Annotated in this window: 60 protein-coding genes (1 of these 60 running past the window's edge); 32 read left to right on the top strand and 28 right to left on the bottom strand. The window is 69.3% G+C overall.

Features of this window, described 5'->3' with window-relative positions:
- The 5 genes from J2W21_RS17915 to J2W21_RS17895 all read right to left on the bottom strand — a co-directional run.
- Positions 1-125, bottom strand: the 5' portion of a protein-coding gene (locus J2W21_RS17915) for a hypothetical protein (protein WP_307115881.1). The gene continues 229 nt to the left of window position 1, outside the view; 125 of the gene's 354 nt are visible here — the first part of the coding sequence; it begins with the start codon at positions 123-125; its stop codon lies beyond the left edge, outside the window.
- 259 nt (positions 126-384) lie between these two features.
- Positions 385-702, bottom strand: coding sequence for a hypothetical protein (locus J2W21_RS17910; RefSeq protein ID WP_307115880.1), 318 nt, complete (start codon positions 700-702; stop codon positions 385-387).
- A 56-nt stretch (positions 703-758) separates the two neighbouring features.
- Positions 759-1466 carry an RES domain-containing protein gene (locus tag J2W21_RS17905; protein WP_307115879.1) on the bottom strand — a complete coding sequence of 236 codons (708 nt, stop codon included), beginning with the start codon at positions 1464-1466 and terminating at the stop codon, positions 759-761.
- A 3-nt stretch (positions 1467-1469) separates the two neighbouring features.
- Complete coding sequence (locus J2W21_RS17900; RefSeq protein ID WP_307115878.1) at positions 1470-1862, bottom strand: hypothetical protein; 393 nt, start codon at positions 1860-1862, stop codon at positions 1470-1472.
- Between the two features lie 257 nt (positions 1863-2119).
- A complete protein-coding gene (locus tag J2W21_RS17895) occupies positions 2120-3208 on the bottom strand; it encodes an Lrp/AsnC family transcriptional regulator (protein WP_307115877.1) in 1089 nt (362 codons plus the stop codon).
- Between the two features lie 208 nt (positions 3209-3416).
- Here J2W21_RS17895 and J2W21_RS17890 point away from each other — a divergent pair, with 208 nt between their 5' ends.
- The 5 genes from J2W21_RS17890 to J2W21_RS17870 are packed head-to-tail and all read left to right on the top strand — an operon-like array spanning position 3417 to position 8641.
- The gene (locus tag J2W21_RS17890; protein WP_307115876.1) at positions 3417-4337 is read left to right on the top strand and encodes a polysaccharide deacetylase family protein; all 921 of its coding nucleotides are present in this window, start codon (positions 3417-3419) and stop codon (positions 4335-4337) included.
- The gene (locus J2W21_RS17885; protein WP_307115875.1) at positions 4334-5662 is read left to right on the top strand and encodes an MFS transporter; all 1329 of its coding nucleotides are present in this window, start codon (positions 4334-4336) and stop codon (positions 5660-5662) included. Before J2W21_RS17890 ends, J2W21_RS17885 begins: the two co-directional genes overlap by 4 nt.
- Positions 5659-6450, top strand: coding sequence for an SDR family NAD(P)-dependent oxidoreductase (locus J2W21_RS17880; RefSeq protein WP_307115874.1), 792 nt, complete (start codon positions 5659-5661; stop codon positions 6448-6450). The genes J2W21_RS17885 and J2W21_RS17880 overlap by 4 nt, the downstream gene beginning before the upstream one ends.
- Entirely contained in the window at positions 6447-7475 is a 1029-nt protein-coding gene (locus J2W21_RS17875) for a ketopantoate reductase family protein (RefSeq protein ID WP_307115873.1), read from the top strand. The genes J2W21_RS17880 and J2W21_RS17875 overlap by 4 nt, the downstream gene beginning before the upstream one ends.
- The gene (locus J2W21_RS17870) at positions 7472-8641 is read left to right on the top strand and encodes a M20 family metallopeptidase (protein ID WP_307115872.1); all 1170 of its coding nucleotides are present in this window, start codon (positions 7472-7474) and stop codon (positions 8639-8641) included. The genes J2W21_RS17875 and J2W21_RS17870 overlap by 4 nt, the downstream gene beginning before the upstream one ends.
- A gap of 396 nt (positions 8642-9037) precedes the next feature.
- On the opposite strand, the gene J2W21_RS17865 is transcribed toward J2W21_RS17870, so the two are convergent.
- From J2W21_RS17865 to J2W21_RS17850, 4 genes are all read right to left on the bottom strand, one after another.
- Positions 9038-9571: an NUDIX domain-containing protein gene (locus J2W21_RS17865; RefSeq protein ID WP_307115871.1), complete on the bottom strand. Its 534-nt coding sequence runs from the start codon at positions 9569-9571 to the stop codon at positions 9038-9040.
- An 87-nt stretch (positions 9572-9658) separates the two neighbouring features.
- Positions 9659-10174, bottom strand: coding sequence for a cysteine hydrolase family protein (locus tag J2W21_RS17860; RefSeq protein WP_307115870.1), 516 nt, complete (start codon positions 10172-10174; stop codon positions 9659-9661).
- Positions 10175-10205: 31 nt separating this feature from the next.
- Entirely contained in the window at positions 10206-11642 is a 1437-nt protein-coding gene (locus tag J2W21_RS17855; protein WP_307115869.1) for a purine-cytosine permease family protein, read from the bottom strand.
- A gap of 106 nt (positions 11643-11748) precedes the next feature.
- Positions 11749-12693, bottom strand: coding sequence for a flavin reductase (locus J2W21_RS17850; protein WP_307115868.1), 945 nt, complete (start codon positions 12691-12693; stop codon positions 11749-11751).
- 140 nt (positions 12694-12833) lie between these two features.
- Here J2W21_RS17850 and J2W21_RS17845 point away from each other — a divergent pair, with 140 nt between their 5' ends.
- From J2W21_RS17845 to J2W21_RS17815, 7 genes are all read left to right on the top strand, one after another.
- On the top strand, positions 12834-13571 hold the full coding sequence (locus tag J2W21_RS17845; RefSeq protein WP_307115867.1) for a GntR family transcriptional regulator: 738 nt from the start codon (positions 12834-12836) through the stop codon (positions 13569-13571).
- A complete protein-coding gene (locus J2W21_RS17840; RefSeq protein ID WP_307115866.1) occupies positions 13571-14191 on the top strand; it encodes an amino acid synthesis family protein in 621 nt (206 codons plus the stop codon). Before J2W21_RS17845 ends, J2W21_RS17840 begins: the two co-directional genes overlap by 1 nt.
- Positions 14188-14739 (top strand): amino acid synthesis family protein, encoded by a 552-nt coding sequence (locus J2W21_RS17835; protein ID WP_307115865.1) that lies wholly within the window; start codon positions 14188-14190, stop codon positions 14737-14739. The genes J2W21_RS17840 and J2W21_RS17835 overlap by 4 nt, the downstream gene beginning before the upstream one ends.
- A gap of 1 nt (position 14740) precedes the next feature.
- The gene (locus tag J2W21_RS17830; RefSeq protein WP_307115864.1) at positions 14741-15502 is read left to right on the top strand and encodes an alpha/beta fold hydrolase; all 762 of its coding nucleotides are present in this window, start codon (positions 14741-14743) and stop codon (positions 15500-15502) included.
- Positions 15486-16967, top strand: coding sequence for an aldehyde dehydrogenase (locus J2W21_RS17825; RefSeq protein ID WP_307115863.1), 1482 nt, complete (start codon positions 15486-15488; stop codon positions 16965-16967). The genes J2W21_RS17830 and J2W21_RS17825 overlap by 17 nt, the downstream gene beginning before the upstream one ends.
- 115 nt (positions 16968-17082) lie before the next feature.
- Positions 17083-18177, top strand: coding sequence for an LLM class flavin-dependent oxidoreductase (locus J2W21_RS17820; protein ID WP_307115862.1), 1095 nt, complete (start codon positions 17083-17085; stop codon positions 18175-18177).
- 61 nt (positions 18178-18238) lie between these two features.
- Positions 18239-18442 carry a tautomerase family protein gene (locus tag J2W21_RS17815; RefSeq protein ID WP_307115861.1) on the top strand — a complete coding sequence of 68 codons (204 nt, stop codon included), beginning with the start codon at positions 18239-18241 and terminating at the stop codon, positions 18440-18442.
- Positions 18443-18607: 165 nt separating this feature from the next.
- Here J2W21_RS17815 and J2W21_RS17810 read toward each other — a convergent pair whose 3' ends face one another.
- From J2W21_RS17810 to J2W21_RS17755, 12 genes are all read right to left on the bottom strand, one after another.
- The gene (locus tag J2W21_RS17810) at positions 18608-19750 is read right to left on the bottom strand and encodes a hypothetical protein (RefSeq protein ID WP_307115860.1); all 1143 of its coding nucleotides are present in this window, start codon (positions 19748-19750) and stop codon (positions 18608-18610) included.
- Positions 19750-20466 carry a DUF4913 domain-containing protein gene (locus tag J2W21_RS17805; protein ID WP_307115859.1) on the bottom strand — a complete coding sequence of 239 codons (717 nt, stop codon included), beginning with the start codon at positions 20464-20466 and terminating at the stop codon, positions 19750-19752. Before J2W21_RS17805 ends, J2W21_RS17810 begins: the two co-directional genes overlap by 1 nt.
- Entirely contained in the window at positions 20459-22420 is a 1962-nt protein-coding gene (locus J2W21_RS17800) for a type IV secretory system conjugative DNA transfer family protein (RefSeq protein ID WP_307115858.1), read from the bottom strand. Before J2W21_RS17800 ends, J2W21_RS17805 begins: the two co-directional genes overlap by 8 nt.
- Positions 22407-23975, bottom strand: a complete 1569-nt coding sequence (locus tag J2W21_RS17795; RefSeq protein WP_307115857.1) for an ATP/GTP-binding protein — start codon at positions 23973-23975, stop codon at positions 22407-22409. Before J2W21_RS17795 ends, J2W21_RS17800 begins: the two co-directional genes overlap by 14 nt.
- A complete protein-coding gene (locus tag J2W21_RS17790; protein WP_307115856.1) occupies positions 23975-25498 on the bottom strand; it encodes an SCO6880 family protein in 1524 nt (507 codons plus the stop codon). The genes J2W21_RS17795 and J2W21_RS17790 overlap by 1 nt, the downstream gene beginning before the upstream one ends.
- 4 nt (positions 25499-25502) lie before the next feature.
- Positions 25503-26678, bottom strand: coding sequence for a hypothetical protein (locus tag J2W21_RS17785; RefSeq protein ID WP_307115855.1), 1176 nt, complete (start codon positions 26676-26678; stop codon positions 25503-25505).
- Between the two features lie 119 nt (positions 26679-26797).
- Positions 26798-27529, bottom strand: coding sequence for a hypothetical protein (locus J2W21_RS17780; protein ID WP_307115854.1), 732 nt, complete (start codon positions 27527-27529; stop codon positions 26798-26800).
- Positions 27526-27831, bottom strand: a complete 306-nt coding sequence (locus J2W21_RS17775) for a hypothetical protein (protein ID WP_307115853.1) — start codon at positions 27829-27831, stop codon at positions 27526-27528. The genes J2W21_RS17780 and J2W21_RS17775 overlap by 4 nt, the downstream gene beginning before the upstream one ends.
- A gap of 13 nt (positions 27832-27844) precedes the next feature.
- Complete coding sequence (locus J2W21_RS17770) at positions 27845-28471, bottom strand: DUF6668 family protein (protein WP_307115852.1); 627 nt, start codon at positions 28469-28471, stop codon at positions 27845-27847.
- The gene (locus tag J2W21_RS17765; RefSeq protein WP_307115851.1) at positions 28471-29886 is read right to left on the bottom strand and encodes a MinD/ParA family ATP-binding protein; all 1416 of its coding nucleotides are present in this window, start codon (positions 29884-29886) and stop codon (positions 28471-28473) included. Before J2W21_RS17765 ends, J2W21_RS17770 begins: the two co-directional genes overlap by 1 nt.
- A 19-nt stretch (positions 29887-29905) precedes the next feature.
- Entirely contained in the window at positions 29906-30427 is a 522-nt protein-coding gene (locus J2W21_RS17760) for a hypothetical protein (RefSeq protein WP_307115850.1), read from the bottom strand.
- Positions 30428-30432: 5 nt separating this feature from the next.
- Positions 30433-31482 carry a CHAP domain-containing protein gene (locus tag J2W21_RS17755; RefSeq protein ID WP_307115849.1) on the bottom strand — a complete coding sequence of 350 codons (1050 nt, stop codon included), beginning with the start codon at positions 31480-31482 and terminating at the stop codon, positions 30433-30435.
- A gap of 234 nt (positions 31483-31716) precedes the next feature.
- Between J2W21_RS17755 and J2W21_RS17750 the strand changes: the two genes are divergently transcribed.
- Positions 31717-31986 carry a transcriptional regulator gene (locus tag J2W21_RS17750; protein WP_307115848.1) on the top strand — a complete coding sequence of 90 codons (270 nt, stop codon included), beginning with the start codon at positions 31717-31719 and terminating at the stop codon, positions 31984-31986.
- Between the two features lie 151 nt (positions 31987-32137).
- On the opposite strand, the gene J2W21_RS17745 is transcribed toward J2W21_RS17750, so the two are convergent.
- The 4 genes from J2W21_RS17745 to J2W21_RS17730 are packed head-to-tail and all read right to left on the bottom strand — an operon-like array spanning position 32138 to position 34646.
- Entirely contained in the window at positions 32138-32560 is a 423-nt protein-coding gene (locus J2W21_RS17745) for a hypothetical protein (RefSeq protein ID WP_307115847.1), read from the bottom strand.
- Positions 32561-32603: 43 nt separating this feature from the next.
- Positions 32604-33188, bottom strand: coding sequence for a hypothetical protein (locus tag J2W21_RS17740; RefSeq protein WP_307115846.1), 585 nt, complete (start codon positions 33186-33188; stop codon positions 32604-32606).
- A complete protein-coding gene (locus J2W21_RS17735; protein WP_307115845.1) occupies positions 33172-34164 on the bottom strand; it encodes a hypothetical protein in 993 nt (330 codons plus the stop codon). Before J2W21_RS17735 ends, J2W21_RS17740 begins: the two co-directional genes overlap by 17 nt.
- Positions 34161-34646, bottom strand: a complete 486-nt coding sequence (locus J2W21_RS17730; RefSeq protein WP_307115844.1) for a hypothetical protein — start codon at positions 34644-34646, stop codon at positions 34161-34163. Before J2W21_RS17730 ends, J2W21_RS17735 begins: the two co-directional genes overlap by 4 nt.
- Before the next feature lie 860 nt (positions 34647-35506).
- On the opposite strand from J2W21_RS17730, the gene J2W21_RS17725 reads away from it, so the two are divergent.
- The 9 genes from J2W21_RS17725 (at position 35507) to J2W21_RS17690 (ending at position 43708) form a co-directional block, all read left to right on the top strand.
- Positions 35507-37189: a hypothetical protein gene (locus J2W21_RS17725; RefSeq protein WP_307115843.1), complete on the top strand. Its 1683-nt coding sequence runs from the start codon at positions 35507-35509 to the stop codon at positions 37187-37189.
- A gap of 851 nt (positions 37190-38040) precedes the next feature.
- The gene (locus tag J2W21_RS17720) at positions 38041-38958 is read left to right on the top strand and encodes a ParA family protein (RefSeq protein WP_307115842.1); all 918 of its coding nucleotides are present in this window, start codon (positions 38041-38043) and stop codon (positions 38956-38958) included.
- Positions 38955-39371, top strand: a complete 417-nt coding sequence (locus tag J2W21_RS19825; protein ID WP_373423127.1) for a ParB family protein — start codon at positions 38955-38957, stop codon at positions 39369-39371. Before J2W21_RS17720 ends, J2W21_RS19825 begins: the two co-directional genes overlap by 4 nt.
- Positions 39372-39506: 135 nt before the next feature.
- Positions 39507-39770, top strand: a complete 264-nt coding sequence (locus J2W21_RS17715) for a helix-turn-helix domain-containing protein (protein WP_307115841.1) — start codon at positions 39507-39509, stop codon at positions 39768-39770.
- Positions 39763-40152 carry a hypothetical protein gene (locus J2W21_RS17710; protein ID WP_307115840.1) on the top strand — a complete coding sequence of 130 codons (390 nt, stop codon included), beginning with the start codon at positions 39763-39765 and terminating at the stop codon, positions 40150-40152. Before J2W21_RS17715 ends, J2W21_RS17710 begins: the two co-directional genes overlap by 8 nt.
- 157 nt (positions 40153-40309) lie before the next feature.
- On the top strand, positions 40310-41413 hold the full coding sequence (locus J2W21_RS17705; RefSeq protein ID WP_307115839.1) for a GmrSD restriction endonuclease domain-containing protein: 1104 nt from the start codon (positions 40310-40312) through the stop codon (positions 41411-41413).
- 153 nt (positions 41414-41566) lie between these two features.
- Positions 41567-42055 (top strand): LexA family protein, encoded by a 489-nt coding sequence (locus J2W21_RS17700; RefSeq protein WP_307115838.1) that lies wholly within the window; start codon positions 41567-41569, stop codon positions 42053-42055.
- Positions 42045-43334, top strand: a complete 1290-nt coding sequence (locus tag J2W21_RS17695) for a Y-family DNA polymerase (protein WP_307115837.1) — start codon at positions 42045-42047, stop codon at positions 43332-43334. The genes J2W21_RS17700 and J2W21_RS17695 overlap by 11 nt, the downstream gene beginning before the upstream one ends.
- A 224-nt stretch (positions 43335-43558) precedes the next feature.
- A complete protein-coding gene (locus J2W21_RS17690; RefSeq protein WP_307115836.1) occupies positions 43559-43708 on the top strand; it encodes a hypothetical protein in 150 nt (49 codons plus the stop codon).
- Positions 43709-43818: 110 nt separating this feature from the next.
- On the opposite strand, the gene J2W21_RS17685 is transcribed toward J2W21_RS17690, so the two are convergent.
- Complete coding sequence (locus J2W21_RS17685; protein ID WP_307115835.1) at positions 43819-45021, bottom strand: IS110 family transposase; 1203 nt, start codon at positions 45019-45021, stop codon at positions 43819-43821.
- A 250-nt stretch (positions 45022-45271) separates the two neighbouring features.
- A complete protein-coding gene (locus tag J2W21_RS17680; RefSeq protein WP_307115834.1) occupies positions 45272-45754 on the bottom strand; it encodes a GNAT family N-acetyltransferase in 483 nt (160 codons plus the stop codon).
- 602 nt (positions 45755-46356) lie between these two features.
- Between J2W21_RS17680 and J2W21_RS17675 the strand changes: the two genes are divergently transcribed.
- The 5 genes from J2W21_RS17675 to J2W21_RS17655 all read left to right on the top strand — a co-directional run bounded on the left by J2W21_RS17675 (position 46357) and on the right by J2W21_RS17655 (position 50914).
- Entirely contained in the window at positions 46357-46710 is a 354-nt protein-coding gene (locus J2W21_RS17675; RefSeq protein WP_307115833.1) for a DUF3846 domain-containing protein, read from the top strand.
- An 86-nt stretch (positions 46711-46796) separates the two neighbouring features.
- Entirely contained in the window at positions 46797-48104 is a 1308-nt protein-coding gene (locus tag J2W21_RS17670) for a ParB/RepB/Spo0J family partition protein (protein ID WP_307115832.1), read from the top strand.
- A 104-nt stretch (positions 48105-48208) separates the two neighbouring features.
- On the top strand, positions 48209-49177 hold the full coding sequence (locus tag J2W21_RS17665; protein WP_307115831.1) for an IS481 family transposase: 969 nt from the start codon (positions 48209-48211) through the stop codon (positions 49175-49177).
- A gap of 435 nt (positions 49178-49612) precedes the next feature.
- Entirely contained in the window at positions 49613-50599 is a 987-nt protein-coding gene (locus J2W21_RS17660) for a DUF4192 family protein (RefSeq protein ID WP_307115830.1), read from the top strand.
- A 162-nt stretch (positions 50600-50761) separates the two neighbouring features.
- On the top strand, positions 50762-50914 hold the full coding sequence (locus J2W21_RS17655) for a hypothetical protein (protein WP_307115829.1): 153 nt from the start codon (positions 50762-50764) through the stop codon (positions 50912-50914).
- Positions 50915-51064: 150 nt separating this feature from the next.
- On the opposite strand, the gene J2W21_RS17650 is transcribed toward J2W21_RS17655, so the two are convergent.
- Positions 51065-51334: a hypothetical protein gene (locus J2W21_RS17650; protein WP_307115828.1), complete on the bottom strand. Its 270-nt coding sequence runs from the start codon at positions 51332-51334 to the stop codon at positions 51065-51067.
- A 387-nt stretch (positions 51335-51721) separates the two neighbouring features.
- Between J2W21_RS17650 and J2W21_RS17645 the strand changes: the two genes are divergently transcribed.
- The 5 genes from J2W21_RS17645 (at position 51722) to J2W21_RS17625 (ending at position 54273) form a co-directional block, all read left to right on the top strand.
- Positions 51722-51985 (top strand): glutaredoxin family protein, encoded by a 264-nt coding sequence (locus tag J2W21_RS17645; protein WP_307115827.1) that lies wholly within the window; start codon positions 51722-51724, stop codon positions 51983-51985.
- A 28-nt stretch (positions 51986-52013) separates the two neighbouring features.
- Entirely contained in the window at positions 52014-52700 is a 687-nt protein-coding gene (ssb, locus tag J2W21_RS17640) for a single-stranded DNA-binding protein (protein ID WP_307115826.1), read from the top strand.
- A complete protein-coding gene (locus tag J2W21_RS17635) occupies positions 52694-52990 on the top strand; it encodes a hypothetical protein (RefSeq protein WP_307115825.1) in 297 nt (98 codons plus the stop codon). Before ssb ends, J2W21_RS17635 begins: the two co-directional genes overlap by 7 nt.
- A 50-nt stretch (positions 52991-53040) precedes the next feature.
- The gene (locus tag J2W21_RS17630; protein ID WP_307115824.1) at positions 53041-53829 is read left to right on the top strand and encodes a hypothetical protein; all 789 of its coding nucleotides are present in this window, start codon (positions 53041-53043) and stop codon (positions 53827-53829) included.
- A gap of 84 nt (positions 53830-53913) precedes the next feature.
- Positions 53914-54273, top strand: a complete 360-nt coding sequence (locus J2W21_RS17625; RefSeq protein ID WP_307115823.1) for a hypothetical protein — start codon at positions 53914-53916, stop codon at positions 54271-54273.
- Positions 54274-54407 lie beyond the last annotated feature (134 nt).

Raw genomic sequence — 54407 nt, 5'->3', positions numbered from 1 at the left:
AGCCGTTCACCCTCCAGGAGGTGCCAGGGCTCCAAGTGGATCAGCCCCAGTTCGGTCACCCTGATGAATCCGCGCGGGTATTCGAATCCGCCCGGAAGGTCCACGAAATCCAGCAACTGAGCCATGTGCTGAAACACTAGTGGGGGCCGACCGCGAACGCGTCCATAACCCTCGCGACGCGCACCCGTGAGCGGGCCCGCCGACGTGCGCGGCGCCGTGTTCCGCTGTCCCCTCACAGCCGCGGTCCAACCCGGAGCACGTTTACCCAGCGCGATCAGATGCCCGATGAGCGCGCGACAAACGCAACGTCCCAGTCACTGGCACTGTGCCCCGAACTGGTCCTGAATCAAGCCGTCAGCCTAGTCCTCGTTCTGGTTGACATTCTCAGACAGCCTCGATCAGCAGCCGGGTCGCACCCCTTCTGGCCATCCCGGGAATCCTCGTCAACTGCATGGTCCCCACGACGGACGCTTGCTCGTCCTCTGCGACGACGACTTCGTTCGAGGGATCGGCGATGATCGAGGCCAGGGCCTGGCGGTATGCCGCCCGGTCCGCGGCGGCGATGTCGCCGCGGGAAGCGCTGATCGGATCGTCCGAGAGCAAGCCCATCAGCTCATCCAAGTCGTCCTCTGCCGCTCGCCGCAGCGTCACTGCACCGGACCGGGTCTCGAGGGCGGCTGGCATGTTCAGCGATGCGAGCATGGCGTCATGCTCTCATGAACCGCGCGGCCGCCGCCGTTACGGGGGCCAGATGAGGCCTATTCGCTCTTCCAGGTCAGGCCGAGTGTTTGGAAGGCCTCTTTGACTGCAGCGCTGTCAGGGTCGAGTTCCTCGGGTCGAATGCCCGCGAGCATGGGGCTTACTGGCGGGTCGCCGGGGCGTTCGAACAGGGCCCACAGGCGGAGGTCGTCTCCGTGGCGGGATGAGAACGTGACACCGTCGACGTCGGTGGTCTCGTACAGCCATGCGGCCACGGCCTGGGTGAGCTGCCGCGGGCGGGCGTCCTTCAGGGCTGCGGCGTCGAAGTCCGCAAGGCCGAGGGTGAGGGCGAGGCCGATGAAGTGCGGGTACAGCACGGCGACGGTCCGAGAGTCCGTGACGGCGCAGTAGGTCCCGGACAGTTCGGCCGAGGTGGCAGTACGGGCGTCGAGCCATTCCCGCGGAACCTCGCCTGGGGCCACGGTGGGGTGCAGAACGGCGTCTTCGTCGTCCTCGACGATCTCGTCCAGCTCGGCGGCGAGGCGAGCGTCGCGGCGGAATCCGGCGAGCACCTCGAGCAGGCAGGCGTGCAGGGTGGAGCCTGCGTAGAGGGTGCGGAAGTTCCCGTGGAGGTCATCCCACCGGCCCGGGAACCGGCCGTCGGTCGCCCATTCCCAGCCGCTCCACGCCCAGGGCTCGGGGCGGAAGCCGATGCGCCATACCCGGGCGTCCGCAGTGACCGTTGCCAGTTGTTGTCCGAGGCCCACCCGTCAGCCTGCCGCTGCGAAGGCCCGGGCGGCGGCGAGGACAGCCTGCGCCGCGTCCTCGAGCTGGCCTTCGCGCAGCAGCCGCGCCGGCGGGACGTCGTCCAGCTGCGGGTTCATGCCCTGGAACCAGGCCTGGACCACCGACCGGGAGTCCCGCTCGGCCAGCAGCGCTGCGACATGGTAGGCGTGGCGCAGCCGGGTCATGACCTCGGCCGAGGGCTTCCGCTCGCCGTCGGCCCACTGCCGCACGGCGCGGGTCTCCTTCACCGAGCCGATGTACGCCACGAGCTTCGCCCCGAGAATGTCCCTGAGGTCGCGGACCAGCTCGGCCTCGGGCAGCCGGATCGAATCCTGGTGCGCCTTCAGCCCGCCGCGGGCTCCTGCAACTGCTGTCATGTCCCCATGCTCCCATGGAAGACCCATCCAAACAACCATACGATCACATGTCGAATCACAGTCCAGATCGCAGGCCGATAACGGAGATTATGTCAAGTAAATGCTTCACATCTACCCCCGAGCCTCCACCTGAATGATCTGCGTCGACGCGACCAGGGTGAAGTTCCACGACCTCGTCAGAGAGTTCAAGGACAAACAACGTCGGCGCCGCGGTCGTCCGGACGATGGCCGTGAAGACGCGCGCTCATCCAAGGCTGCTAATGACACTCCTGCTGGATTTCTGAGGCCGTGACCCTATGTCTGAGGATGCCGGGGACCTGCTCCCCGATGCGGAAGCCGTCGCGGTCCATCCAGTAGCGGCGGAGGACGTTCATGCCGATGCAGATGTCCATGGAGTGGACCCCGCGGAGGGCGCCCAGGTCCTCGGTGATGAAGTCCGCCAGCTGGGCGGGGCCGGTGAACGCTCCGTTATGGGTGACCGAGGCGCTGCCCGCGACCATGGAAACCATCCTTGCGGAGGGGTGCCGGCTGAGGTCAGCCAGGACCTCGGGGATGGCGGAGGGGTCAACCTGCAGCGAGATGTTCGCGTTCAGCGGGAACCCGACGGCCGCGGGTTCGACCTCGACGCGGGGCGAGATGGCGCCCGAGCCCAAGACGACCTGGATGCTCCTGTAGGCGGTGGAGCTGCTCACGGCGAGCTTGCGGGCGAGGTCGGCAGCGGTGATGCGCGAGTTGTTGCCCAGTTCCTTCAGGGTCTGGAAGTCGATGTCACTGAGGTCTTCGATCCGGGAGAAGGCCGGGAGGACCACCGGGTCGGTGCAGGCTTCCAGTTCGTGCTGCTGATTTTCAGTGAGGCGGTTCAGGCGCCAGGACTGGCCGACACGGGGGCTCTTCAGCACGAGTTGGCTTCGGGCGGAGGCGATGCCTGGGATGGAGGGGACCCTGCGGCTGATGAGGTCGTTGGCGTCAGATCCCAGCAGTGGGTAGAGGTCGGCATAGATGTCGGCACTGCCCGAGGTGACCATCAGGAACTGGATCTCCGGGAACTGCTTCAGGCTCTCGGCGACCTCGTAGGAGCGCCCGGGCTGGCAGCAGATCCACATCTGCATCGGGTTCCCCGAGGTCACCAGCGGCCAGGCGAAGCGACCGATCACCTTGACGAGGCGCTCCTGCTGGAGCCGCTTGAGCTTCCGGGTCACGGTAGTCGTGGGCTGCTCGAGGATCTCGGCGAGCTTGGCGGCGGGCACCCGGGGCGCGATCTGCAGGGCGGCGACGATGTCCAGGCTGACCGGGTCCTCGATCACCGGCGAAGTGCCCTCGCGGACAGGAGTCGGGTCAGCGCTCATGAGGGAACACTAGCACCGCTAACCCACCCGTTGTCGCTGGTCGATCAAGCCATACATCATCAGTGCAGAGAACGAATTTACCAACCATGGTCTTGTCGATGAACGATATTTTCCCTACTCTGATGAGAGCGAGGTCACATCACCGCGCATTTCCGGGGCAGCCTTGCCGCCCTCCGGACCCGAGAGCTACTTCGAAGAGAGGCGAAACGTGAGCAGCGAACCCCCATGGAGCTGGAGCGAGAAGACGTGGCGGGGCCATGTGGAGCGCGTCCGTGCAGGCCGGCCGCTCATGGACGCCGACCCGGCCCAACGATGGCAGAGCGGGGCGAAGGCTGCTGTGCTGCTTTCCTTCGATTCCGACCACGAGACCCCCTCCCTCCGGGACGGTGAGACCAGCCCGGGGAAGATGGCCGCCGGCGAGTACGGCATCAGGGTGGCGGTGCCCCGCATCCTGGAGCTGCTGGAGCGGTACGAGGCGAAGGCCTCGTTCTTCATCCCGGCCGTGTGTGCCCTGCTGCGCCCGCACGAGGTGCCCGGCTATGCTGACGCGGGCCACGAGGTCGCGGTGCACGGCTGGATCCACGAACGGAACACCCAGCTGAGCCACGAGCAGGAACTGGACCTGCTCGGCCGCTCGGTCGAGGTTCTCCACAAGCAGTCCGGAGTGCGTCCGGTCGGCATCCGCACCCCCTCATGGGACTTCTCCGACTCGACGCTGGACGTCGTCCGCGAGCTCGGGTTCCTGTACGACTCCTCCCTGATGGCCGACGACGAGCCCTACGAGCTGATGGCCGAGGGAGAGCCGACCGGCGTCGTAGAGATCCCTGTCGAGTGGATCCGCGACGACGCCCCCTATCTGATGATGGACCGCTTCGCGTCGCTGCGGCCCTACACCCCTCCGCGGCAGCTGCTGCAGATCTGGAAGGACGAGTTCGACGGCGCCTACGCCGCCGGCGGCGTCTTCCAGCTGACGATGCACCCGCACATCATCGGCCACCGCTCGCGCCTAGTCGTGCTCGAGGAGCTCCTGGCCTACATCCGCGGGTTCGACGACGTCTGGGTCACCACCCACGCAGAACTGGCAGACCGCGTCTCCGCCCACCTCACCCCAAGGGGAACCGAATTATGAGCGAACTGAGCGTGAACGAGACCGTCGTTCACCAGACCAAACTCTCGGCCCGCGGCCGCAAGGCCATCATCGCCGGTTCCATCGGCAACACCGTCGAATGGGTTGACTGGTCCGTCTACACCACCTTCTCCTCCGTCTTCGCCCACCACTTCTTCCCTGCGGGGAACGAGATCGCGTCGTTGCTGGGCGCGCTGGCGATCTTCGCCGTCGGCTTCGTGATGCGCCCGGTCGGGGCCGCAGTGCTCGGGGCCTATGCGGACAGGCACGGCCGGAAGAAGGGGCTGGTGCTGACCATCGGGATGATGGCCGGCGCGTCTCTGGTCATCGGCCTGATTCCCGACTTCGGCACCATCGGCGTCCTTGCTCCCGCGATCCTGTTCCTGGCCCGGCTTGCGCAGGGCTTCTCCGCCGGCGGTGAGTTCGGCTCCTCGTCGGCGTTCCTCATCGAGTCCGCCGCCCCACGGCGGAGGGCGTTCGCAGGTTCCTGGCAGCAGGTCTCGGTCGGCGCGGGCATCCTCATCGCCTCCGGACTCGGCGCCCTCATCACCTCCACCCTGCCGAAGGACGCCGTCGACGCATGGGGATGGCGGGCCGCCTTCATCGTCTGCGCCCTGCTCGGCGTCGTCGGGCTCTGGCTCCGATCCTCGGTCGAGGAGACGGACTCCTTCGCGAAGGCGAAGGCCGCAGCAGAGGAGACGGTCGCCCAGAGCGCCCGGCCGGCCCGCGGCGCCGTGTTCACCATGTTCGTCAAGCACCCCGGCGCCACCCTGCGCGTCTTCGGCGTCACCATCGCGGGCACGCTCCTGTACTACATGTGGGCCTCCTACATGCCCACCTACGCCGCCGTCTCGACCCACATCCCCCTCAGCCAGGCCCTCACCGCGAACTTCATCGGGGTCCTCATCTTCCTGGTCCTCCTGCCCTTCGCCGGCCTGCTCTCGGACAAGATCGGCCGCAAGCCCACCATGACCGCGTTCGCCGGCGGGTTCCTGGTCTTCGCCTGGCCCGCGTTCCACTTCCTCAACGGTTCCTTCCCGACCCTGCTGGTCATCCAGGTCATCGGCATGGTCTTCCTGCTGGGCTACTCCGCCAACTGCGCGGTCATCATGGCAGAGCAGTTCCCGGCCGCGATCCGCGCCACCGGGATCGGCCTGCCCTACGCCCTGGCCGTGGCCCTCTTCGGCGGCACGGCCCCCTACATCACCACCTGGCTCACCTCCAGCGGCCTCGGCGGCTGGGTCTGGCTCTACTGCGCCATCGCCGCGGCCATCGGCGTCGTGGTCTACCTGACGATGCCCGAGACCAAGGGAAAGGAACTGGATTGAACCGCCACGTCCTGATCACCGGCGCCGGCAGCGGCATCGGCCGCCAGACCGCCATCGCCTTCGCCCAGCAGGGGGCTGTGCTCTCCCTCGTCGACCTCCGGGCCGACGCCGCGACCGCAGTGGCACGGGAGGCCCAGGCCCTCGGAGCCGAGGCCGTCCACGTCTACGGGACCGACCTGCGGGACCCGGAGGCGCCGGCCGCAACAGTACGCGCCGCCTGGGAGACCGCGCCGGTCGATGTCCTCGTCAACGCTGCCGGGGTCTACCCCGCGACACCGTTCCTCGACTTGGACGCTTCGACCTGGGACGCGGTGCAGAACCTGAACGTCCGTGCTCCCCTGCTCAGCACCGTCGTCCTGGCCCAGCTTGCCTCGGCGGCAGGCCGCAGGCCGGTCGTGGTGAACATCTCCTCGGGGGCGGCGCTGCGCGCCCGGCCCGGAGCCGCCCCCTATGCCACTTCCAAGGCCGCGCTCGAGATGGCGACCCGGGCCTCGGCCCTCGAACTCGGCCCGCTGGGCATCCGGGTGAACGCCGTGGCCCCCGGATTCGTCACCGTCGACAGCGAGGCCAACCCCGTCACCGAGGAGTACGCCGCCGCCGTCTCTCCCAACCCCCTCGGACGCCGCGGACGCCCGGACGACATCGCCAACGCAGTGCTCTGGCTCTGCAGCGACGCCGCCGAATGGATCACCGGCGAAGTGCTCCGCGTCGACGGCGGAGCCTCCACCGGAGCCATGAACCTGCCCCTCCACTGGGAGCCCGCCACCAAGAAGGAAGCCCACGCATGACTGCCACAGACCTCCCCTACACCGTCGTCGGCGCCGGCGCCATCGGCGGCACCCTCGCCGTCCACCTCCATGCCCAAGGAGCCCCAGTCCAGTTGGTCGACGCCGACCCCGCCCACGTGCAGGCCATCCGGGACGGTGGGCTGCGGCTGCAGACCCCACAGGGAACACTCACGGCCCACCTGCCCGTCTTCGGACTCGACGACGCCCCCTCCCAGCTCGGACGCGTGCTGCTCGCAGTGAAGGCCCAGGCCACCGACAAGGCTGCCGCGTGGATCGCCCCCCGCCTCGCGCCCGACGGGTACGTCGTCTCCATGCAGAACGGGCTCAATGAGGCCGCCATCGCCGCCCAGATGGGTCCCCAGCGCACCATCAGCGCCTTCGTCGACCTCTTCGCCGACGTCATGGAACCCGGCCTCGTCAAGGACGGCGGGGCCGGCGGCATGGCACTGGGCGAATACACCGGCGGTGTCAGCGACCGCGTGCACCAGCTCGCCACGGACCTTGAGCACTGGGGGTCCCCGGTCGTGACCCCGAACGTCGACGGCTTCCTGTGGTCCAAGCTCGGCTTCGGAGCCATGCTCTCCGCCACCGCCCTCGCCGATGCGGACATGGCCGACCTGATCGACCGCCACCGCCCCGCCATGGAAGGCCTCGCCGCAGAGGTCTTCGAGGTCGCCGACGCCGAAGGAATCGAGCTCGAGGGATTCGACGCCTTCGAACCCGACGCCTACCGACAGTCCGCCGACCCGGCGGCCCGGCGTGCAGCCACCGACGGACTGGCGGCGTGGCTCGGCACGCAGTCCAAGACCCGGTCCGGGATCTGGCGCGACATCGCCGTCCGCAAGCGCCCCACCGAAGTCCCCTGCCACTACGGGCCGGTCATCGCCAAAGCCCAGGAACACGGCATCACCGTGCCCCTCCTGACACAGATGGTCGACCTCATCAAGGCGTTGGAGACCGGCCAGGCCGAAATGGGCGAGCATCACCTGGACGCACTGGACGCCATCGTCGGGGTCCGCTCATGAAGGACGGTGCAAAGCCCATCCTCGCTCTTCAGCAATGGATCAACGACCACAGGGACGAGATGGTCCAGGACCTCTCGGACTACATCAGCCAGGAAACCCCGTCCGACGACAAGAACCTGCTGATCAAGGGACTCGACTGGACCGAACGATGGCTCGGCCTGAGACTGGGCACTCCCGCCGCCCGAAGGCTCGTCGACGGCGGGGAGCACGGAGACACCGTTGTCCTCGACTACCCCTCCCCCACCCTGGGCGCCGCCCCTTGGGCCACGGCCCTGTGCCACTACGACACCGTGTGGGAGGCAGGGACTCTGGCCGAGTGGCCCGTCTCGGTCGATGGCGACTCACTCACCGGGCCCGGAGCCTTCGACATGAAAGCCGGTCTCGTCCAGCTGGTCTGGGCCCTGAAGGCCTGCGACGCCCTCGGCGCGCCCCGCCCCCATGTGCGCCTCGTGCTCAACGGCGACGAGGAGCTCGGCAGCCCGTCCTCACGCCCCGTCATCGAGGAAGAAGCTCGCCGCGGCGCTGCGGTGCTGGTCTTCGAAGCAAGTGCCGACGGCGCCCTCAAGACCGCACGCAAGGGCGTGGGCATCTTCCGGGTCGAGGCCCAGGGCGAAGCCGTCCACGCCGGCCTCGACCCAGAATCAGGGGCCAGCGCGATCGACGAGATCTCACGCGTCGTCCTGAAACTGCACGGCGCATCCGACCTCGCAGCGGGAACCAGCATCAACGTCGGGATCCTCCACGGGGGCACCCGAACCAACGTCAAAGCCGACAAAGCAGTAGCCCACGTCGACGTTCGCGTCAGCTCGGACGAAGAGGCCCGGCGGGTCGACCGCGTCTTCGCCACCCTCCGCGCTGAGAACCCCCTCGCAGCCATCGCCTTCAGCGGCGGCTGGAACCGACCCGTTATGCAGCGCACCGAGAAGACAGCGGCGATGTTCGCCCGGGCCGCCGAGGTCGCCTCCGCGCTCAACCTCGACCTGAAGGAGGCCTCCGTCGGAGGAGCCAGCGACGGGAACTTCGCCGCCGCACTCGGCCTGCCCGTCCTCGACGGCCTGGGCGCGGTCGGAGCAGGAGCCCACGCCAGGAACGAGTGGATCAGCATCACCGGCATGCTCCAACGAGCCGCCCTCGCCGCAGGCCTCCTCACCCGCCTCACTGAGTAGGCTCTCGCGCCTACGGTGCCCAGCACAACGCCAGCACGATGCCTCTTCTCGGGTGTTCCGGACCAAGGTGCGAGACCAGCGCTTCCCGGCTATCAAGCAGCTTGCTGGATAGCCGGGAAGCGCCCTTTGCACTGACGCGCCGCCCACTGGCCTTCCCCACCGGCCTGCAGACGCCGATGTCGACGGCGAGGCCAGCCCAACAGCAGAAGGCCCCTCTCCATAGCCGACGCGGCTGTCGGCGCCGTAGGCCGCGATCCAGAACCCCGCTGCCGTCGGGCATGACCGCTTCGATCATGCCTATGCGGAGCGGCTCTCCTTCCTTTCGGAACTCGACAAGGTCCCCGGGGGAAGGCCGAGGGGCCTGACAGGCGGGAGGATGGGTGCCAGGTCCGGTCATCATGCCGCCCGACTCCCGCCGTCTTCGGAGTTGGCCGAGGGGCGGCCGCCGAGTTCGCCGGGCCATTCCTCCTGGTCGCCGCGCAGGGTTGCATCTAGCACTGCACTGAGCCATTCCACTCGGTTGCTGAAGCGGCGGACCTTGGCGGGCTTTGCCCATCGGTACGCGTCGTGCTCCCCATTGATGCGGAGGTGGCGCCGGCTGGTGGAGGCCCTGAAGGTGTGCACAAGCCAGGGCGCGCCGCTCCTGTCGGGCAGGAGGAGCGGACGGCAGCGTTCAAGCACGATGTCCTCCTGGGTGAGGCCCGTCTCCTCGTAGAGCTCCACGAAGGCCTGCTGCCGTGGAGTGGTCCAGGGGTCGAGGTAGCCGGTGACGCAGTGCCAGAGCCCCTGATCGTGGTGAACTGCGCGGCTGCGCCTGAGGAGGGCGATGCGGCCGTGGTGTTCGAGGATGATGGCCACGACTTCGCGGACTGCTGTCCCAGCTCCGGGGGCTTCAGCTGAGGAGACTGTCGTCTCGTCGGTGATCGTCATCGGTCCTCCGGGGAATTCGGTCTGATGGTGCTTGGGGCAGGCGGGGTCGGGGACGCTCCGTTGCGGGAGCGCCCCCGGCCCTCCACCTCACGCGAGCAGGTCGGCCAGCGTTGTGGTCTCGCACATCGGTGAGAGCATCTGCATCAGGGCCAGGGCCTGCTCGTGGGCTTCGTCGGTGGCGCCGGCACAGGCGTCCGAGACGACGGTGACGTGGCGGCCGGCGTCGACCGCCGCGAGGGCTGTTGAGAGCACGCAGCAGTCGGTGGCCACTCCTGTGAGGACCATCCTCTCCCCTTCGGGGATGATCGCGGCGAGCTCCGGGCCCCACTTGCTGAATGTCGGGGCATCGATGACGGTTGCCCCTTCCGGAAGGGGCACGGCCAGGTCCCACTCCTCGGCTCCGGGTGCCAGCCGCATCTCGTTCCAGCGCTGGTAGTAGGCGGACCAGGAGCCGGTCTCCGCTTCGTCCCTGACGAATCGCGTGTAGACGGGCGGGAGCGCAGTGGTCTCTTGGAGCTTTGCGATGGCAGCGGCGGCCTCGTCGAAGCGTGGCACATGCCATTCGGTCTTCTCCTGGAAGGCGCGCTGCATGTCGATGACCACGAGTCGGCCGTTCGGGCCCGGGCTCCCCATCTCAGAACTGCCGTGCCGCTGCGCTGCGGTCGAGCATGTCGTGGCCGGAGAGCCGCTTGAGCCGGTAGGTGGCGAAGTAGACGATGGCTGCGACGAGCGCACCGACGTAGTAGGAGAGGTCGCCGATCTGCGGGAAGGCCTTGGCGATCGGGCCGGTGTAGATCGAGGACATCCAGAAGGGCGAGGAGGCGATGACGCCGACGGCCCAGGCCACGAAGCCCCATTCGAACGTGCGCTTCTTGTCGAAGAGCTCGCGGAGCCCTCGTTCGCTGCGGCGGCCGCCGAAGAGGTAGTCGCAGACCAAGACGGCGACGTAGGGGGCGATGCAGTAGGCGGTGAGGTTCAGGAAGGCGGTGAAGCCCTCGTTGAATCCGCCCTGCCCCCAGAGCGCGACGACGTAGGAGATCACGCAGATGAAGATCACGCCGACGTGGCGCTTGACGGGGATGCCCATCGTCTGGATGGAGATGGCCCCGCCGTAGACGTTGAGGAAGTTCTGCGTGAAGGAGGACAGCGCGACGATGCACAGCCCGATGGGGGCCCACGGGCCCATGATCTCCTTCAGCGCGCCGATGCTGTCGCTGGCCGTGGCGGTGGAGCCGAGGATCGTGCCGAGCACGCCCATCCAGATCATCGTGACCGCGTTGCCGAGCATGGTGGCCCATCCGGCCCCGCGGCGGTTGCCTGGCGTGTTGGGCAGGTAGCGGGAGTAGTCGGAGGCGAAGGGCATCCAGGCGACGATGAAGGAGAAGAACCAGCCGAAGAAGACGATCCAGCCGCCGACCCCGTCGAAGCCCTTCGCGGCGGTGTTGACCTCGTTGACGATGTGGCCGTTGGCGGCGCTGACTGCGGTGATGAAGACGAATCCGACGACGAGGACGTAGGAGAGGATGCGCTGGAGGAAGTGGATGAGGTTGTAGCCGATGACCGCGACGCCGAGCTGGATTCCCATGAGGACCAGGGAGGAGATCCAGAACGGGATGCCGGTGAGGAGGGCGATGGCCTTGCCGCCGAGGATGACCGTCACGGCGGCCCAGCCGATCCCGGCGAAGACGTTGACGTAGGCGACCGGGAACAGGTTGCCGATGAAGCCGAGCGGGCCTCGGCCCTGCATCTGCTGCGGCACACCCAATCGGACGCCCATGGCTGACAGGTACCCCATGCCGGCCGACGAGGTCACGCCAGCGAGCACGATGGCCAGCACCGCGGCCCAGAAGGGCAGGCCGAAGTAGGCGGCGCTGAAGCCGAGGACGACGATGGGGAAGTTCATCCCGGCCGCGAACCAGAGGAAGAACTGGGACCGAGGGCGCCCGTGCCGTTCGACGTCGGGAATGTGCTCAATGCCGTACGGCTCGATCTTGGTGAGGCTGTCGCGGTATCCGCGGTCCTCGGCGATGCTGTCCTCGCTTGCTGCTGCGCGGACGGTGTCTGGGCTCATGGTTAGTCCTAAAGTGGAGGTGCACACCTGTGTGCACTGCTTGTCTGAGCAGATGGGCTCGGCGCGGCTGCTGTCCTGTGCGAGGTCTCAGCCGCGCCGCTGCCTTTCAGAGTTCGACGAGCTGGCCGCCGTCGAAGAAGTGCCCGGCCTTGTAGACCATGGGCGCGGCGCCGTCGACCTCGGCGTGCCGGACGCGGCAGATGAAGACCGTATGGGTCTTCGCCTGGAAGCGCTCCTGGATCTCGGCCTCGATCGAGGCCGCCGAACAGTCGATGAGCGGGCTGCCGTGCGGCCCCTCGTGCCAGTCCACCTCGGCGAACTTGTCGGGCGACTTCGAGGCGAAGACCCCGACCGTCGGCTTCTGGTCCGCCCCCAGGATGTTGATGCCGAGGTGGCTGGAGGAGAAGAGCGCCGGGTAGGTGCTGGAGGTCTTCTGCACGCAAACCAGCACGAGCGGCGGCTCCAGGGAGACCGAACAGTACGCGTTGGCCGCCAGGCCCTTGGGCCGGTCGCCCTCCTTGGTGGTCACCACGGTGACACCGGTGATGAACTGGCGGTTGAACGCCTTCATGGTGTCCAGGCTCGGCTGGGCGTCCTCGTCCTCGGGCTCCGGAGCCGGTGGGGCGGCGATGCCGCGCAACGGACGGATGCCGAGTCCCGCGAGGAGCTCGCTGCCGTCCCAGGTCACGGTCTCCTGCAGGACCCTTCCCCGTGGGTCGAGCACGAGGATGTTCGATCCGCGCGTGTGGACAGTCAGTCCCGTGGCGGGGACGCCAAGGTACTCGTGGGCGTGGGTCCCGGTCGAGGTCCAGAACACGGCGACGGTCCCCTCACCGACGACGATGTCGTCGAGGGTGGTGCGCAGATCCGGGAAGGCCTCCCTGACCGAGGCGATCTCTGCCTTGAGGCCCGCGAGGTCGACCGTCGCCCCCGTGGCCTTGCTGGTGCGGGTGTACCCCTCCGCCATGAGCGCATCGAGCGCGTCGAGGTCGCCCTTGTCCCAAGCTGCGAGCCATGCTGCCGTGATGACCGGTTCAAGCGTCTGTTGCATACCAATGAAGGTAAGGCAGCTCACAAGGATCGGTCAATCCCCTATTGAGATTCCGCGGGAACTGGGCCATTCGATGGGAAAGTAACCCTCGGAGATTCAGCCCTTGACGCTCCTCATGCATGCAACCTAACCTGTGATGCATGCAAGATGCTCTGGAACTCAGCGCCGCCAACGGCGACCAGGGCGGACTCCTCGACCGGATCCGCCAGCTCGTCCTCGGGGGCGAGTTCCCACCGGGGGCGCTCCTGCCCGAGGCGTACCTCGCCCAGGAGTTCGAGGTCAGCCGCACCCCGGTCCGCGAGGCGCTCAAGCAGCTCCAGCACGAGGGCCTGGTGGAGATCCGCCCGAAGGTGGGCACCTTCGTCCGGGAGCCCACGCGCAGGGAGATCGTGGAGCTGTTCCAGCTCAAGGAGTCCCTCGAGGGCCTCGCGGCCTCCCTCATGGCGCGCCGGGGCGATGTCCCCGAGCTCGGCATCCTGCGCCGCAACCTCGCCGATTCGGAAGAGGCGGTCCTGTCCGGCGACTCCGCCCGCTATGCGCGCCTCGTCGAGGAGTTCCACTGGGCGATCGTGCACGGTTCCGACAACCGCAAACTGGCCGAGCACTACGCCCGCCTGATGAACCAGTTGGCGTACCGGCGCCTCGTGCTCCGCACGGTCGAGCACCCGGGCCGCATCGCGGCCTCGACCCAGGAGCACCGGGGCGTGCTCGAGATGATCGAGCACAAGGATCCCTTCGGTGCGGAATCCGCCATGCGCAACCACGTCTACGCATCGTCCCGCGAAGCACTGATGCCGGACTCCTCGTTGAGCCCAGCGGCGCGGAACAGAATCCCCACAGCCTCGAGCTGTTCTCACCAGAAAGACATGGCCCCATAGTGCTCAACATCCCAGATCAACCGGAAGAGCTGATCCGCAAGGTCGTCTTCTCCAGGGAAGAGGTCCTCCTCGAGAACGGGACGGCGCCGCGGATCCCCGCAGCCCGTGCTGCCGCGGCCGCCGTCGTCGCCAACCCTTGGGCCGGGCTCGGCCCGGACGCCGACCTCTCGGAGGCGGCCGCCTGGCTCGCACCGACCATCGCTGCCACGCTCATCGACCGGCTCCTCTCCGGGCTCGGCGGAGCGGACGCCGTCGAGGCGTTCGGCAAGGGCGCGATCGTCGGAACCGCGGGCGAGATCGAGCACGGCGGAGCCCTCATCCACACTCCCTACTTCGGGAACCTGCTGCGCGAGTCCCTCGAAGGCACCTCGATCATCTGCTTCGCCGACTCCCGGGGCGACGCAGGAGAGCGCCTCGTGGTGCCCATGTGGCACAAGAGCGCGGCAGCCACCCGAAGCCACTACCAGACCGTCGACATCCGCGTCCCGGACGCGCCCCGGCCCGACGAGATCGTCATCGTCGCGGCCGCATCGACGGGCCCACGTCCCCATGCCCGAATCGGAGACCGGACCACCGACGCCCAGGTCTCATGGAGCACACTCGCAGGAGCAACCAGATGAACGTCAGGAAGATCGTCACCCTCATCGATGAGACGACCCGCGAAGGCGGCCGCGCCGTGGAGCCCGCGGCCCGCGTCGCCGTGGTCGCCGCCGTTATCGAGAACCCCTGGGACGGCCAGCCCTTCGTTGAAGACCTCAGCGACGGCATCCGCCAGAACGCCTCCGACCTCGGCGCGCTCCTGGCGCCCCGGGTGATCGAGGCGCTCGGCGCCCCGGTCGAGGCCTACGGCAAGGCGGCCATCGTCGGTCTCGACGGCGAGATCGAGCACGGCTCCGCGCTCATCCACACCCTCCAGTTCGGCGACCACTTCCGCAAGGCGGCGGAGGCCACCACCCTCCTGCCAGCGGTGGAGAAGCGCGGCCGCGCAGGCGTCACTTTCGACATCCCGCTCAAGCACAAGACCGACGCCACGATCCGCTCGCACCACCAGACCATCGAGGTCCAGATCGCCGACGCGCCCCACCCCGGCGAGATCGTCGTCGCCCTCGCTGCAGCCGCCCAAGGGCGCCCGCAGCAGCGCCTCGCCCCTCTCACGAGCGAGCAGTAGCGTGAACGAGCCCGTCGTCCTCCTCCACGGGGTGGGACTCGACAGCTCGATGTGGGACACCCTGGTCATCGACGGAGCGCTATGGCTGGCCGGGCGGGAGGTCATGGCCCTCGACCTTCCCGGGCACGGCTGGCAGCCTCCGCTGCGGAAGCCCACCAGCCTGTCCGAGATGGCGGACGACGTCGCCCGCAGGCTCCCGCCGAAGGCCCACCTCGTGGGCTTCTCGCTCGGGGCGCTCGTGGCACAGGAGATCGCCGCGAGGGAGCCCGGACGGGTCCTCTCCCTCACGTGCGTCAGCTCCGTCTGCCAGCGCACCGAGGCAGAGGCCGCCGCCGTCGCCCGCCGCCTCGAGGCAGCGCGGGAGGACTTCGCCGCAAGCGCCGAGGCCGCCCTCGAACGCTGGTTCCCCGACGCCGGCCGCGTCCCCGCCGACCTCGTCGAGAACGTGCGCAGCGTCCTGCTCGCCAACGACCGCGAGTCCTACCTCCACGCCTACGAGGTCTTCGCCACCGGTGACCGCGACGCCTCGGACGCGCTGCCGCTCATCACCGCGCCGACCCTGGCCATCACCGGCAGCGAAGACCCCGGCTCCACCCCCGAGATGACCCTGCGCCTGAGCCGCTCCGTCGCAGGCGCCCGCGCGCTCGTCGTCGACGGCGCACGCCACATGCTCCCCCTCGAGCAGCCCGAGCAGCTCGCCCGCCTCATCGCCGAGTTCGCGGACGAGGCCGAAAGGAAGATGCACCATGCCAGCACGGATTGACCACTTCATCGGCGGCCGCTGGACGCCGCCGGCCGAAGGACGGTACTTCGAGAGCACCAACCCCGCGACCCTCGAGGTGCTCTACGAGGCCGCCCGAGGCACTCAGGCCGACGTCGAGGCAGCGATCGATGCGGCCTCGAAGGCCTTCGACGGCCCAGACTGGTCCAACCTCACCCCCACCCGGCGCGGACACCTCCTCCGCCGCCTCGCCGACCTCGTCGGAGAGCACGGCGACGAGCTTGCCCGGCTCGAGACCGAGGACAACGGCAAGCTCCTGCGGGAGATGAGGGTGCAGCTGCGCACGCTGCCGGAGTACCTCTACTACTACGCCGGGCTCGCCGACAAGGTCCAGGGAAGCCAGATCCCCGGCATGGACCCGGCCATCCTGAACTACACGGTGCGCGAGCCCCTCGGGGTCGTCGGCGCCATCACCCCGTGGAACTCGCCGCTGACGCTGACCGTCTCCAAGCTCGCCCCCGCCCTGGCCGCTGGGAACACCCTGGTCATCAAGCCGTCCGAGTACACCTCCCGCACGGTCCTGCGCCTGGCCCAGCTCGCCTCGGAGGCGGGCTTCCCCGACGGCGTCGTCAACGTCGTCACGGGCCTCGGCCGCGAAGCCGGGGCAGCGCTCGTGGAGGACCGACGGATCGCCAAGATCAGCTTCACCGGCTCCACTGCGACGGGGCGGGCGATCGCCTCCTCGGCGGCGTCCCGCTTCATCGGCTGCACCCTCGAGCTCGGCGGCAAGAGCCCGAACATCGTCTTCGAGGATGCCGACGTCGCCAGCGCCTCCCTCGGCGTCGTCGCCGGGATCTTCGCCGCGGCCGGCCAGACCTGCATCGCCGGCAGCCGCGTGTTCGCCCACCGGTCCGTCTACGACGAGCTCGTCGAGCGCGTCGCCGAGCGGGCGAAGCGGATTGTCATCGGCAACCCGCTCGAGGACGCCACCGAACTCGGGCCTCTCGCCTTCGGCGACCAGCTGAGCAAGGTCGAGTCCTACGTGAACCTCGGTGTCGAGGAGGGCGCCACCGTCTCCTATGGCGGCCAGCGCCCCGACACCGGGCTCCCGGGCTACTTCTACTCCCCCACGGTCCTCACCGACGTGGACAACCGCATGCGGGTGGTCCGCGAAGAGATCTTCGGACCCGTCGCGGCGATCATGCCCTTCGACACCGAGGAGGAAGTCCTCCGACTCGCGAACGACACCGAGTATGGGCTCGCCGCGGGCGTCTGGACCAAGAGCCTCGCCCGCGCCCACAGGATGGCCAGGCACCTCGAGGCGGGCACGGTCTGGGTCAACACCTACCGCGCCATGTCCCCCATGTCCCCCCGCGAGGGCTTCAAGTCCAGCGGCGTCGGCATCGAGCACGGCCTCGAGTCGATGCACGAGTACACGCGGCTCAAGAGCGTGTGGATCAACACCAGCGAGGAGCCTGTCGCCGACCCCTTCATCATGCGGAGCTGACCTCCGGCCTGCTGCATACGCAGAGCAGGCACTCCTCCGCCCCCGCCATGGGCCGGCATCGGCCCTCCCGCACCAATCTCCGCCGCGAGCGGACCGAGCGCAGTCAGGAGCACTCATGCGATTTTCCCTATTCGTCCACATGGAGCGCTGGGATGAGTCAGTCACCCACCGCGAGCTGTTCGAGAACCTCACCGAACTCACGCTGATGGCGGAGGCCGGCGGATTCAGCACGGTCTGGATCGGCGAGCACCACGCCATGGAATACACCATCTCGCCCAGCCCGATCCCGCTGCTGGCCTATCTTGCCGGCCAGACCTCGACGATCCGACTCGGGGCCGGCACGATCATCGCGCCGTTCTGGAACCCGATCCGTGTGGCCGGTGAGTGCGCCCTCTTGGACGTGATCAGCAACGGGCGCATGGAGGTCGGCCTCGCGCGCGGGGCGTACCAGATCGAGTTCGACCGGATCGCCGGGGGCCTTCCCGCGACCGACGGCGGGAAGCACCTGCGCGAGCTCGTGCCGGCCGTGCGCGAGCTGTGGCGCGGCGACTACGCGCACAACGGTGAGATCTGGCAGTTCCCCACCTCGACCAGCGTTCCCAAGCCGGTCCAGCAGCCGAACCCGCCGATGTGGGTCGCGGCCCGTGACCCTGACTCGCACAACTTCGCGGTGTCCCAGGGCTGCAATGTCATGGTGACCCCGTTGATGAAGGGTGACGAGGAGGTCGTTGACCTCAAGCGGAAGTTCGACGATGCCTGCGCCAACAACCCCGAGGTTCCCCGCCCCGATCTCATGGTGCTGCGCCACACCCACGTCCACTCCCCCGAGGACCCGGACGGCTGGCGTCCCGCCGCGGAGGCGATCAACCGCTTCTACCGAACCTTCGATGCGTGGTTCGGCAACAAGTCCACCCCGGTGAACGGCTTCCTCGAGCCCAGCCCTGAGTCGAAGTTCGAGGGACGTCCGGAGTTCCAGCCGGAGTCCCTGCACCGGACGGCCATGATCGGCACTCCGGAGGAGGTCATCGCGCGCCTGCGCGACTACGAGGCGCTCGGCGTCGACGAGTACAGCTTCTGGATCGACAACAGCATGAGCCACGAGGCCAAGCGTGAATCGCTGCAGCTCTTCATCGAGCACGTCGTCCCTGCATTCCAGCAGCAGGCCGCTCAGGCTGAGGCCCAGGAGTCTCTCGGGGCCTCGGCGCGCTGACCACCACCTCCGTATCGGCCGGGCCTCCCCCGACCATGACCATGACCATGAGGAGCACGCCATGCCCCTGATCGACGTCTCCATCGCCCGAGGCCGCACCCCCGAGCAGCTCCGCTCGCTCATCTCCGCCCTCCACAAAGCAGCCGAGGAGAGCGTAGGCGCACTGCCCGAGAACACCACAGTGATCATCCGGGAGGTGAGCACCGAGCACTGGTCCAAGGCCGACCAGACGATCGCCGAACGCAACGCGGCCGCCCGAGGCTAGGAGGACGCAGGGAACGGGGAAACGCCAGGGACGGCCGACACGCGGCAGAAGGCCAAACGCCGGCCGTCCCTCTTTCCCATGGCCGCGTCCGGTAAGGCATCCGCTGCGAGCGTGCATGGCGGTCAGTGTTTTAGGAGTTCCCGCGGAACATGCTGATCAGCTGCATCACCGGCTCCCCTTCGTCAGCTGGGCCTTGCGGGCAGCGCTGCTGTTCGGCCGCGCAGCGGGGGCGTTGCGTGGTGCCGTGGCGACGGCCTGGCGGGGGTGGGTGCCCTGGCTGACGTCGGCCAGCACGCGGGCGTCCACGGCAGTCTGGTCGGCCAGGCCTTGGAGGGACGCGGCGAACTCTCCGCGCCGCTGCGCGGCGTCCCACTGGTCGTGCGCCACGGATTCCTCCTGCTGCTGCTCCTGCCGAGCGGCCCACGGCAAGTCCTCCTCGGAGGGACCGTCCAGGTCCATTGCCATCCCGTCCCACTCTTGGGACCGGCCCGTGGCCCGGTCAGCGTCGACACGGTGGCCGTCCGCGGAGCCGGCCTCCCTCACTGCCTGCCCGGTGAGCCTGTCCGCCTTCACGGACGCAGCCTGTGCGTCGGCGGGCTGGCCCGTCTCGGCCTTCCAGCGGCGGATCAGCTCGGTCTCGTCGGACCGCGCGGCCGCCACCGTGTCGGCGGCGGCGTGGCTGCGGGCCCACTGCGCGAACCGCTCCGGGTCGGCAGAGGCGGCCCAGGCCTTCGCGGCCTCCAGCTCGTCGGCCGCGGAGTCGGTCTGCTGTGCTTCCGGACGGGCCAGCCAGGCGCTGACCAGGGCGATGTTGAGGCGGTCCCGCTCCTCGGGGCTGCGGGCCTGGCTCATCTCCCGGGTCCATGCCCCGTCCATGAACGGATCGTGCTCGGCGACCCACTGCCGTGAGCGCAGCAGGTCGGTGACCCGTTCGGGCATCGAGGCCGTGACGTGCACGCCGCGCTCGGCGAGCTGCTCGTCCATGTGCCGCAGCGTCTGGGCGATCTCCGCGTCCTGGCCGGCCCAGGACACGGCCGTCTTGTACGCGGCCCCGATCCGCTCCGGGTCGGCCTCGGCCCACCAGGAGTCGGACCGGGCCCCCGCGAGGGAGGCGCGCGCCGCCCCGCGCTCGGCCTCGAAACGGGCCGCGAGCTCGCGGCCTGCCCGTTCGGAGGCCGCACGGGCCTGGGCGAGGCGCTCCTGCCGGGCCCGGGCGGCGATCTCGCCGAGCCGGGCGGCGACCATGACCGCCTGGCGCAGCATGTCGTCCACTGCCTCGCCCACGCCGTCTGAGTGGTGGGTGCTCATCACTGGGTACCTCCTTCATCCTTGGATTCGCGCACGTCGGGGAACAGCGCCGGTGGCGGGGCCACCAGTTGGAACGGGCCCAGGGGGCTCTCCGCGTGCCTGTCCGGCTTGCAGCCGTTGAACGGGCCGCTGGTGGCGTCGGTGAGGACCGGCAGATGGTGGTCCAGATGGTCCTTGAGCCACACGCTCATGCCGGTGCGCCCGTCCAGGCGCAGGTGCTCCCACGCCCGCCACAGGGCCTCGAGGCGGATGATCGCCTCCGCGTGCTTCCACCACTCCGGGCACCAGGTCGTCCTGTCCCCGGTGGCGGTCAGCTGGCGCCGGTAGACCGGCACCAGGAACTTGGCCACCCACTCCGCCGTGGACCCGTACACCAGCTCGGGCTCCGGGACCGCCTCGGACGTCGCCTTCGGTGCCGGACTGAGGGTCCCGTCCTCCAGGGCCTGGGCGATCCACGCCTCCACCGCGTCGTAGTCCCACTGCGGCGGCTCCCAGTCCAGTGGGGCCGGTGCCTTGCCGTGCATGACGAGGGACCGCCAGCGGCCGGCCCTGATCGGCTCGGCCTCCTCGGCGATCTGGGCGAGGACGTCCGTGACACTGAGCAGGAAGCCGCGCCCGTCCTCCCCGCCGTCCACGGCGGCGGGCGCCGCGGCCTCCGGGCCCGGGGACTCGTCCCAGGCGTCGACCGGCTCAGGCCTATGGGAGCTGTCAGTCATGGCGTGCCGCCTGAAGCCACTTCGAGGCAGCCGTGGCCTTCGCAGGCATCGGCTGGGGAACTGTGTTGATGGGCTGCTGCATTTGCAGGCTGCTGTTCTTCTGCATGTTCAGTGCGTCCCGGTAGGCGTTCACGAGGGCGTCCGGCTTCTCGCCGGCACGGCGCAGCACCAGGCGCTCGAACGGCGTCCGCGCGGTGCGCCGGGCCTGGGCCTCTGCCGCCTTCTTCGCGCTCTCGGGCGTGGGGTCGTTGATGTCGAGGGAGAACCACACGGCATCGGCGTGCGGGGTGTCCATCCACCGCACCGTCCTGATGAGCGCTCCGGGCGCTCCGGCGCGCTTGACGATGGCCCGCCCGATCGGCATGGCCGCGAGGTCGCCCACGGTCCAGATGTGCTCCTTGCCGCCGTCCGGGCTCATGGACACGCTCCGGCGGTCCCCGGCAGTGACGTTGACCGTGTCGTAGCGGTATTCCCCGAGCGTGGAGGACACCTGGCGCAGGAAGCCCTCTTCGTCCAGGCCGGAGCCGATGACCTTCACGGTGGCGGAGGAGTAGATCTTCCGCATCCCCTTCTCGCCCCAGAGTTCCTCCCCCTGGCTGTAGGACTGGAGCCAGGCGATGGGCAGCAGGCCCTTGGAGCCGAAGTGGCTGTACTTGTCGGGCAGGTCCTTCCAGACGCACACGTTGGCGATCTCATCGAGGGCGAACACCAGCGGTACCGGCAGGCGGCGGAAGGGCTGGGTCATGGCGTACGCCTCGCCGGCGTCGGCCACGGCGACGGTCAGCGCGGTCGTCAGCGCAGCCGCGGACCCGCCGCCCTCCTTGGAGAGCAGGTACAGGGTGTCCGTGCCCCGGACGAACTGGGCGGGGCTGAACTGGGGGCGGGCGTCTGCCGGGCCGGTCGGGTTCACCCAGTCCCGCACACCCGTGAACTTGAGCACCGCGCACATGGCCTTGGCGGTGCCCACGATGCCGTCGCGCTGGCCCGGGTCGAGCTGGAGCTGCGCCTCCAGCGCCAGGCCGTAGGCGGCGTACTTGCCGTCCTCGGCGGCGGCGAGGATGGCCTGGGGCTCCTTCATCCCGACGTTGCCGCCGGTGATCCAGTCGTAGACGGTCGCGATCGGCTTCTTCCCCAGGGCTGCGGCCAGCAGCAGGGCCGCGAGCATGTCGCGGCCCTCGTTGTCGAAGTAGGGGTCCTCGCCCTTCGTGTTCGGCCCGCGGCCGGCCACCTTGAAGATGTCTGCGAGCTTCTGGGCGTGCTCGTCGTCCACGACGTAGCTGAGCGGGTTCCACCACCAGCTGGCCCGGTCGGGGCTGATCTTCTGCGGGTTGAACGCCCATACGGTGCCCTTGAGGGAGCGGGGCAGGCGCGTGGCGTCGATGACGTCGGGCTTGTTCGAGGTCGAGACGACCGCGCCCGGGGCGTCCAGCACGGCGGGGATGACCTGGGAGGTGGACTTGCCCTGGCGGGGGCCGAAGATCGACAGCGCCACGGATTCGACGTCGGCCACGAGCCGGGACAGCCCGGCGACCGAGATCCCGAGGAAGATCCCGGGCCAGGTGAGCCCGAAGCGCCTGGCCGCGCGGCGTGCGCCCCGCTCGGTGAGCATGGCGATGTCCTTGCCCCGCCCCATCTGCGAGGCCTTGTAGTCGACGCGGGAGCGGCCCTTGGCGGCGCGGACGCGGAACCAGACCACCAGGGCCACGAGCAGGGCCATGAGGACCAGGACGGCGACGAGGCAGCCTGTGGACGCCGTCGACCAGTGGAGCCGGCCCGCGATCAGCCCGAAGGGGGCCTCCATCGGGTTCAGCGGGAGCTTCTGCCCGTCCCGGCTGGCCCAGGACCCCCCGTATACCCCGGCGTCGACCACCAGGACGACGGCGACCACCAGGCCGATGCCCATGAACAGGGCCCACGTGCCCGGGGCGACGTGCGAGGTCCTACGCTGCTGCACTGTCTGCTCCTCCTATGTTGTCCTGCCCCTCTTCTCCGAAGATCTCCCGTTCGATTTCCTCGGTGGAGGCGCCCTGTTTGCGCAGGCTCTCCCACCGGGTGTTGGTGTCGGAGATCTCGTCCTCCACGCCGGTGAGCTTCATCTGGACGGGGATGCCGGGGGCCTGGCCGAGCTTGACCAGGAACTTCCCGCGCCCGTACGGGGCCGTCCTGCCGTGCTGGTTGGTGGTGATCTTCTTCACGTCGGCCCAGGACTCCACCCGGCGCTTCTCCTGCCGGGTGAGGCGGCGGAAGTGCTCGACCTCGGACAGCTCCTTGGCGCCGAGGCCGCCGAGGACGACCATGGCGCAGCGTTCGACGAAGCCCTTGGCCTTCGCGCGGTCCGTCTCGTCGGCCACGGCCTCGAAGTCCTTGAGGGTGTGGGAGATCATCATCTGCCCCACCCCCTCGTTGCGGTTGAGCCGGGTGAGGGAGTCGGCCTTGTCCACGATCCCGCGGCCGACCCGCAGGGCGCGCCAGAACTCGTCCAGGACGATGTTGTAGTTCCGCCGGGGCTCCAGGCCCGCGTCGGCGAGGATCTGGGCGGTGTTCACGGCCTCGAACCCGACCGACCAGCAGGCCAGCAGCCCGGCGGCCTGCTTCTGCGGCTGCGTGTCGGGCAGCGCCGAGAGGTCGAAGCAGACGGAACGGGTCATGTCCAGCTGCTCGGTGGTGTGCCGGGAGAACATGTCCCCCAGCGGACCGGAGCCGGTGGCGATACCGATCAGGGAGGTCCGCAGGGCGTCGGTGGCGTCGAGGTAGCGGTCCATGTCTCCGCGGTCGAGGACCACCGTGCGCAGGTCCTCCGGCGCCTCGGCGATCAGCTTCTCCAGGTCCCGCACCAGCGGCACGCCGTCGTGCCGGTCGTAGAGGATCTCCAGCGCCCGGCCCAGGATCAGGTCCTCCTGCTCGGAGGGCTTGGACTCCCTCGAGACGGTGATGAGGGCCATCATCAGGGCCTTGCGCTGCTCGTGCGCGCCCCGGGCCACTTCCTCCCGGAGCGTGCCGGTCAGCCGCTCGACCGCCCCGGCCGAGCCGCCCGGGTCGAGCGGGTTCAGGTAGCCGCGCCCGCTGCCGAGGCGGTTGACCTTCCCGTCCGCCTTCCGGGTGCGCAGGACGTGCTCGCCCTTGACGTCGCCGAGGTACATGCTCGGAACGCCCCGGTAGGCCAGCCACAGGCACATCTTCCCCACGGCGGTGGACTTCCCCAGGGCCGGGTTGGACATGAAGTACACGGACGGGTTGGGGATCAGGCCTTCTTCGAAGGCTCCGAAGTGGTCGAGCCCGACCACCTGGCCGGTGATCATCTGCTGGCCCAGCGGCGCCCCCGCCAGCGGGGCCCCGGAGCCGGAGGAGAACGGCCACAGCCCGCACACCTGCCGGGACGAGCCGCGGTACTCCGGGGGCAGGTCCAGCAGGTTCGCATACCCGCCGCCGGCAATCCGGTACCCGCGCTTGAGCGGGTCGAAGTGCCGGCTGCGCGGGGCAGGCCTGGGGAGCAGGTTCAGCGGGTTCATCAGACTGCCTCTCGGATCTTGGAGGGGACCATGACGTAGTCGGGCAGGACCAGGCCCAGCGGCAGCGACGCGGCGAAGGCGGTGTCCTGGGCCCCGTAGGCGGGCCGGACGGTCAGCTGGGACTCCGCGGCCAGGTCCTCCACCCCGTAGCTGACGGCCAGGGCGTCCTCCGCGTTGCGGATCGTGGCGGTGATGACCACGCCGAAGTTGAGCATTCCGGCGTCCTTGGCGACCTCCCTGGCGGTCTGGACCGTCTTGGCGTAGTCGTCGATGGCCCGGAAGTTCGGGGTGCCGGTCGAGGCCGCCCGGTTCTTGGCCGCGTTGACGTCCTTCTCCGCCACGTCCATGGCCCTCGCCGCGGACACCGGGCGGAAGAGGAACGTCACCCGCTTCCGGTCCACGTCCCCGGTCGGGGACAGGATCGCCTCGAGCACGTTCGAGAACACCTCCCCGCGCGGGGCCACCGACATGACCCAGGACTTCGAGAACCCCGAATCGTGCCGGTACCACTCCCACCCGGCGTTGTGGGCGATGGGGCCGACGTCGTTCCAGGACAGCGACGGAGTGACCTCCTCGGCGTGCGCGGCGGCGATGTGCCGGGCCACGGCGGGATCGTAGGCGGCCCGGACGACTTCGCAGAGGGTCTGGGCGGTGACCGGGTGCGCGTCGCCGGCCCCGCACTGCTCCAGGTGCTCGGTGAGCTTGCCCAGCCGGGCGCCCAGATCGATCCCCAGGTCCTCGACCTTGCGGGGACGCGGAGCGCCGGGACGCCACGCGGTGACGGTCACGGCGAGGAAGGCCCGGGTCACCGGAGCCGACTGCGGGAAGGTCGCCTTGACCTCCTCCATCATCTGCACCGTCGCCTCGGGGGCATCCGGATGACGCCGGGTGTCCACGGCCTGGCGAAGCCGGACCCCGAAGTCCGGGGCCGTCTCCACCGTCACGGACGCCGCCACGACGTCGGACTGCTTGCCCAGGTCGGACAGCCAGCCGCCCCAGTTCGCCACATAGGCGTCAATCGTCTGCGGGTCCTCCAGGGCCAGCCCCGTGGACTCGCACTCGATCACCACCGTGGCGTGATTGGTGTCGGGCATGAAGACCAGGGCGAAGGCCCGGTCGAACGAGTCCGTGAACTGGTGCAGCTGCGACTTGGCCAGCAGGCCCGGCAGCTGCGCCGTGCCGCCGGGAATGAGCCCGACAGGGCCGGAGCGGTAGAGATTCGTACGGCGGCCCACGGCCTTCCTGTGTGCGCGCTTGGCGACCATGCGGCTGATCCGGGACTGCCCGTGCCGGTCCCGCACCGTGAAGACCCCCAGACCGATGCCCATCACGAGGAAGGTGATGAACCCCCAGACCGGGCCGGCCAGGCGGAAGACGAACAGCAGCACCAGCAGGGCCGTGATCATGGCCCAGGTCTCCAGGGCACCCAGCTTGCCGATGCCCGCGGTGCGCGGCCGGCGCCAGTTCCCGTAGGTCGGCTCCGTATATGTGGGCTGCCTGTCATCGATGGTGTGGTCGCTCATGTCACTACTTCCCCCCGCTTCCGGACGGGCCCTCGCCCGCTGCTGACTCTGCGGCGCCCTGCACGGCGGCTGCGCCCTTCTTCACGGCCTGCACGCCGACGGCCGCTGCGACCCCGGCCGGGCCGGCGGCGGCACCTGCCCCACCGGCTCCCGCTCCCGCTGCCCCGGCACCCGTGCTGCCCGCTGCTCCCGCGCTCGCCCCGGCGGGGGCAGCGGAGGCGGCCTTGGGCTGGGACGGGCTCGTCGTGGCCCCGGAGGCCTGCTGGTCGGTCTTGCTGCTGCTGCTACTGGTCGTGCTGCTGCTGCTGGTGTGGGCTGCGCTGCTGCGCCCCCCGCGGCTGAGTGCGCGGTCGATTGCGCCGGTGGCGAGCGTCCCGGCCGCGGCGCCGATCGCGGCCGCGCCCCCTCCCCCGCCGGCCGCTGCGGCGACCATCGGGGTGACCAGGCGCATCAGCGCAGGCAGCGCCACCAGTGCCAGGACCATCAGGGACAGCCCCACGATGGCCTTCACCCCGCCATCGGCGGAGGCGAAGATGTCCGAGGCGGTGAGCTTGAAGGCCACCGCGTAGCAGAGCGCGGCCGCCGGCTTGTAGAGGGTGAAGGCGATCAGCCAGGACAGGAACCGCTGGAACCACTGCTTGCCCGTCTCGGTATTCGTGAACGCCGCGGCGGTGGGCAGGCCGCCGGCCAGCAGGATCAGGATCCCGGAGCGGAACACCATCATCACCAGCTGCACCAGGGACACGAGGATCGCCAGCACGCCGAAGATGATGGCCAGCAGGACCCCGAGGCCACCGGTCAGAGAGATCATCCCTGCGACGCTCTGCGCGAACCCGGTCCCCTTCGTGGCATTGTCCAGCAGGGCCTTGGCCATCTCGTCGAAGCCGGTGATGAGCAGCTGGAGCACCGCCACCCCGGAGCCGGTCACCAGCGTGAAGGTGATCAGCTGCTTCACGATGTCCATCAAATGCTTGCTGCGCTGCTCCCACACCAGCCGGCCGGCCCCGACGAGGATGCCGAAGACCACCAGGACGAGGGTGTACCACCACAGCTGGTTCTGCGCCCACCACACCACATCAGACTGCTGGTCCACCGTGCCCGGAGTGATCACGGGCGTGGTGTCCACGTTCACCCAGAAGGTGCCCAGCCACGCGATCGACTTCCCCCACGCCTCGATCACAGCATCCCGAAGCTGATCCAGAGCGCCGCCGGCAACCGCCTTCGCTGCATCCCCGACCCAGCAGCTGGAGCCGAGAAAGCCGCAGTCCTTCTGAGGTGTGTCTACAAGGGGAATCATTTTCAGGCTCCCGACCACGGAACGAATGTGCTCAGGTCATTGACGGTGGTGATCGACCCGCTGGAGTCGTAGTCGAGCTTCCAATCTCCGTTGACCCACTTGAGGGGCAGGGTCAACGATCCATGGCCGCCCTGCGAGTTCTTGAGACCGATCACCACAGAAGCGGCCTGATCGGCGTAGGACTGGATCTGGAAGCCGCCGATCTGCGCTCCCTGTGACTGATCCGGCGATGCCGCCGACGGATGGGGAGAAGCCAGGAACTGGTCCCGGCGCGGACCGGGTGCGGACAGGTCCTTCACACCGATCGATTCGCCGTCAGGCAGGAACGCTGCCGCCGCGATATTGGCCGCGGCGTAGAGGGCTCCGGTGGGGCTGTGCTGGTAGCAGGTACGCACGTTCCCGTCGGTCTTGCCCGGCCCGATGCCCTTGGGATCGGTCGGGACGGCGATCCGGCCCAGCAGCTCCCACTTGGTGGGCAGGCCGACGGACGGGTAGCGCTGGTCTCCTGCGGGAAGCCCGCATACGCTCTGGCCAGTCTGCGCCGTGGCCGTGGCGGTGGCCATCGCCGAAGGGGCGGGTGCCGGGGCCTGCCCGCCGCTCGGGGATGGCAGCGCCAGATAGACGATGCCCAGGGCGGCGAGGACGACGACGACGGCTGCGCTGGCGATGAACCGGGGCCGGGTCCACGGGCTCTGGTCCCGAGGGGGGCTCTGGCCTTCGGTGGGCTGGCTCATGCCATGCCCCCGGCGGCCGCCACGACACCGCCGACGATGCCCGAGGCCACTGAGGCGACGATGCAGCCGACGAGGACCATGCCGAGGGACTGGGCGTGCTGGCCGCCTCCGTGGCCGCTCTTCTGGTCGATCATCATCTTGCCGGCGGCGAACAGGATGCCCAGGACGCCGAGGCCGAAGACGATCCACGCGCCCCAGCCGAGGATCTTCAGGAACCCGGCACCGCCCGGGGGCTCCTCCGGGGAGGGGTTGGGGATTGCGGCGAGGACGTCCGCGGCGAGGTTGAGCGCTTCAAGGTGCATTGTTCTGTCTCCTTCACTGGTTGCCGGCGGCGGTGTGCAGCCGGATCTTGTCGAGGACGCTGCGCACCGATGGGGGCAGCGAGGCAGGGTCCGGCGTCCCGGTCAGGCGCCAGCCCTCCACCCAGGGCACCTGCCACAGGTGGGGCACGGCACCGGCGACGAGCCGGAGCCGGTCGGCCAGGGCCTTCGGCAGCCGCCCGGGGGCATCGGCCATGACCACGAGCCCGGCCAGCGACCCCGGCAGGGCCCCGGAGCCGTACTCGATGGCGGCGAGCTGGGCGGCGCGCAGCCCGGCAGCGTTCGAGCGGCAGACCAGCAGCACCACGTCCTGGCCGCCGCGCCCCTGGCCGTCATCGTTCTGGCGGACGGGCCACGCGTGGTCTGTGGCGACCGCGCCCTCTATCAGCGCCGCCGTCGTGCTCTCCCCCGCCCCGCCGTGGGCCCCCATGACCCACACGGACGGGGACGGTCCCGCGACGGTGGCGCGGGGAACGCCGGCTTCCGACACCTGCCGCACGCCCCGCTGCGGCCGAGTGGGACCGGCTGGGGCCTCCCGGAGCGCCGGGGCCGCTGCGAGCTCCGGCGCGGCCTCGAGGGCCTGGAGCCACTTCGAGGCGGAAGGGCGGGCGGCGGCAGCCATCAGAGGCCCTTCGCGACCGATGCGGCCGCGGCCAGCCAGGCCCGCTGCGTCGCGGGACGGAGGGCACCGAAGTGGATCACGCCGTCCTTGAGGGCCGGGTCGAACGGGATCACATGGACCTCGCGCACGTAGGGGCGGAACTTCTCGGCGTGCAGCTGGGCCAGCTTCTCGTGCCCGGGCTGCTCCTGGGACACGATCACCACGGCGTCCGCGGCAAGCTGCGCGGTGCGCCCGTCGCGGCCGGCCAGGCCCTGCAGGGTCAGGCGGGCCCCCTCGACCCTGTCCTCCACCGTGGTCGCAGTGACGACGAGCTGGTCCGTGTGGCCGATCATCTGCCGCCAGTTCGCGGCCCGGTGGTTGTTGCCCGAGTCCATCAGGATCACGTTGAAGTACTTCGACGCGACCGCGTGCAGCACGTCGACCTCGGAGGCCGTGATCTCGTGCTCGCCGTCGATGTCCTGGTCGGAGAACAGCGCGTCGTACTTGTCGGCGGCCTGGCGGTGGACGAAGGCGTTGACGTCCGCGGCGCGGGCGGTGTCGGAGAGCAGATGGGACGAGCGCTCCAGCACGTGCAGGGCCGAGCGGGCGTGGTCGCCGCGCTCCACCCGCCACGGCAGGGAACCGGTGGTCTCGTTGTTGTCCCAGGCCAGCACCGAGCCGCCGGCACGGCCGAAGACGGCCGCGAGGCAGATCGCCGTCGGCGTCTTCGAGGCCCCGCCCTTCTGGTTCACCACGGCGATGGTGCGCGGGCCCGAGTAGATGCGGGAGACCAGGTGCTCGTCCGCGCGCTCGGCGAGCTCCGCAGCACCCGGGCCGAGGGAGAGCCCGAGATTGTTCACCCTGCCCTGCCAGCCCTTCCTGGCCGGCTCGATGTTGTCCTGCACTGCGAGGAAGGACTGCGAATCCCGCAGGGACCTGCGCACCGCCGCGGGGGCAGGCTCGACGTGAGCCTCAGGATCGGCGGGAGCTGCAGGCTCAGCAGGCGCTGGGTCGCCCTCTTCGAGGCCTTTGACGATGCTGTCGAAGCTGTCCGCAGCCCTGCCCGGGGCTGCCGACTCGGCAGCCGGCCCCTCTCCACGCCGGGCCTGGGGCTTGGGCCGGGGCGTCTCCACGCCGGCCGGGACCGGCTCCACCGTCTCGTCCAGAGACTCGGAGTACTCCTCCTCGATCTGCCCTTCCGGGGAGACCAGCAGCACGCCGATGCTCTCCTGGTCGCGGGTGGTGACCCTGACCGGGGAGCCGCCCGTGCGGGCGTGCGCGACCACCAGTCCCAGCAGCTCGCGTCGGACCTCGACCTCGCTGCCGCCGGCCACGGTCTGGCGGGATGCTCCGATGAGCAGCTCCCCGCTGTCCTCACCGCTGATGGTGATGCTGACCGGGGGGAATTCGCGGATCCTGCTCTTGTCGATCGCCATCTGGGTTCTCTCCTTGTTCTCAGGCGTCCTTGGAGGCGATGTCCTGGACGAGCCAGGGCTGCGCCGCTGCTGTGCGGTGGAGGAGGACGGCCCACTCCCCCGCATCGGTCGTGAAGACCGCCTTGACGGTCATGGGGTCCCCCGGAGAGGCCTGGAGGGCCGGGCCGGAGAGGACCCTGCCCACAGGCACCCGGGCCGGGTTGATGTACTCGGCCTCGACCCGGTACGCCGGGGACAGCATCGGCGCCAGGTCCGTGATCCACTGCCGCTGGTCCACCCGGGGCCGGGCGAACAGGGCCATGGCCTTCGAGGCCGTGTCCTTCGCGCTCTGCTCGCCGGCGGCGTCCCACGAGGGGACGGGCAGCGGCGGGGCGCTCTGGGCCTGGGCGTGCTCGCCCCCGCTCAGCGAGGACGTCCACGAGGGCGTCGGCGTCGCGCTGGGGGCATGGGCCGTCTGCGCCGTCGGGGCGGCCGGGGCGCACGCGGCGCAGGCGAGGGCCAGCGCGGCCCCGGCCGCGGCGGCCATGGTCTTCTGCAGCATGCGGATCATCCCTTCTGCGGCACGTACAGGAAGGCCGTGGGCGTCCCGTCCCGCACCGTGCGGGTGTAGTAGGTGTGGTCGTCCGGGGGGAGGTTGCCGTTGTAGCCCTCCTCGAGGAAGGTCCCGTCCGGGTTGACGGCCTTCACCACGGCCACGTGCCCCTGGTCGCCGGCGCCGCCCACGCCCGGGGCGTAGTAGACGACCGCCCCCGCACGGGGGGTCGTCCCGACCGGCCAGCCCTTCGCCTCCCAGCCGTCCAGCCAGGTCGCGGCGTTGCCGAGCACCTGTCCGTCGCCGCGGAAGCCGGCGTTGGTGAACCTGAAGGGCGCCGAGGTCGAGCCGTAGGCCTGGTTGACCCGCCACAGGGCGAAGTCCACGCACTCGCGCGTGTACATGCCCAGATCATTTGAGACGTCGACGGGCCCGTGGCCCCACGGCAGGTCATCGCCTGCGCCCGATGCGGCGCCGCCGCCGCATTCCCCGGCGGACACCTTGGCCCCGGAGAGCGACTGCACGACCTGGAGCGCGGCGTCGCGGTACTTCGCATAGTGCTGGGGGTCGGCGTTGCGCTGGACCCGGTGGATCGCGATGGTCGGCTCCAGCGACTCCCAGCCGGGGACGTCCTTGAGCCGGGACAGGAACCCCGTGCCCGCCTTCGCCACATCCAGCCGGTCCGCGCGGGGGCCGTAGGAGTCGTCCTGCTGGAGGATGCCGATCGTGACGGCGACGCCGTTGACGGTGCCCGCGGCGTCCGTGTAGTCGATGCTGCGGAGCGTCGACTCGCCGATCGCGGCCTGCACCGCCAGGACCTGCGCGGCCACGGGCAGGCCGAGTTTCTTCGCGTCCTCCATCAGCACTGCGGCGTTCCGCAGCTGGCTCCCCTCGAAGCCGGCGACGTTGGCAGGCGTCGCCGTCCCGTCGACGGTCACCGCCGGCGCTGTGCACGTTCCCGCCTGGGCGCTGTTCCCGCCCAGGATCACCACCGCGCCGACCAGCATCAGCGGTGCAGCCAGCACGGCGGCGGCAGCTCCGGCCGCGACCTTACTCCCGTTCATCACCCTCCCCCCCCCGGAGATGTCGTCGAAGCGGAACACCGCGTTCGATGGATGCCTTCCTGTCGACGACGTCCTCTTGGCCGAGGATGATCTAATATCATCTTTAACATGATGTTAGCATCCGTTTTTTGATGATGCTTGTGGGAATCGCCGCGAGGGATGGTGGGAGAGAATGAACCTGTGCCGCGCCGCTATACGCCTTCCATCGCCCCGTCTGAAGACGCCAGGGCGGCCATGAGCGTGTTCCAGGTCAACAGCTTGCGCGCGGAGGTCATCAGGGACTTGGCCCTCCATCCGGAGGGGTCGACAACGGTTGAATCGGCAGCGCGCCTGGATGTGGACTACCGGCAGGTGTACCAGCATGTCCAAGTCCTCAGGCGGGAGGGCCTCCTCCGCCTCGCCGAGGCAGATGGCAGCCGCCGTGGGCCCGTCTACATCCTCGACGAGCAGGTTCTGCAGGGCCGGAACAGGGCCTTCATGCAGCACCTGCTCGGCCGCGACTGACTCGGTCCCCCCGCCGGCGACGGAATCGGCCACCCTCTTCGTTGTGGTCGTCGGCATCTGATCCCAAACCTCGGATAGGCTCTACTGAAACAGTGTTCCAGTAGAGCCTATCCGAGGTTTACAGCCCTGTCACAACGCTGCTGCGGGACAGTCAGGTGCCGGGTCTCCGGTGCTTGTCCAAGAGGCGGGCGAGTTCAGTGAGGGCCTCAGGGGACACCTCTCCGACGATCCGTGCAGCCACCCCCTGGACTTCCGCAGCTCTCATGGCCACCAGCAGCTCCACCTTGGCTTGCAGGTCCGGTGGAAGCTGTGCCTCCCGCTCGAGCAGGTACCTCGCAGGAACGCCGAAGAAATCGGCCAGGGACTCGAGGAGGTGAGGGTCCCACTTGTTGTCCGGGGAGCCTGTCCGGAGCCGGTACCACCGGACGCGCGTGAGACGCACGCCCCGTTCGGCCATCGCCTTCTCTATCCGGGGGAACAGCAGGGCGCCCCCACTCCGCTGCTCCTCGAGGTCGAGGAGAAGCTTCAACTTGGAGGCCAGGACCTCCCGATCAGTGAGCGGCTGGCTGTTCAAAGGCCCTCTCCTGCCATCTTTGGCTTCTGGGTCTTCCCCGTGGTCATAGCGTCATCAACTCCAGAACCGACCCGATCACCAAAGGGCCCGCGATCGTCCCGGCGAACACCTGATTGACGCTGTGGTCCCCGAGATGCACCCGAGACCACCCGATGAGGGGCGGGAGGGCGAGCAGCCAGAAGAAGCCTGGGCCGAAGATGAGGATGAGCACTGCGACCGCCCCGCTCAACGCAGTAGCGTGCCCCGAGACCTTCCAGAATGGGCTTACCGCCATCATGAAGACCATCCCTGCGACGAAGGACACCAGGACGGCGAAGACCAGGGCCGGGGCCCCCATTGCCACGAGGATCACGGAGCCCAAGACTGTCGAGCCGAGCGTGGCCAGCAGAACCGGAAGGCGCTGCCGCTTGTCTCCCACATGGTGATCACTGAGTCGGCCTCTCCTTGCCAGCAGGACCACGGCCAGCCACGGCATCAAGCACATGAAGAGTGCAGCGATCACACCGCACCAGATCCCAAGAGATCCCGTCGAGCTGCGGATGCCGGCGACGATGAGCAGGAAGCTCACCACGGCAGGGGGCTGGAACACCTCGGTGCAGAACCGGGCCACACTACGGGCGTGCTTCATCAGGCCTTACTTCGTTCGGGATGGCGATCGCCATCTGGTCATACGGGAAGCGTTGCTCCAAGTCCGCGAGCAGCGCGAGCTGTGGCGCGGTCAGTGAGACTTCGGGAATCATGGTGCCGTCCCTGAGCTGGATCATGGTGTCGTATACCTCTCCACGGGGATCGGCAGCCAAGAAGCCGCTCACGAGCGCCCGTGCAGTGGAATGGCGGCAACCCGTCAGTGGAGCACAGGCGACACTCGCCCGGGCGTTCACCAGCCGAAGCGGAAGTTCAGTCCGCCTCGCCAAGGTGATCACCGGGGGGATGCACAGCCCAAGGACGATGGCCGCGATCCCCGAATAGAGAAGCGGGGTGAACCACGGGTAGAGGCTCTGCGCAAGACTGGAGTCGCGCCCGAGCCTGGGCACGACGGACATGTAGACGAGTTCGACCACGGAGGCCGCTGAGATCAGCACACCGCCGGCCGAGAACCACCAGAACCACCGCGCTGGCCGGCTGGCTCTCCGAACGAGTCGGATGATGTCCACCGCAAGCCACAGGACTGCAGCCATGTAGACGTTGGCGTATGCCCAGATGCCGGGTTCATGAACGTATTCCGGGATGAACCAGCGGGTCGTCGCGCCCCGAGGCGAGGCTGCGAAGAACACTGCCATCGCGAGCATCTGAAGCAGAAGCGGGACGGGGTCGCTCCTCCCGCTCGGACGATCCAGGACGAGGCAGATTGCCCGACGAAGGAACCACATCGAGCTCAGAAAGAGCAGATTGCGGACCAGGTGCAGCAGGTTCGTCCCGCCCAGCCACGAGTCCACCACGCTCTCAGGGACGGCAAACCCCACCGTGAACAGAGCCGCAAAGCCAAGCAGGGCCGAGACCAGGGCTGGACTCGGCATCCGGCGTTCCTGGACCAGAGCGCCGATGCGGAGGAGCAGAACGAGGCCCAGAAGAATCGGAAAGACTGTCCATGCCAGCTGGATCATCCGAACACCGCGCTGAAACGGGCCGTCTCGGAATCAGGCCTGTGAAGGATCCGCCCCAAGAGGAAGGCGATGTCCTCAGCCGCTTTCTCTACCTCGTTCGTCCTGGCCGCGTCCCCCAGAACCTCAAGGGTGCGGGCATATACCGGGTCGTCTCCCCACAGATTCATCCCCATGTGCTGGCCGGCGCTGCACCAATAGTGGCCGAGGAGGATGTGACCGAACTCGTGGAAGATGCAGTGGGCCCGATACACCTGCGGGTCCCTCTGTCGGTAGAAGATGAGTCCCTGGTCGGCCTGATCCACCCAAAGCGCCGTGAGGCTCCCCCAGCCCTCCTCCTTGAGGCCTTCGAAGATCAGCCGCTTGCCGTAGATTCCAGCCACGCGCGAAGCAATGTCCTGCAACGTCGAGCTCGGTTCCAGACCGAGGGCAGCGACAATCTCTGCCGGTGACTCCGGCCGGAGCTCTTGGACCGGAGCAGTCATTAGCGAACCTCCCACGTACCGGTGGATCACTGTATCAGCGAGGGCTCTCTGTGCCGTGCCGCAAGTCGCAGCCCGGACTTCCCTCAACAGGCCTCCGATCATCGGGTAGGCTACTGAAACAGTGATTCAGTGACTGGAACCGAAGGTGCCGCCCGGCGTCAGTCGGGGCCTGTCTGATGAACAGGGGAGCAACGTGCGCTCTTGTCCATGAGCGCACGACACGGCCACATGTTAGAAGAGGCCGCGCGACACGCCGAATCAGGTTCAGCTAGTTCGGAACCTGATTCATGTTTGATGAGGGACAAGGACTGAAGGAGGAGAAGCTCATGCCGCAGCCACATCGAGGCGACCGCAAGGCGACTACTGTCCGTTTCCCTGTCGATGACATGAGGGCCCTTGACCATCTGGTTGCCATCCGTGGCGGCGACCGGGGCCAAGTCATCGTCGACATCGTTCACGACTACCTAAAGTCCGCTGATCTCGATTCGATCAGCTCGGCGCAGGAGGCACTGCCTATCGCCCGGGCGTCTTAAACGACTGAGGGCCCGCTGAACAGCGGGCCCTCAAAAGTCTCCCATCACCGCTTTGCTTGCCGGCGACCCGGTGATGGATCCGAAACCCTCCCTTGCGGGTGGGTCCCTTTGCATACCCCGGAAGGAGTCTGCCCTCTTATGGTAGCCCACGCTGCCGTTCTGTCACCTCCCCTGCCTGCAGCCCGTGATGGGCGTGTCGTCCCCGCCGTCCCCTCGGGCCCCGTTCCACCGAGGGATGCCTGGGCCCTGGCGCCGCTGATCGCTGGCCAGCCTGCGTTCCGGGCAGGCCGCTGGATCCGGGGAAAGTTCCAGTACCCCGGCTCCCCCGTGCCGATCTCGGCAGCGCTGCCGAGGACCCCTGCAGCGGTCCTGGTGCACGGCGCGGATGGTTCCGTGGCGACCCTGTGCCTGGACCTGGATACCTCCAAGGCAGCCCAGTCGGTCGTCGACGGCGACGCCGAGCGCCTGGGCGCCCTGCTGACCGGGTGCGGGCTGCGGTACGTCCACGACGTCTCCCCCAGCGGCGGCCGGCACCTGTACGTGCCGCTCGAGGAGCGGCTGCCCGGCCCGCAGGCGCGGGAGCTCGTCGACGCCCTGGCCCGGCTGGCCCCCAGCTTGGACCCGAGCCCGCACCAGAACCCGAGCACCGGCTGCATCCGCGTCCCCGGGACCCTGCACAAGCGCGGGGGCCACCAGGAGCTGGTGACCCCGCTGAGCGCTGCCTACGACATCCTGCGCCGCCGCAACGGGACTGCGCAGCTCGCGGCCCTCCGCCGGGCCCTGGCCCCGGAGCTGCGCCGCGGCCGCGAGCAGGCCGGCCGCCGCGCTGCCCTCGGCAATCAGGGCCCGCGGAAGGACGCGGCCTGCGGCGACCAAGCGGAGGCCGCGGCGGCACCGCGGGGCGGGTGGCAGTCCCCCCTGCGCGCGACCGCCGTCACCGGCCTCTATGACACCGCCCGCTACCCCAGCGCCTCCGAGGCCCGCATGGCCGTCCTGACGCACCTGGCCGCCTGCGGGTGGACCCTGGAGCAGGTCCGCAGCGAGCTCACCGGCCAGTTCCCCGGCCTCGCGGCCCTGTACCAGTCCCCCCGCCAGCTCGAGAAGCTCCTGGACCGGGAATGGACCAAGGCCCTGCAGAGAACCACCGATGGCGTCGGAAGAACGAGTACCCGTAAATCCGACACAAGCCCCACTCAACCCACCGGGGGGGGAGCATCGGCTGCTTCAGTTCACCAGCTGGTGAACGATCTCGAGAACGTCCTCTACTCAGTGCTCGATGATCGGTTCGCTGCTCTGGGGCGTGAAGGCCTCAGCCTGCGGTTCCTGCTGCGAGCACTCCTCGGATACATGAGGGCCATGGAGACGGACGTGCTGGATGTCGGCTGCCGGACCTTTGCCACCGCACTGGGCAAGCACCACGGGACGATTGCCCGCCTCCTCCCCCGCCTCGCCGCACTGTCCGACGGGATCGTGACCAGGATCGCCCAGGCCCGGCACAAGCACGCCGACGTCTACCTCATCGCCCTCCCAGAACAGCACCAGGAGCTCGCCCGACAGCTCACCTGGCGCAAGGGGAAGATCTTCGGCATCAGGCCGGTCTTCCGCAAGCTCGGCGATGCCGCAGCCCTGGCCTATGAGGCGATAGAACGCGCCAAGGACTCCCCCACCACGGCCGATATCGTCCGGCACGCCCGCATCTCCCGCACGACCGCCGAGAACGTCCTCGCCGAGATGGCCGGCTACGGCATGATCCACCGCGACACAGGCCAGCGCTGGCACATCACCCACACGACAAGCCTCCCCCGCCTCGCCCGCCGGCTCGGCGTCGACCAGGACGTCGCCGCCCAGATCACCCTCCACCGCCTCCAACGCGCCGCCTGGCACGCCTACCTCGACCGCCACAACCCCGCCGACAACCCCACCGAGACAGACATCCACGACCCCGAACGCGACGAATACTGGATGCCCCCCGACGACACCTCCATACCAGCCCTCTGGAACGCAGCTTGAGAACCCGCAACCGAGGCTGGTGTGAGAGGGGCGCTCCCCCTTGAGCATGCGGCCACCATTACAGCGGGTTCCTTCTCAACGACTGGCTCACGAGTATTACTGGCAATGCCTGTAATACTGGTTTTAGCCGCCGGGGAGTAATACTGGCAATGCCGGCATCACCCTCAATGATCGCAATACCTTCTCTCACATCCCTCGGGTTCGCGCTCCCTGATTGCCAGCAATACTGGTAAAGACAGTGGTTGCGGCTCTGCGAGCAGGTCCACTCTTCTTCAAGCGAGTCGGCGAGAGCCTCGGCAGCCCGTCCAAGGTTCTACTGTCATTGACAGCGAATCGCGCCAGCCTCGCTGAAGCACGAGCCGCATGGATGAGGTTGGAAAAACTGGCTTTGACAGTAATCCGTGCTTCATCCTCATGCTGCGCTACTGACGCGCCTCGAGAGGCAGCAGGGAGACGTATGACGCCAGGCATTACCTGTAAAGCAAGTAATCCGGATTTGGCCGGCGGACTCATGGGTTTCCCCGCGTCGACAACCCCGGCCAGGGGCGCGGGAACGTCGCGGGAGGCATTACCTGTAAAGCAAGTAATCCTGTTGCTACGTCTGCCCCGCGCTGAGCTGCGTGTGCAGTCTTTGACTGTAATGCCTGTAGTGACGGCAACGAGGGCGGTGCCTGTAGTGACGGCAACGAGGGCGGTGCCTGTAGTGACGGCAACGAGGGCCATAGGGGCATTGAGGGCGACACGGGCTATGACCTCACTAACTTTAATGCCCGCACTGGATAGGCTGGGAGCAAAGACGGCAATGGCACCAACAGCACCAATAGGTGCTTTGACAGTAAAGAAGGCATCGCATGGAACACGCCATCGATCGACCAGCTCTGGACAGGACGATCGCCTTCATCAACGGCAAGGGCGGAGTGCTGAAGACGACACTCACATCGAACGTTGGGGGACTCCTTGCCGCCAGCGGCTACCGCGTGCTCGTGGTGGACATGGACCCGCAGGGCAATCTCGGCATCGACCTCGGGTATGCGAGGACCCCTACAGACGATCAGGGGAGGGAGCTGGCAGCTGCGCTCATGTTCGGATCAGCGATCGTGCCGCGCCGAACGGAACGAGAGAACCTCTTCGTCGTCCCTGGAGGTGCTCACCTCGATGCAGCTGCCGCTGGCCTTTTCGCACAGGGACAGAAGGACGCGAGCGGAGCCAAGCTGTCTCTTGCGAAGGGCCTCTCGCCGATCGCACGAGACTTCGAGATCATCTTGATTGACTGCCCTCCGGGCAACGAGTCCCTCCAAATCGCCGCTCTGGGGGCCGCAGCCTGGGCGCTGGTGCCCACCCATACAGACAAAGCCAGCCGAGAGGGACTGGTTAGCGTTGCTGAGAGGTTGGACACGGTCACTGACGTGAATCCGGAACTTGACCTGCTGGGGGTCGTCTTGACTGCCACCACCACGGGTGCCACTGCGGTCCGACGCGATGCACGAGAGAAGATCGCGGAGGCCTTCGGTACGGGGGAGGTCTTGTTCGATTCCAGCGTCCGCTTTGCTGAAGCAACTGCCACCGCGATGCGTGAGCGGGGCATGCTTGCCCACGAGCTCGAGAAGAGCGTCAAGGACGGACCCAAGTGGTATGAGGTGGTGCGAGGAGCCGCAGCGGCGATCGCCGGTCCGCGATCAGCCGGGGGAGTAGCTGAAGACCTCCATCGAGTTGCGCAGGAACTAGTCGGCCGATTGACCAACGCCGAGACGAGGAAGGTGAGCGCATGAGCGACATGCGGCCCGCACTGAGTCTGCCTCCCCGTGACCCGAGCAAGGTCAGGAACCTCCTGCGAAGCAATCGACCCGCTGTCGTGCCCGAGACACCTGAGCAAGATCTTGCCCCTGAGAACCCTGCTCGCTCAATCGAGCAGGAACAAGGGCACCGCACTGAACCTGTTGTAGAGACCGTGCCCAAGAGTCGTCGCGCGCAGGTCACCTTTTATATGGACTCATCAGATAGGGATAGAGCCCGTGCAGCCTACAGGGCTACTTCGGGCGTGGAAGGCGATGAGTCGTGGTCGGACTTCATCGAGCTCGCATTGATGAACGAAGTGGCCCGACGGGAACAGCTACACAATGACGGGCAGAAATACGAGGGAAACCCTCGACGGCTCAAGCCGGGCCGCAAGATCTCAGGATGACAGCGAAGCCTGCAATGAAAGTAAAGCCAGTAGGTGAGTGCGTCCTGGGAAGCGTCGCCTACAGCTGTGTGCGCTCCGCCGGAGCGTGGTCAGCGAGCAATCCTGTGCCTTGCCAGAGGGACCGGGATGATGCCTATGGCTGAGGGGGTTGAGCAGCGGGTGATGCAGGGCGGGTCTGGGCCGCGGTTCCTGACGCTGAAGGACGTCCAGGAGGAGCTGCAGATCTCCGCCTCGCAGGCGCTTGCGCTGGTGCGGAGCGGGGAGCTGCGTGCGATCCAGATCGGCGGCCGGGGGCAGTGGCGGATCGAGCGGGTGATGCTGGAGGAGTTCATTGCTGAGGCCTACCGCCGTGCGGCCGAACGCGCCGGTGCAGCGGACATCCCTGAGGGTGATGACTGACTCGGGACCTGCCGAGCGGGATGACCTGCTCGCTCAGGTGCGCGAGCTGAGCGGCTTCGTCCCGGCCGTCCCGCCGGCCCCGACGTCAGCCCCGGATCTGACAACGGGGCCGGCGCGGCTGAGCGCCCTTGAGCTGCGCCGGTTCATGCCGCAGCTGGAGCGCCTCGGGGTGTTCAAGGCTGAGCAGGGGCGTCTGCCCGGTGCCGGCCCGTCGGCGTCGGCGGGGGAGCGGAGTCTGGGTGCCTGGCTGTGGCGGCAGCGCCGCGCCCGGGAGGCAGGGAGCCTCCATCCCCATGCCGCGGAGCTCCTCGAGGAGGCGCTGGGGCCCTACTGGCCCCTTCCACCCCGCCAGGCCCAGACACTCGAACAGCATCACCCTTGACGCAACAGCACCGCCTCGGTGAACGCGGACACTGCCGGGACTTCCACGCTCAGGGGCGTGGGCTGTCGGTGCGCGCACCTAGAGTCACCCCTGTCGGCCCCGCATTCGCACCGCTGGGCCGGGATTCTTGGAAGACCTATTTGGGGGACAACCGAACATGAGCACTACGCAGCCGGCCATTGCCGGGTCATCCACCGACGGCCGGAGGGGCCGGGCGGTGAAGAGCATCGTCCTGGCAGGAGGCGGAGCCCTGGCGCTCCTGCTGTCCGGGTGCGGCGGGGGAGCGTCCGCGGCTGCGAAGGCGCAGCCCACGCTGTCCACGGCGCCGGCCGTCGTGTCTGCTTCACCGACGGCCACGGCGTCGCCGACAGCGTCCACGTCGGGGGAGCCGCTGGACCCGGACACCGTGGTCGCGGCCGACGGCTCGGCCCCGAAGGCGCAGCCGGCCTACGCGACGAAGGCCGTGGACCTGCTGGCGACGCTGCCGGTGAAGGGCCGGGCCCCGAAGACCGGGTACACCCGTGACCAGTTCGGCCAGGCGTGGGCGGACGTGGACCACAACGGGTGCGACACCCGCAACGACATCCTCGCCCGCGACCTGACAGGGACGGCGTACACGGCCGGGAGCAGGTGCCGGATCGCCTCCGGCACCCTCGACGACCCGTGCACGGGGAAGGCGATCGGCTTCGTGCGCGGGAATGGCACGAGCACGGCGGTGCAGATCGACCACGTCGTGGCCCTGTCGGATGCGTGGCAGAAGGGGGCACAGCAGCTCACCGCCGCCCAGCGCACCGCGCTGGCGAATGACCCGTTGAACCTGCTGGCGGTGGACGGGCCGACGAATGAGGCCAAGGGCGATGGGGACGCCGCGACGTGGCTGCCGTCGAACAGGTCGTACCGGTGCCAGTACGTAGCGAGGCAGGTCTCGGTGAAGGCGACCTACGGCCTGTGGGTGACCCGGGCCGAGCATGACGCGATCGCCCGGGTCCTGGCCTCCTGCCCGGACCAGCAGGTCCCCACGGACCAGAAGGCGCCCGCCAAGGCTGCTCCTGCTCCCGCAGTACCTGCAGCCCCGGCCCCGGTGGCTCCTGCCCCTGCCCAGCCTGCGCCCGCCCCCGTTGCGCCGGCTCCTGCCCCGGCCGGGGTGTACTACGCGAACTGCGCGGCGGCCCGGGCCGCCGGCGCGGCACCCCTGTACGCCGGCCAGCCCGGCTACAGCACCAAATTGGACCGCGACCGCGACGGGGTCGCCTGCGAGTAGCGGCACCAGGAACGACAGGCGCCGCCCAGAGGGTGCCCCGGGGACCGGTTCAGGGTTTCCCGGGGCACCCTCTGCCGCATCCCCGGTTCGCCTGTCGGCACCGGGACCTATCCTTGGGAATAAGTTTTCGATTCAACCGGAGAAGGTGCGCATATGTCTTCGGTGCTGGTGTTCCCGGTGGCGGCCTCACCCCTGCCGCTGCTGCACGCGCCCGTGGCAGTCCCCGCCGGGTTCCCGTCACCGGCGCAGGACTGGTACGACGGGCCGATCGACCTGACCGCGGAGCTGGTGAAGGACCAGGCCGCAACGTTCGTGGTGCGGGTGGCCGGGCACTCGATGGAGGGGGCCGGGATCAGCGACGGCGACGAGCTGCTCGTGGACCGCTCCCTCACCCCGAAGGACGGCGACGTCGTCGTGGCCGTGCTCGACGGTGAGCTGACCGTGAAGCGCCTCGCCACGGGCCCTGGGGGAGTGGTGCTGCGCTCGGCGAACCCTGCCTACCCGGACATCCCCGTCCCCGAGGCCGCCGACCTCCTCATTTGGGGGGTGGCGACTTTCTGCATCCACCACCTCCGGGCCCGCGGCAGCTCGCATCAGATGCACGAATCGGCCACGTCCAAGGGGCCCAGACGTGCCGACTGAGCCCCACCCGGCCCTCGTCGCGCATGTCGACGTGAACTCGGCCTACGCGTCGTTCGAGCGGGTCTTCGACCCCTCGCTGGAGGGCGTGCCCACGGTGGTCCTGTCCAACAACGACGGGTGCGTGGTCGCGGCGTCGAAGGAGGCCAAGGCCCTCGGCATCCCCCTGGGCGAGCCGTGGTTCAAGCTCCAGCCCCGCGCCGCCATGACCGGGCTGCAGGCGAGGAGTTCGAACTACGAGCTCTACGGGGACATGTCCCGCCGCGTCATGGAGGTCCTGGAACGGTTCGCCCCGACCCTGCAGTACTCGATCGACGAGGCCTTCCTCCTCCTCGGCCCCCGCTCGGCGGAGACGGACCTGGCAGCCTTCGGCCGGGAGGTCAAAGACACCCTGCGCCGGCTCGTCGGCGTTCCTGTGTGCGTGGGGATCGCCCGGACGTTCACGCTGGCGAAGCTGGCGAACAGGACGGCGAAGAAGCTGCCCGTGTTCGACGGGGTGTGCGTGTGGGACTCGACCCGGCCCGAGTGGCGCGACGCCCTCCTGGCGAGGCTGCCGGTGTCGGAGGTGTGGAGCATCGCCTCCCGGCTGGAGCGGCGCCTGGCCGCCCAGGGCATCACCACGGTCGCGCAGCTGCGGGCCGCGGACCCGGTTGCGATCCGGGCTCGGTTCAACGTCGTCGTCATGCGCACCGTCCTCGAACTGGCCGGCACCCCGGCGATCACGCTCGAGGAGGAGCGGATCGGGAAGGAACAGCTCATCTTCAGCAGGAGCTTCTCGGAGCCGGTCACCAGTCGGGAGGGGATGCGGCAGGTCCTCTCCGTCTACGGGCAGCAGGCCGCCGCCCGGCTGGTCAGGCACCACCAGAAGGCCAAGCTGCTGACCGTGTTCGCCGGCACCTCGCACTTCGCCGCCCAGCGCGACTTCCCGAACATGCTCGTGCCCCTGGCGGCCCCGACCTCGGACCCGGTCGTTCTCGCCAAGGCCGCCGGGCGGATCCTGCCCCTGCTCCACGAGGGCACCCGGTACGCCAGGGCCGGGATCATGCTCACCGACCTCCGCCCAGCGGACGGGCAGTGCGCGTTCGAGCCGTTCCGGTTCCGGCACGAGGACGAGGGCATCGCCGAGCTCGTCGACCAGGTGAACAGGAAGCTCGGCGGCGGCTCGGTCGGGCTCGGCCACGGCGGGCTCCGTCCCGGCCCGCAATGGCAGATGAAGCGCCAGAAGCTCTCCCCGCGCGCGACCACCCACTGGGACGAGCTCGCCCTCGTCAAGGCAGGCTGACCCCAGCCCGCAAAGCCGCGACTGCTACTGTCGATCCCGTCGCAATCACACCCCTCGCCGGGGGAGTAGACGCGCAAGAACGGCGAAGCCCCCAGCCATGGCCGGGGGCTTCGCCGTCCCCCGACGGCGGCGGCACGGTGCAGCCCCTTCGGACCCAGACCCAGCTGCAGCTCCGGCTGCCGTACGATCGGCTTCGACCACGGCGGAACGGGGAACAGGGGAGCATGGCCATCATCGAGGACACCGGCAGGACAGGCACACGGCCGTGGTCCGGTCCCGAGAAGGCCATCGCCTCGGTCATCGCCCTCGCGTTCGCCGCCGTCTCCACGCTGGTCGGAGCGGCCATAACCGAGGCCATCTCGCTCCTGTTCTGACGCCGCGTGTGGCCAGGGATCCCAGTCCGCGGGGCCCGGCTGTCGTGGAAGAGGGCCCGCCGTGCCGGTCTGTCTGCGCAGCGGGCGGGGGGGTGCCTCTATGGTTTTCGTCAAGCCGCGGCGGAGGCTGGGGGCTGGTAGAGGGTGCCGTCGCGGAGCATGGCGAAGAGGACGTCGCAGCGGCGGCGGGCGAGGGCGATGAGTGCTTGGTTGTGCCGTTTGCCCTGGGCTCGTTTTCGGTCGTAGTAGACCCTGGACGGCGGGTGGCTCAGTGAGGCGAAGGCCGAGAGGAACAGGGCGCGTTTGATGCGCTTGTTCCCGCCCCTTGGGGCGTGCTCGCCGCGGATCGAAGTCCCGGATCTTCGGGTGACCGGGGCGATGCCGGCGTAGGAGGCCAGGTGGGCGGCGTCCTTGAAGTCCTTGCCCACGACTTCGGTGAGGATCCTCGCTGCGGTCCTGACCCCGACTCCGGGGAGCGAGGTCAGGACCTCGTGAAGAGGGTGGGCCTCCACGAGGGCCTCGACCTGGGCCGCTACCTCGTCCCGCTGGCGGGTGAGCGTCGCGAGCTGCTCGGCCAGGATCGGGATCACGACCCCGGCGGCGTCGGTGCCGGGCACGGTGACGCTCTGCTCGCCCAGGGCGGTGTAGACCTCCTGGGTGAGCCGTTCGGCCAGGCGCGGGGCGTGCTTCTTCAGCCTCGCCCGCACCTGCCCGCGCCCTGCCGCCTTGAGTCTGGCGGGGGTCGGGTAGCGGGTGAGCAGGTCCGCCACCGCCGGGTGGGCGACCCTTGGCCCGAGGGCGCGCTCGAGGGCGGGGTGGATCTGGGTGAGCAGGCCGCGGAGCCGGTTCGAGACCGCGGTGGCCTCCTGCGCGAGGTCGTCGTCGAACCCGGCCAGCAGGGCCAGGGCGGCGATCTGCTCCTCGTCCGCCCGGATCTGGCGCAGTGTGTGGGGCATGGTCCGGGCGGCCTCGGCGATGATCAGCGCGTCCCTGGCGTCGGTCTTGGCCGAACCTGGGTGCAGGTCCGCGATCCGGCGCATGGCCAGCCCGGGAAGGTAGGCCACCTCGACCCCTTCCATGGACTGGGCGACCGCGACCGGCAGGGCCCCAATGGTGGCCGGCTGGTCCACGACCATCAACACCGGGCCGTGTTCGGCGAGGCCTGCGAGGATGGCCCGGAGCCTGGCCTCGTCGTTGGGCAGGGCCCGGTCCAGCAGGGCCTTCCCGTCCACGCCCAGGGCAACGGCGTGGTGATCTGACTTTCCGACATCGAGCCCGACGAACACTGCCGGCAGGCTCCCGGACACTCCCATGCGCTCTCCTTCCCGCTCCCGTCAGGCAGTGGCCGGTCAAGGCGATCACGCTCGGCATCCACGTTACGAAGGTCCCTTGGAACTACTTGGGTCGTGCCTCTATCAGCGATCCGCGACCGCCAAGACGGGCCCGGTGACAACACCCCCCGGATCATGGACGACTGGGGGCAGAACGTCATGCCGGAACCCGACCGGCCAACACCCTCATCCTCACGGATCAAGGAGCCACGAGAAAGGTAACGGGGCTGGGCTACAGCTCCTTGAAGTAGACCGCCACAGGCAGCTGGATGCAGCCGAGGCTCTCGTAGAGCGCCCGGGCCGGCGCGTGGAACGGGTCGCCGCCGGTTCCGATCTCCACCATCCGCGCTCCGAGGGCCTTCATCCGTCCCAGGGCGTGCTCGCAAAGGCCCCGGCCGAGGCCCGCACGCCGGTTGACGGGGTCCACGGCGAGGATCTCGATCGCGCCGTGCCCCCGTTCCGGGTCGACCCGCCAGGCCACGTAGCCGGCGATCCGGCCGTCGTCCTCGGCGACGTCCACGTGCCTGCCGTTCGCGGGGTTATGGAGGCCGGGGACCGTCTTCTCGTAGTCTTCGCGCCAATTGCCGTGCTGGATCGTGAAGACCACCTCGCCGACCAGGGGGCGGAACGAGTCCTCGTAGAACGGTCCGAAGACGGAGAGGGTGAGTTCGAGGATCCGTGGCCCATCACTGGGGCTGTACGGGCGTGTGAGCATGGGAGTCTGCCTTTCGTCGGGGGAATACGGGCATGAGGGAACAGCCCTCCGTCGGCGCTGCCGACGGGTCAGAGCTGCTTCATCAGCGGCGCACGCGCCCCGAGGCGAAAGACTCCATGGCCGCCATGCTAGCCATGGCGTCGCCCGCAGCGAAGAGGACAGCAGGCACGAAGGGCCGCCCCGCGCTCCGGCCCGGAGCCGGCCTGGTCCCGGCCAGCGCTGATGCCCTCCGCTGCGCCCTGGGGATTCGGTCCTCGCTGCGCTCGGGCTGTGGCCCCGGGGCATGGCCGGTGCCTCCGCTTCGCTCCGGCCCCGTCCATGCCCCGGGGATTCTCTTCGTCTTTCGGCTGTCCTGCGGATTGTACGCACCCGCCCGGAACCGGCTAGCCCCTCCTTCGTCGGGGCCGTCACCGCCGGGAATTCTGCTCCGGCGCTCCTTCGTCGCTTATTTCCTCCGCAGATTTCCCGGCGGCGCCGCCCTTCGGGTAGCAGGTCCCGGCCGGGTGCAAGCGAACAAGTTCGCCAGCCGAAAAACGAACGGGGGAGGGGAGCCCGGCTGGTCACCACAGCCCCCCGGCCCACCGACCACAAGGAGACACACCATGACCAGCATCGTGAAGGCCCTCATCGTCCCGGCCGGGCGCACGGCGGCCCCGCGCGTGGAGACCATCGCAGCGGACCTGCCGACCCTGCAGGGCCTCGTCGGGGGCGACATCGAGGCCGTGGCCTTCGGCTCCGCGCACGTCTACCTCCACGCGGAGGGCAAGATCCTCGGCCTCAGGCCCAACCTCCACGCAGCGTTCCTGCTGCTGGAGGCCGGTGTACCGGCGTGCGACCTCTTCGCCGGGGACGCGGTCTTCCTCGGCTCGACCCCTGACGGGGACGAGGCCGACGTGCCCGCCGCCCTGCTCCGGGTCGCGGAGGACTACTTCGAGACCGAGCTCTCCGTCGCCTGACCGCACACGGGTGCCCCGGCCCCGCGAGGGGCCGGGGCACCCCCTCCCGGACAGACCCCAGTGACCACCACAGGAGCCAAGAAGCCATGACCCAGACCATCGAGCTCGTCGACCCGACCCAGCTGCTCACCGAGACCAACGTCCGCCGCGAGGCGGCCCTGACCGAGGCCTTCGTGGCCAACATCGCCGCCAACGGCGTCCTCGTCCCCATCGTGGCGTGCCGCACCGAGGACGCCGCCCTGCGCGTCCTCTACGGCCAGCGCCGCACCCTCGCCGCCGTGCAGGCCGGGCTGGACACCGTCCCGGTCTATGTCACAGCCACCCCCGAGGAGGCCGACCGGCTCGCCACGCAGGTCGCGGAGAACGAGCAGCGGCAGGGACTGACCGAGGCCGACCGGGCCGAGGCGTTCCACCAGCTGGCCCTGCTCGGCGTCCCCGCCGCGCAGATCGCCAAGCGCGCCGGGGCCGACAGGACCGCCGTCGAGAAGGCCATCGCCGCCCGCACGGACGACACCGCAGCGGCCGCGCTCGTCGCCGGGCACACCGTGGACCAGGCACTGATCCTGGCCGAGTTCGCCGACGACACCGAGGCCACCGCGATGCTGGAGGACGTGATCGCCGACCGGCCCGACATGCTCGACCACACCGCCCAGCGCCTGCGCGACGAGCGCGAGCGTGCCCGCCAGCTCGCGGCGGCCGCCGCCGAGTACGAGGCGCGCGGCCTCACGGTCGTGGAGCACGTGGGCTGGAGCCGCGAGGACGAGGCCGTCGGCCTGTCCTACCTCACCGACCCGGAGGGCAACCACCCCGACGAGGACGCGGCCAACGCGGTCAGCCTCCGCCACCACTGGGACGGCACCGTGCAGGCCAGCCTCGGCATCACCGGCTGGGCCGAGCAGGGCTACACCGCCCGCGAGCCCTACCGCAGCACCGAGCGGCAGACCGGGCCGATGACCGAGGAGCAGAAGGCCGAGCGCAAGGCCCTGATCGCAAACAACAAGGCCATGGAGTCCGCGACCAAGGTCCGCCGCGCATGGGTCCACGACCTGCTCGCCCGCAAGAGCGCCCCCAAGGGCTGGGCGCAGTTCCTCGCCGCCGCCCTCACCGAGCACCACCGCATCGCCGGGGAGCGGGACTCCTCCCTCGCCGCGACGCTCGCCGGGTGCGCGGTCGAGAACGACTGGAACGGGAGCGCGATTGCCGACTACGCCGCCACCCACCCCGGGCGGCCGCACGTGCCCCTGCTCGCCCTGGCCTTCGCCGGGTTCGAGAAGAACATGCCCAAGGACTGCTGGCGCGCCCCCAACGCGGCCCTGCGCGCGTACCTGACCCAGCTGGCCGACTGGGGCTACCAGCCCTCCGACGTCGAGCGCATCATCACCGACGACGCCTAGCTGTACCCGGCCAGGACGTTGGTTGCGGCGCGTCTGGTTGAACGTGGGAGAACCTCCGGGTGGGATGTGGCTTGTCTAAGGCCCACTCCAACCCGGAGGCTCTCATGTCCCACCGTAATGCCCGGCTGACCGTCCATGGCCGGAAGCTGATCGTCGACCGGCACCGGGCCGGTTGGAAGCAGGCCCATATCGCCGCGGCGATGGGTGTCTCCCGCAAGTGCGTGAAGACCTGGATCGACCGGCACCGGGCCGAGGGCGAGGCCGGCCTGGAGACCCGCTCCTCGAGGCCGCACACGACGCCCACCCGGACCGCACCCGAGGTCGAGCAGAAGGTCCTCGCGGCCCGGGCCGAGCACCGGCAGGGTCCGGACGCGCTCGGGCCCAAAGTCGGCGTCCCGGCCAGGACGGTGTCGCGGATCCTCCGCCGGCACGGGGTGCCGCACCTGCGCGAGTGCGACCCGATGACCGGGGACCCGATCCGCTCCTCGAAGTCCACCGCGGTCCGCTACGAGCGGGCCCGGCCCGGGGAGCTGGTCCACATGGACGTGAAGAAGCTGGGCCGGATCCCCGAGGGCGGAGGCTGGCGCGCCCTCGGCCGGGCCGGGGGAAACCGCGACCGCAAGACCCCGATCGGCTACGACTACGTCCACTCGATGGTCGATGACCACTCCCGGCTGGCCTACTCCGAGATCCTCCCGGACGAGAAGGGCCCCACCTGCGCCGGCTTCCTCGAACGCGCCGCGGCCTACTTCGCGGCCAAGGGCATCGCCCGGATCGAGCGGCTCATGACCGACAACGCCTTCGCCTACCGCCACTCCAACGACCTCAAGCGCGTCTGCGCCGCACTGGAGATCAGGCAGAAGTTCATCCGCCCCCACTGCCCCTGGCAGAACGGCAAGGTCGAAAGGCTCAACCGCACCCTGGCCACCGAGTGGGCCTACCGCCAGCCGTTCACCAGCAACGACCAACGAACAGCCGCCCTTGCACCCTGGATCGAGCACTACAACACTGAACGCTGTCACAGCGCACTCGGAGGCAAACCCCCCACCAGCCGACTGCAACCAACCTCATGACCGGGTACAACTAGCGGCCCACGGCCACGGGCCCCCTGCCAAGGGGGCCCGTGGCGCGGCCGGCCCGTGCGCCCCGCGCTCCGGCCCGGAGCGCGGCCCGGCCCGGGCCGGCACTGGTGCCCTCCGCTGCGCTCCGGCCCCGTCCGGGTCCCGGGCCCTCGAATCGTTCTTTCGGCTGTCCTGCGGATTGTACGCACCCGCTCCACCGGCACAAGCCCCTCCTCCGTCGGGGCCTGCGCCCCGGACGAATCAGCTCCGGCGCTCCTCCGTCGCTTGTTTCCTCCGCAGATTCGCCCGGGGCTTGCCCTTCGGGTTGCTGCCGGCTCCGCGGGTGCAAGCGAACAAGTTCGCCAGCCGAAAAAACGATGGGGCGGGGGAGAGGCACCGGCTGGTCACCACACCCTCCCGGCCCACCAACCACAAGGAGAAGACACCATGAAGGCAACGCTCAAGGTCGACGGCCCCGCCTCGATGCTCGCCCACATCGACCACCAGTTCGGCCGCACCCCCGAGGACTCCCTCGTCCTGATCACCATCGGCCCCGACAGGCGCCTCGGCGCAGGCCTGCGGATGCTCCTGACCGCCGACCAGGACCCCGACGAGGCCGCCGCCCGCGTCTTCCACCTCGCCACCGGCGCGACCACGACCGAGTCCGTCTTCGTCGCCGTCTACACCCCCGACCGGGAACAGGCCGCCGTCATCGGCGCGCACGTCCACGCCCGGGCCGCGTGCCTGGGCATCGGCCTGCTCGCCAGCGTTCACGTCACCGGCACCGGCTGGGAACGGCTCGACCTCCCCGGACAGGGCGGCACCGCCGAGCAGGTCCGCGACAGCCTCATCAACGCCGAGCTGGTCGCCCGCGGCTCCGTCGTCCTCGACGCCGCCCCCGACGACGTCCCCTTCACCGGAGCCCCCGACGCGGCCGAGCGGATCGCCGCCATCGCCCCCAAGAGCGCCCGCGCCGCCGTGGCGTGGTGGCACGCCCTGATCAACGCCGACCGGGTACTCCTGCCCGCCGACGCCTACCAGCTCGCCGCCGCCCTCTCCCGCGCCGACGAGGTCCGCGACCGCCTGATCGCCGCGACCATCGCCACCGGGAACGAGCCCATGCCCGAGCTGCGGGCCCTGCTGCTCGGCCAGCCCGGCACCGCCCCGGACTGGAGCCGGGCCGAGAAGGCCATCCAAGCCCTCACCGCAGCCCTCGCCAACACCCCGGCAGGGCACCGCGCCGGGATCCTGTCCGCCCTCGGCTGGCTGTCCTGGCTCCAGGGCCGCGGCACCGCCGCCCACGCCTGGATCAACCGGGCACGGCAGGACGAGCCCCGCCACCGCCTCGCCCTGCTCCTCGAGCAGCTCATCGACCGCGAGATCGCCCCCATCGCCCTCGACCCCGACGCCGCCTACCGCCGCAACCGAGCCTGACCCCACAGCCCCGCGGCCGCCCACACCGGGCGGCCGCGGGAACCGGTGCGGCCGGCCCGTGCGCCCCGCGCTCCGGCCCGGAGCACGGCCCGACCCGGACCGGCCGCCCCAGCGCAGCACCCCCGCCCGGGCCGCCGTGCGCCGGCGGCTACCCTGAAGACCATGGACAATCCCGACACCCCGGAGGGCACCCCCTTCGAGCAGGCACTCCAGAACGCCCTCACCGAGGCCGACGCCTTCGGCCAGCCCCACTTCGGGCCCACCGACATCGCCCGCCCGGCCGACGACGAGACCGGCCCCCAGGGCACCGACTAGGCCCAGAAGCGACAAACCCCGCCCAGCAGGCGCCGACACCAATTAAATAGAATTCCCCTAGATTTCCTGTGGTTGGGAAAACAAGAAGCGGGACGGCATACAAATGCGGTTTGTGGTGAACCGCGCCGTCCCGCTTCTTCGTCCCTGAATTCAGCGCACAGTGCGCCAATACACCGAGCTGACCATGACCCCGGCAATGGCCAGCACGACCCCGAAGACCACCATCAGCACATTCGGCTGATCGCCCAGAGCCCCAGCGAGGGCCATCCAGGCGGACTCGAGGACGATGACCGCGCCGATCCCCGCAGCGCACGCCCGCGCCGCACCCTTCCGGGATCCGGCCGCCCGCCGCCGGCATGCCAGCGCCAGCAGCAGCACCACGGGGAGCCCCCACACCGCAGCAATTCCAAATCCGCTCATGCACCGATCCTCCCACGCCGATCCGACAGAACTCAGGCCCCAGGACAACGCCAGGCACAGGACAGGCGCAGACCACCGCCACAGCCAGGGCAGGCGCCGAACCCACCCGGAGCACGGGGCAGCTCCCCAAAGACGGCTTCATTCCGAAGACTCCCGCGGGGGTGGCCATACGGCCGGACATGACGGTCCCACCAACCGCCCGGAAAAGGGAATTGCAATGAAGCGCCAACGCATCCGAATGCGCAGAATTGGCCCGTAAAAAGGCGGGAACAAGCTTCACAATTACCCGCCCATAAACTAGAATTGAAGCATGAAGACGGGGGAACTAGTTCCCGGTCAGATCAGACGAACGAAACCATAAGTGCTACGGAACCAAGGACTGCGACCATGGAGAACACCGCCCCCGCCATCACCCTCTACAGCAAGCCGGCCTGCGTGCAGTGCACCATGACCAAGAAGGCCCTCGACAAGGCCGGCCTCGCCTACCAAGAGGTTGACCTCACCCAGAACCCCGCCGCCCTCGAGTACGTGACCGAGGAGCTGGGCTACTCCATGGCCCCAGTCGTGGTCGTCGACGACCACAGCCACTGGGCCGGCTTCCAGCCCCAGAAGATCTCCGACGCAGCGGCAGCCGTCGGCGCCACCGCCTGAGCCGACAGTGAACCGGGAGGAGGAGACCATGACCCAGTACACGGAGGAACAGGACCAGGCCTGGATCGACGGGCGCACCACCCGGCCGGAGCCCACGACACCGGCCCAGCCGGCGCAGAGCACCCACCCGCAGGTGCACGCCCTCCAGCACGCCCTCGCCCAGCTGCGCGAAGCGCGCTACTGGCCCCAGGCAGACCCCGACGTCCAGGCAGCTGTCCGCGCGGCCGCGGCCGTCGCCGACGAGCTCACCCACCACGTCCACGAGAACAACACACACGGCATAGAGCTTCGGGAAGCCGACCGCGCGGGGGAGACCGTGACAGTCACCGGCAATCTGGTCGCCGCGCCACGGTTGGACCGGACGCCGGCCGGGACCCCCGTCGCGGACTTCACCATCGCCACTGCCCCGCGCACCTACGACCGTGTGACTGGGGAGTGGAAGGACGGGGAGACCGCCTTCATCCGCTGCACCCTCTGGCGCGAAGCCGCCCGGCACGCCGCCGCCTCCCTGGCCAAGGGAACCCGCGTCATCGCCACCGGCACCCTCACCACCGGCACCTACCAGGCCAAGGACGGCCAGACCCGCACCAGCTCCGAGCTCGACGTCGACGAGCTCGGCGCAAGCCTCCTCTTCAACCCCGTCACCATCAGCCGGCGCAGCCGCCACCACAACCACCGGGCACAGGCTCCCGTCGAAGGGACAGAACAGTGCTGAACGAGACCGACACGACCACCGGAACCGATCCGCGCTGGTGGACCGACGAGTACACCGCCGTCCCCGACCCCATCGAGGCCGACACCGACTACAGCTTCGACACCAGCGCCGAGGCCGCCGAGCACGGTCAGCCCTGGGCCGTCCTCGAGAACCCCGACGCCTACACCAACGGGCCCGTCACCCCCGGCCACTACATCACCGCCGGCCACCACCCCGACGCGGCCCACTGCCTCGCCTCCCACGGGCCCCTCCGCGACGCAGACCGCGGCACCTGGTTCCGCTTCTCCTGAACCCGCCCACACCACAGACACCGACCCGCCAGCACCGGAGGAAGCACACCATGAGCGGAAAGCACACCACCCCCGCCCCCGGCGCCGAGCCGACGGCATGGACCCCCGAAGACCTCCACGAGGCCCACCAGCTCTCCGAGGCCGTGCTCCAGTGGGACTACCAGCGGCGCGCCACAGCCGAGGACATCGCCCGCAGGCCCCGCCTGTCCTTCGAGGAGGCAGTGGAGTGCCACGACACCGACGGCAGCGCCTACATCCTGCCCCGGCAGCTGAGCGAGCACCGGATCGCCAAGATGGTCGAGGCCGCAACCATGATCCTGGGCCCCACCGAGGACGAGCTGCGCACCGCCGTGCAGGCCGTGACCGAGGCCGTCAGCGAAGCGGCCGCCCGGGCCGTCGCCCAGGCCCACCCCGACGCCGCTGTCCAGGCCGAACACGCCCTCTGGGGCACCCCCGCCCTGCGGTACGACGGGACCGACCAGGAGCAGGCCGCCCTGTACGGGCGGGGGATCCCCTCAGGCCACCTCCTCGAAGGCGCCCTCGCCTCTACCCCCGGCGCGCTCATCGCCTCCGCGAGCATCCGCGCCCCGAGGACCGCAGCAGCCCAGAACCCCGAGCCCGCCCGCCTCGAGGAGAAGACGAGCGCCCTGCCCGCCCCGGGCGCGGAGCCCGAGCTCAGCGCCGCGCAGATCGCCCAGATCCGCGCCCTGCAGGCAGCAAGCTTCCCCACCAGCCCCGGAACCCGCAGGCCCCCGGCCCGAGCCGGCGCCGCCGTCGGCACGGACCCGGCAGCAACCCGAGCCCCGAACGCCGCCACGGCCCGCGGCTACGGACGCTGACCCTCGCCCGGGGGAACGGCGGACCCGGGCCCTAAGCTGCACCCAAGGGAACACCCCGCCCCGAGCACCGGAGGAAACACGGACATGAGCGAAAACCAGGACCAGGACCCGATCGTCGTCCAGGAGGCCGACGCCATCTACGAGTCCGTCCGCACCATCTGCCACCACAGCGAGACCCAGCCGGCACCGACGGTGTACCGGGTGCTGGGGAACCTCAAGGGCGCCGCCGGGCCCATGCTCGCCCAAGCGCTGAACCAGCTCGCCGACGGCCTGGTACGTTCCCTGGACGAGTACGAGGTGTACCAGGACGACGGCTCGGACCCGGTCCTGAACATCGCCGCCGCGGCCGGGCACATGCGCCTGGCCGCACAGCTCGCCGCCGATCTCGGCGAACAGCTCTCCGAAGCGCAGAACGCCATCGCCCAACAGGGCTACCGCGACTGAACACCCCCCGCAGCGGAGGCAGAAACTAGGCCCCCGAACGGGTCTGTAAATCTTTCGGTGTAACTGGGTTGTTTGTTGGCTAGCGGCGGCCGATGGAGAGCCGACCATCGAAGGCGATCTCGAAGGCGTTCAAG

Origin of the sequence: Sinomonas atrocyanea (genome assembly GCF_030811715.1) — a bacterium.
In the GTDB taxonomy this organism is placed as follows: Bacteria; Actinomycetota; Actinomycetes; order Actinomycetales; family Micrococcaceae; genus Sinomonas; species Sinomonas atrocyanea_A.
Note: the sequence above shows the minus strand (reverse complement) of the source record. Positions and strands in the feature narration are given on the sequence as shown.

Excerpts from the sequence above, each read along its gene's own strand:
- J2W21_RS17910 (WP_307115880.1), bottom strand. The coding sequence starts at position 702 with ATGCTCGCATCGCTGAACATGCCAGCCGCCCTCGAGACCCGGTCCGGT.
- J2W21_RS17900 (WP_307115878.1), bottom strand. The coding sequence starts at position 1,862 with ATGACAGCAGTTGCAGGAGCCCGCGGCGGGCTGAAGGCGCACCAGGAT.
- J2W21_RS17895 (WP_307115877.1), bottom strand. The coding sequence starts at position 3,208 with ATGAGCGCTGACCCGACTCCTGTCCGCGAGGGCACTTCGCCGGTGATC.
- J2W21_RS17885 (WP_307115875.1), top strand. The coding sequence starts at position 4,334 with ATGAGCGAACTGAGCGTGAACGAGACCGTCGTTCACCAGACCAAACTC.
- J2W21_RS17875 (WP_307115873.1), top strand. The coding sequence starts at position 6,447 with ATGACTGCCACAGACCTCCCCTACACCGTCGTCGGCGCCGGCGCCATC.
- J2W21_RS17870 (WP_307115872.1), top strand. The coding sequence starts at position 7,472 with ATGAAGGACGGTGCAAAGCCCATCCTCGCTCTTCAGCAATGGATCAAC.
- J2W21_RS17865 (WP_307115871.1), bottom strand. The coding sequence starts at position 9,571 with ATGACGATCACCGACGAGACGACAGTCTCCTCAGCTGAAGCCCCCGGA.
- J2W21_RS17855 (WP_307115869.1), bottom strand. The coding sequence starts at position 11,642 with ATGAGCCCAGACACCGTCCGCGCAGCAGCAAGCGAGGACAGCATCGCC.
- J2W21_RS17850 (WP_307115868.1), bottom strand. The coding sequence starts at position 12,693 with ATGCAACAGACGCTTGAACCGGTCATCACGGCAGCATGGCTCGCAGCT.
- J2W21_RS17845 (WP_307115867.1), top strand. The coding sequence starts at position 12,834 with ATGCAAGATGCTCTGGAACTCAGCGCCGCCAACGGCGACCAGGGCGGA.
- J2W21_RS17835 (WP_307115865.1), top strand. The coding sequence starts at position 14,188 with ATGAACGTCAGGAAGATCGTCACCCTCATCGATGAGACGACCCGCGAA.
- J2W21_RS17825 (WP_307115863.1), top strand. The coding sequence starts at position 15,486 with ATGCCAGCACGGATTGACCACTTCATCGGCGGCCGCTGGACGCCGCCG.
- J2W21_RS17820 (WP_307115862.1), top strand. The coding sequence starts at position 17,083 with ATGCGATTTTCCCTATTCGTCCACATGGAGCGCTGGGATGAGTCAGTC.
- J2W21_RS17815 (WP_307115861.1), top strand. The coding sequence starts at position 18,239 with ATGCCCCTGATCGACGTCTCCATCGCCCGAGGCCGCACCCCCGAGCAG.
- J2W21_RS17810 (WP_307115860.1), bottom strand. The coding sequence starts at position 19,750 with ATGAGCACCCACCACTCAGACGGCGTGGGCGAGGCAGTGGACGACATG.
- J2W21_RS17805 (WP_307115859.1), bottom strand. The coding sequence starts at position 20,466 with ATGACTGACAGCTCCCATAGGCCTGAGCCGGTCGACGCCTGGGACGAG.
- J2W21_RS17795 (WP_307115857.1), bottom strand. The coding sequence starts at position 23,975 with ATGAACCCGCTGAACCTGCTCCCCAGGCCTGCCCCGCGCAGCCGGCAC.
- J2W21_RS17790 (WP_307115856.1), bottom strand. The coding sequence starts at position 25,498 with ATGAGCGACCACACCATCGATGACAGGCAGCCCACATATACGGAGCCG.
- J2W21_RS17780 (WP_307115854.1), bottom strand. The coding sequence starts at position 27,529 with ATGAGCCAGCCCACCGAAGGCCAGAGCCCCCCTCGGGACCAGAGCCCG.
- J2W21_RS17775 (WP_307115853.1), bottom strand. The coding sequence starts at position 27,831 with ATGCACCTTGAAGCGCTCAACCTCGCCGCGGACGTCCTCGCCGCAATC.
- J2W21_RS17770 (WP_307115852.1), bottom strand. The coding sequence starts at position 28,471 with ATGGCTGCCGCCGCCCGCCCTTCCGCCTCGAAGTGGCTCCAGGCCCTC.
- J2W21_RS17765 (WP_307115851.1), bottom strand. The coding sequence starts at position 29,886 with ATGGCGATCGACAAGAGCAGGATCCGCGAATTCCCCCCGGTCAGCATC.
- J2W21_RS17760 (WP_307115850.1), bottom strand. The coding sequence starts at position 30,427 with ATGCTGCAGAAGACCATGGCCGCCGCGGCCGGGGCCGCGCTGGCCCTC.
- J2W21_RS17755 (WP_307115849.1), bottom strand. The coding sequence starts at position 31,482 with ATGAACGGGAGTAAGGTCGCGGCCGGAGCTGCCGCCGCCGTGCTGGCT.
- J2W21_RS17750 (WP_307115848.1), top strand. The coding sequence starts at position 31,717 with ATGAGCGTGTTCCAGGTCAACAGCTTGCGCGCGGAGGTCATCAGGGAC.
- J2W21_RS17740 (WP_307115846.1), bottom strand. The coding sequence starts at position 33,188 with ATGAAGCACGCCCGTAGTGTGGCCCGGTTCTGCACCGAGGTGTTCCAG.
- J2W21_RS17735 (WP_307115845.1), bottom strand. The coding sequence starts at position 34,164 with ATGATCCAGCTGGCATGGACAGTCTTTCCGATTCTTCTGGGCCTCGTT.
- J2W21_RS17730 (WP_307115844.1), bottom strand. The coding sequence starts at position 34,646 with ATGACTGCTCCGGTCCAAGAGCTCCGGCCGGAGTCACCGGCAGAGATT.
- J2W21_RS17720 (WP_307115842.1), top strand. The coding sequence starts at position 38,041 with ATGGAACACGCCATCGATCGACCAGCTCTGGACAGGACGATCGCCTTC.
- J2W21_RS19825 (WP_373423127.1), top strand. The coding sequence starts at position 38,955 with ATGAGCGACATGCGGCCCGCACTGAGTCTGCCTCCCCGTGACCCGAGC.
- J2W21_RS17715 (WP_307115841.1), top strand. The coding sequence starts at position 39,507 with ATGGCTGAGGGGGTTGAGCAGCGGGTGATGCAGGGCGGGTCTGGGCCG.
- J2W21_RS17710 (WP_307115840.1), top strand. The coding sequence starts at position 39,763 with ATGACTGACTCGGGACCTGCCGAGCGGGATGACCTGCTCGCTCAGGTG.
- J2W21_RS17705 (WP_307115839.1), top strand. The coding sequence starts at position 40,310 with ATGAGCACTACGCAGCCGGCCATTGCCGGGTCATCCACCGACGGCCGG.
- J2W21_RS17700 (WP_307115838.1), top strand. The coding sequence starts at position 41,567 with ATGTCTTCGGTGCTGGTGTTCCCGGTGGCGGCCTCACCCCTGCCGCTG.
- J2W21_RS17690 (WP_307115836.1), top strand. The coding sequence starts at position 43,559 with ATGGCCATCATCGAGGACACCGGCAGGACAGGCACACGGCCGTGGTCC.
- J2W21_RS17685 (WP_307115835.1), bottom strand. The coding sequence starts at position 45,021 with ATGGGAGTGTCCGGGAGCCTGCCGGCAGTGTTCGTCGGGCTCGATGTC.
- J2W21_RS17680 (WP_307115834.1), bottom strand. The coding sequence starts at position 45,754 with ATGCTCACACGCCCGTACAGCCCCAGTGATGGGCCACGGATCCTCGAA.
- J2W21_RS17675 (WP_307115833.1), top strand. The coding sequence starts at position 46,357 with ATGACCAGCATCGTGAAGGCCCTCATCGTCCCGGCCGGGCGCACGGCG.
- J2W21_RS17670 (WP_307115832.1), top strand. The coding sequence starts at position 46,797 with ATGACCCAGACCATCGAGCTCGTCGACCCGACCCAGCTGCTCACCGAG.
- J2W21_RS17665 (WP_307115831.1), top strand. The coding sequence starts at position 48,209 with ATGTCCCACCGTAATGCCCGGCTGACCGTCCATGGCCGGAAGCTGATC.
- J2W21_RS17660 (WP_307115830.1), top strand. The coding sequence starts at position 49,613 with ATGAAGGCAACGCTCAAGGTCGACGGCCCCGCCTCGATGCTCGCCCAC.
- J2W21_RS17655 (WP_307115829.1), top strand. The coding sequence starts at position 50,762 with ATGGACAATCCCGACACCCCGGAGGGCACCCCCTTCGAGCAGGCACTC.
- J2W21_RS17650 (WP_307115828.1), bottom strand. The coding sequence starts at position 51,334 with ATGAGCGGATTTGGAATTGCTGCGGTGTGGGGGCTCCCCGTGGTGCTG.
- J2W21_RS17645 (WP_307115827.1), top strand. The coding sequence starts at position 51,722 with ATGGAGAACACCGCCCCCGCCATCACCCTCTACAGCAAGCCGGCCTGC.
- ssb (WP_307115826.1), top strand. The coding sequence starts at position 52,014 with ATGACCCAGTACACGGAGGAACAGGACCAGGCCTGGATCGACGGGCGC.
- J2W21_RS17630 (WP_307115824.1), top strand. The coding sequence starts at position 53,041 with ATGAGCGGAAAGCACACCACCCCCGCCCCCGGCGCCGAGCCGACGGCA.
- J2W21_RS17625 (WP_307115823.1), top strand. The coding sequence starts at position 53,914 with ATGAGCGAAAACCAGGACCAGGACCCGATCGTCGTCCAGGAGGCCGAC.